Origin of the sequence: Nocardiopsis alba DSM 43377 (assembly GCF_000341225.1) — a bacterium.
Classification (GTDB): Bacteria; Actinomycetota; Actinomycetes; order Streptosporangiales; family Streptosporangiaceae; genus Nocardiopsis; species Nocardiopsis alba.
Map to the genome: position 1 here is coordinate 114,345 of NZ_ANAC01000022.1, position 43,265 is coordinate 157,609.

A 43,265-nucleotide genomic window follows, 5' to 3' on the forward strand; every position below is an offset into this window, starting at 1 on the left:
ATGGCCCGCCATCGCTCTTCGGGGTAGCGGCCGATCGCGCTCTCGGCCGCCAACAGTGCGTTCCAGGCGCGATCGGGGCCGCGCAGATCAGGGCCGGAACCACCCGGCAGGCGTAGACCGATACCGGTCAGGGCCGCCGATGTGGAGGGAACCGGGGTCCTCAACGGGCCACCCCTCGCCACAACGCCACTCGGCCCACGATGTCGATCTCCACATCGTCGAACCGCTCGCGCAGGGCGGCGCGCAGGTCGTCCAGGGAGTCGCCCCGGTTGTCGAAGACACCGCGGTCGTTGAGCAGCTTGAGACCGGCGCGGCTGAGCGCGGTCTGGCGCACCCCGTGGCTCAGGACGGTGGCGCCGGCGAACGTGCCCCCGGGCCGCAGAACGCCCGCGATGTGGTCGAACACCGACGACTTGGCCTTCAGGTCGCTCCCCCGCACGCAGTGCAGGACCATGGACAGCACCACGACGTCGACGCTGTTCTCCTCCATGGGGAACGGCTTGGTCGCGTCATTGTGGTGAAGGGTGGGGGCGTAGCGGGCCAGACGCGCGCCGGCCACCTTCAGCATGTCGGGGTTGGTGTCCATCAGGTGCAGGTCGAGCTTGTCGCGGTCGACCCGGTGCAGGTGCCCGCCGTCGGCGGGACCGATCTCCAGCACGGTGTCGCCCTCGTGGACGACCTCCCGGTGCAGGTCCAGGACATAGCGGTAGTTGCAGCCCCACAGGTAGGGGTAGGTGCCGTGCACCACCAGGGCCTGGTAGCCGCGGTCGACCAGGGTCGGGTTCCACCAGGCGGACGCGGTGGGGGTAGAGGCCACAGAGGGGGACATGGGGATCTCCAATGACTGGATAGGGGATGAAAGGGGTGGGGAAGGGATCGGGTGGGTTCGAAGGGTTCAGGAGACGGGGAGCGCCTGAGGCAGGACCGAGGCCAGGTAGGCGCGGGCCTGTTCGGGGTCCATCAACCACTCGGCGTAGGAGCGCGGGTCGGCCAGACCCTCGATGATCCGGTCGGCGACCGGCTGGTGGAAGGTGGCGGCGCCGAACACCTCGCCCACGTGGGCGGGCGCGTCGGGCTCCCACATTCCGTCCAACATCTCCGACAGCCCCGAGGCCGCCGCTCCCATACCGGTGTGCGCGCCGTCCTGCCCCGACCAGAAGCCGTCGAAGGTCTCCTGCATCCACTCCGGGGTGAACCCCTGGTCTCCGTGGCCGAGGATGCGCTTGTAGTAGTGCTGGGCGCTGTGCACCGACAGGTTCGACTCCTGAGCGGCCATGGGGTCGGTGGTCACCACCATGTCGCCCAGACCGAGGACGTGCCCGCCGGAGGGGAGCTGGGCGATGGCCCGTCGCGCGTGCGGGCTGATCCGATGCGTGCTGGTGCTGCGCTCGCCGATCAGCTGGGCGTGCACGATGCGCTCGTACATGTCGGGGAAGTAACGGCCGACGATCTCCTTGGCCCGACGCAGCTGCTCGTCGGGGCCGGGGCGGTCCGGCCATGAGTCCATCGGGCCGCCGGGGTTGGAGACCAGCTGGAGGATGTGGCACTCGCCCTGGGTGGTCAGCACCGGAGCGAGGATCCCGCGCACCTCGCGGGCCGACCCGACCAGGGCCAGGTCGCCACCGGACGAGGCGTACGGTCCGGGCGGCACGTCGTCGATGAGGACCTGGGCCACCGTCCGCTCCTTGGCGCGGGCGATGTCGGAGTTGTGGTCGAACAACTGCCCCAGTTCGCCGCCGCCGACGGCGACCACGATCAGGTGGAACATACGGGTGAAGTAGTCCAGGTCGGTCACGGTCACCCCGTGGATCACGACCTTGCCGCCGCGGTCCTCGAAGGACTCCAGCCAGTCGGCCATCTTGATCCGGTGGTCCACCGACACACCGGGGGCGGCGAACCGGCCGCGCACGGCGGCGGGGTCCCCCTGCGGCGGGTGCAGGAGCAGGTCCACGCCGGTGATGTGCGGGGCCATGCCCTCCCACATCGTCAGGTCCAGGACCCGTTCCCGCGCGACCGCCTCTCCCAGGGTGAACTGGAACAGGGGCAGGGGACCGGTACGGATCTCCCCCGACGCGGGCGAGTTGATGACGGTGACGTCATAACCGGCCCTCAGCAGCTGGTGGGCCAATATCAGCCCCGAGCTGCTGGCTCCGACGATCAGGATCTTCTTCATGAGGGCTTCTCCAGGGTGATACGCGGCAACCGGGTCAGAGTCGTGTGCGCGGCCGGGCGGGAACGGGTGTCCGCGAAGTGGATCTCGTCCACGTGCGAAGTTCGACCGATCCGGCCCGGGCGGGGCCGCGTCCGTTCGGGACGGGGGGTGTGCGCCACCCCGACCGCGGCCCGGTTCCGTTCTCGACCGGGACCAGAGCGTGGTCGACGGCCCGTGAGGCCGGGTGGCGCGGCAGCCCGCGCCGGAGCGGCGGACCTCCATGAGGGAAAGGAGTTGCGCATGTGACTACTGTGCCCTGAAATCACCTATAACACCTATTGGGTTGCCGGGATCTCTCCGAAGAGTGATAAAGAGGACACCTCCCGCGTGAGGCGTCGATAGCGCAATGTGAGTTTCTTCTGGAGAAATGCCTGCTTAGACAGGTCGAAGGTTTTCGGACCTCACCTAATGCTCTTTATGAACCCAGAGGCATGGACCGAAAAGCCCTGGTGGTGGCGCACCCGAGAGGTTCGAGTCGTCCACGGAGGCGACCCGCGGGCCCTTCGGTATCTCCAGAACGTGGCCGCCCGCCCAATCCGGAGTGAACGCGACCTCAAGAACCCCGGGACGCCGAAAACACCTGCTCCGACGTCCGACTACTTCATAAACGAGGATCGCGGAACGCCCCTATCCCCGTCCGCCGGCGAAACGGAGGAATCGGGGAGGTCCCATGGCGGAATCATCGGAGGACGTTCCTCGTCACGGCCCACTTCGCCTTTCACGACCTCCGGTCGAACGGGGGCCGACCACCTCGGTGGCGGTCCGGGAGACACGACATGGCTCCCCCGCCACTCCACGACACGAGCCCCGGGCCCACACCCCGGGTGGGGCGGGCCCGGGGCTCGCGTCGGTCGGGCTTCGCGGTCTACTCGTCGCCCGTGGAGGCCACGCCGATCGGGCAGCTCGCGCCGGTCCCGCCGATACCGCAGTAGCCGTTGGGGTTCTTGGCCTCGGACAGGTACTGCTGGTGGTAGTCCTCGGCGAAGTAGAAGTCCCGGAGCGGCGCGATCTCCGTGGTGATCTCCCCGTAGCCGGAACGCGTCAACACCGGCTGGAAGGCGTCGCGGGTGGCCTCGGCGGTCTCCCGCTGGGCCTCGGAGTGGTAGTAGATCGCGGACCGGTACTGGCTGCCCACATCGTTGCCCTGCCGCATGCCCTGCGTCGGGTCGTGCCCCTCCCAGAAGATCTTGAGGATCTCCGCGTAGGAGATGAGCTCAGGGTCGAAGACCACGCGCACGACCTCGGCGTGCCCGGTCAGTCCCGAACACACCTCTTCGTAGGTGGGGTTGGGCGTGAACCCGCCGGCGTAGCCCACGGCGGTGGTGATGACGCCCTTCTCGGCCCCCAGCCGCCAGAACACGCGCTCGGCTCCCCAGAAACAGCCCATGCCCAGATCCGCGATCTCGGACCCGTCCGGGTAGGGCGGGGTCAGGGCGGTGCCCAACACGGTGTGACCGAAGGGAGGCTCGATCGGGGTCTCCCGCCCCGGCAGGGCGCGGGCGGGGTCGACCATGGTCGTCTTTCTACCGAACATGTCTCCAGGCTATCCGCCTCGTCCAGGGGTTCCCAGAGCCGTGCGCGCCCCTGTGGACGATCCACCCGAAGTCCATCGCATACGCACGATAAAAACAGCGACAGATGCGGGGATTCGTCCTACGATTGCCTTTGTGCCGGAATCCAATCGCGGCGTCGCCCTCGGGGCCGGCGCCTTCCTCCTCTGGGGCTTCGCCGCCCTCTACTGGCCCTTCCTCTCGGCCTCCGCCCCGGCCGAGATCCTCGCCCACCGCATGGTGTGGGCCCTACTCGCGATGTGCGTCTTCCTCCTCCTGGCCCGTCGGGGCTGGTCGTGGCTGCCGGCCCTGCTCAGGGATCCGCGCAAGCTGCTGTTGGTCGCCGCGGCCGCCGTCCTCATCTCGCTGAACTGGTGGGGGTTCATCTACGCGGTCTCCATCACCCAGACCCTCCAGGCCTCGTTGGCCTACTTCATCAACCCCCTGATGACCGTCGGCATGGGTGTCGTGTTCTTCTCCGAACGCCTGCGCCGCACCCAGTGGATCGCGATCACCCTGGGCCTGGCCGCCGTACTGGTGATGACGGTGGCCTACGGGTCCACCCCCTGGCTCTCCCTTCTGATGGCGAGCTCCTTCGCCTCCTACGCCGCGGTGAAGAAGTACGTGAACCTGGACGGGATGCAGAGCCTGACCGTCGAGACCCTCATCATGTTCCTGCCGGCCCTGGGCTACGTGGTGTACCTGGAGGCGACCGGGGCGGGCACCGCCTTCTCGGTCTCCCCCGCGCACACGGCCCTGTTGGTGGGCGGCGGTTTCGTGACGGCCCTGCCGTTGCTGCTGTTCGGGGTGGCCGCCCGCCGGGTGCCGTTGAGCATCATCGGCATGCTCCAGTTCATCGCCCCGACGATGATGTTCCTGATCGGTTGGCTGCTCCAAGGGGAGGAGATGCCCCTGAGCCGGTGGATCGGTTTCGGGTTCGTGTGGCTGGCGGTGTGCGTCTTCGTCTACGACCAGGTCCGCAACGCCCGTCGCCGATCGGCCGCCCGGGCATCGGTCACAGAGGTCGTCGAGGAACCTCCGGTCTCCCGACAGGGCTGAACTCGGCGTTCTCGGTTCCGGCGAACCGAAACTACCCTCAGTGACTCTGTGCTAACGTCTGGTCGTGGGCGTCGGGTTCCCTTACCCCGCCCCTCCCCGGTCGTATGTCTCGGAGGGCCTCAGTGAAGCCTCGCATCAGCCGCCCCGGCACGCTCCGTGCCGCGTCGGCCGTGTGCGCGGCCCTGCCCTCCTTCATCGGCCTTCCCCTGTTGCTCGGCGCCTTCCTCACCGTGTTGTGGCTGTCGGCGGCGCCCGCGCAGGCCGAGGCCCTGAGCGCTTCGGAGCCCCTCCAGAGTCTGGGCCAGGGCCGGACGCTCGAACGGGTCGAGGAGGTCGCCGCGCCGGTGACCGACACCCTCGGCACCGTCCACCAGCGGCTGGAAGAGGGCACCGGCGAGGCGGCGGCCACCGCCACGATCCTCCCCGAGCCCTCCGTCTCCGAGTTCCGCGGCGAGGTACGCGGGGTCTTCACCGAGGTCGACCGCGTCCGTGAGGAGGCGACCGAACTCGGTCCGCTCCCCATGCCGTCCGTCCGCGAGACGACCACCGCGAGCCCCGACACGGTCGAGGCCCCGAAGGACGAGGCCGCCGACGAGGAGGGCCCTCGCCCCTCCCGAGAGATCCAGGAGACCGAGGCCCCTCTCGACTCCGTGCCGCCCACGGAGCGGATCACGTCCGCACCGGTCTCCGGCGGAGCGAACGAGGCCCCGGGCGAGAACGCCACCGTCGACGACGACACCGACGTCGAGCCGGTCGCCGAGCCGCACCGTGCCCAGGGCACCACCGGTTCCCCGGCACCCTCCACCGGAGGTCCCGCCCCGGCCGCCGCCGTCGCCGGCTACCTGGCCTCCGCCACCCTGCCCGGCCCGGACTCCACCGCCGTGCTCATCGGGTCCCGCGCGCCGCACGCCGGCCCGACCGACCCGGCCGACGACCCCACGGTCTCGCCCGACTAGCGAACGGACCGAGCGCGCCTTCACGCGCGCCCCGGACCCGTTCCCAGCACGTCCTTCTTCTTCCTGGGAGCTGACCTGAGTCCCGTGCCGTCGTTCACGTGATTCACGTCAGCCGGTGGTCCACCCGGCTCCGCAAGGCCGCCGTCCCCACGACGGCGCGGCCGTCCCGTCAACACATGGCTTCACGAGGGAAGGAACCCCATGACCAAGACCCGACGCCTCTCCGCCCGAACCATCCTCCTCGCCGCCGGAGCGGCCGGGTTCGTGGCCCTCGGTTCCGGTGTCGCCGGAGCCGAGGGGCTCCAGGCGCCGCTGAACGACGTGGTCTCCCCGCTCGCCGAGCAGGCGCTCGTCAAGGGCGTCGCGCCGACCGTGAACAAGATCGCCCCCGAGGGCGTCACCCCCATCGCCGGGGCCACCTTGGAGGAGCTCCAGGCCAGCGCCAACGACCCCGGCCGCGGCGCCCCCGACCTGGGCGCCGCCCTGCCGGACTCCCCTTTGGCGAACACGCTCTCCGAGACCCGTAGCGCCACCGGCATGGACGGGAACCCGCACGACACCATCGGTCACACGGCGGGGGCGGCCCTGGAGTCCACCGCGCAGGACGCGGGCGCGTCCCTGGAGTCCACCGCCAAGGGCGCCGGAGACCGGTTCGAGCAGTCCGCGAACGAGGTGCTGCCGCACACGGTGGTGGCCGTGGCCGAGCTGCGCGACGAGGTGCTCACCCTGCCCGAGGCGGGCGACCTCCGGCTCCCCTCGACCGACTCCGCCCGACTGCCCGAGCTGTCCGAGGCCCCCTCGCTCACCGAGGTGACCGACCTGGGCTCGGTGACCGATCTGACCGGCGGCAACAGCCTGGAGCTTCCGGTGGAGGGCTCCACCGAGCGGATGAGCCACACGGAGGGCTCGATCCCGACCGCGCCCAACGTGTGGGACCTGGCCGCCGGCTTCGGTGTGGAGACGCCCAAGCGGATCCAGGACGTCGTGGAGTCCACCGAGTTGACTCAGGACAACTACGTCAGCCTCGGCGAGGAGGAGGTCCTGGGCATGGTGGGCAACCGCGCCTGGGACGACGCCCCGGCCGTCGTGCCCCAGAGCTCTCCCGAGGCCCCGGCCCTGACCGACCTGACCGGCGCGGTGGTCGACGGGGTCTCCTCGAACGGCCTCTCCGACTCGGTGAGCCTCAACGGGCCCCTGGCCGACAACGAGCTGCCCCAGGTCGCCGAGGGCGTGGACACCACCACCGTCGAGGACCTGGTCGCCGGACTGAGCCGCGGCACCGACCTGCTCAACGACATCGACACCAGCGACCTGGTGTCGATCGAGGGCGGCACCGTCGAGCCCGAGACCCCCGAGGGCATGACCCAGCACCCCACCTTCATGGACCTGCCCGGTTCCGAGGCCCTCCCCGTGATCAGCTAGCCCACATACGCCTCATCGACGGCGCCGTCCCCTTCGGGGCGGCGCCGTCCCTCGTCCTCGGAGGGGATCACGCACCGGCCCCGGCGGGGAGATGCTCGTCCAAGGGGAGGTTGTAGGCCTTCCTCTGCTCCACCGACGGCCTCATCCTCTGTCCCAGCCGGGAGGCCCCGTCCAGGAGCCAGGACCGTACGTACGTTCCGATCGCCCCGGAACTCGGGACGAAGATCTCGCCGTTCGCTTGGGACGTGAGGATGTTGGCGTCGACCAGACCGCGCATCGCCCGTTCATAGGCGGGAAAGGCGACCCGGTGGTCGCCGCGTGCCTTGGCGAGCTCTCCGCCGAGGACGCACGCGCCCGTGAGGGCGAGGGAGCCTCCCTGAGTGGTCATCGGTTCGAGCGCGTGGCCCGCGTCCCCCAGGAGGACCGTTCGGCCCAGGCTCCAGGAGTCCATGCGGACCTGCGCCGAGGGGGTCGTGTACGTCGTGCGGGCGTGCTCCATGGCCTCCAGCAGACGCCTCGTCTCCTCGCCGTCCCTCTCGAAACGTTTCCGGAGCAGTGCCCGGTGGCCCTCCACGTCGGTCAGGGGTTCGGGGTCGCGGGTGAGGAGGAAGCACTCCAGCAGCTCGGTGCCGGGGGTGGGCTGGAGGAGTGTCCCGCGTCGGGCTCGTGCCCGTCCGATCATGTGGCGTACGGGTCCCAGGTGATTCTCGATGTCGAAGAGGGCGATATTGGTGCCCTTGTAGTGGAGGAAGCGCTCTTCGGGGCCGAAGACCAGGGAACGCACGCCGGAGTGGACTCCGTCGGCTCCGACGACGAGGTCGAAGTCGCGTGAGGGCCGGTTCTCGAAATCGACGAGGATGCCTTCCTCCGTCTCCCGGAGCCCGGTGACCGTGTCGTCGAACAGGTACTCCACGTCGTCTCGCACGTGCCGGTACAGGAGTTCGGCCAGGTCTCCGCGTCGGATCATCAGCCCTGTCTCGTCGGAGAGCCGCGGAGCCCCGTTGGGCATCACCAGCCGGCGCCCTCCGTAGTCGAGGTGGATCTCGTCGGGTGTGGGGCCGCCCGCCCTCCTGGCCTCGTCGAGGACGCCGATCCGTCTCAGGGCGTCGATCCCGACCCCGTCGATCTGGATACCGTGCCCTCCGGCGCGAACCTCCGGAGCACGCTCCACGATGGTGGGTCGGAAGCCGTACGCGCGCAGCAGGTGCGCGAGCGCCGGGCCGGCGATCCCTCCCCCCGATATCAGGACACGCGGTCCGGACATATCGACCTCCCGAGAAACGAACGACGCTTTTTTCATATTGTACGTACGTTCGAATCACCGACGGCGAGGCCATCACGGCGAGAGACACCGCGTTCCGGTCAGGAGCAGTCCTCGTAGACCGTGGAGAAGATGCCGTCCGCGAGGTCGTAACAGACCCCGACCGGCGAGTGGCCCCGAACGTCCTCCTCATGGTCGGGGGAGGTCAGGACGAGGAGCCCTCGCTCCGGCGCCCCCTCGAAGACGAGACGTCCCCGCTCCCCGAAGGCGCCCTCCTCCGACGCGGGCACGACCTCCCCCTCCGGAGAGACCACCGTGAACCACGCGCCGTCGATGACCGGACCGTTCCCTCGGGCGGCCGCGAACGTCATGGCGACCCCCTCGTCCCGGGCCTCCATCCCCTCGACGGTCATGGACGAGCTCGCGGGCCCCGGGTCCAGGACGAACCTGCCGTGGGGACCGCGGTCCACGTCCTCGTCCCACCCCCGGGTCCCCAGGTCGACGATGGCCGCGGCCTCCACCACGTATCCGATGTTGGACCCCCGATCCCGCGCCGCCTCGGCGAACGGATCCGTGGTCGTCCCCCCGACCTCGGAGGTCCCCTCGGTGAGGGCCTCCGGTTCCGTCTCGGCCCCGGTGTCCACCCACGGCCGGGCCGCCACGAGCCCCGCGGTCGCCGCCAACACCACCGCCATCGCCCCCGCCGCGACGATCGGTCCGCGCCGCCACCGTCGGGGCCTCGGGCGCGCGGCGAGCCACCTTCGCGCCGCCGGATCGTGCTCCAGCAGTCGTTCCAACAGCCACGCCGCGTCCGGGCGCCGGTCGACCTCCTTGACGAGCGCCGCCTCGACCAACGGACGCAGGGGCTCGGGGACACCGTCCAGATCGGGCTCGGCGCCCAGGACCCGGGCGGTCACGACCTGAGGGGCACCTCGCCCGAAGGGCGGCCGTCCCGTCGTCGCGTACGCCACGAGGGCGCCCCAGGCGAACACGTCGGCAGCCGGTGTGGAGAGGCCGTGGACATGGCGTTCCGGGGCGATCCATCCGGAGGAGCCCACCACCCCTCCGGTCCTGGTCAGCGCGGTCCCGTCGAGGGCCCGGGCGATCCCGAAGTCCACCACTCGGGGCCCGTCGGGCCCCAGGAGCACGTTCCCCGGTTTCAGGTCGCGGTGCATCACCCCTTGGGCGTGCAGGTCCCGCAGCGCCGCCAGGACCCCGGTGGCCAGAACGGCCGCCCTCCCACCGGTCAGCGGCCCCGAGCCGATGATCCGGTCGAGGGACGCGCCCCGCACCAGCTCCGTGGCCAGCCACGGGACCGGCGCCTCGGTGTCGGCGCCGACGAAACGCGGTACGTGCGCGCTGCGCACCCGGCGGACCAGGTGGACCTCCTGGCGGAAGCGCTCACGGAACTCCCTCGATCCGGCGAACTCGGCGTGCACGGTCTTGACCGCGACGTCGCGACCGCCGCTCCGGGCCCGGTACACCGTGCCCATTCCACCGGAGCCCAACCGTTCCAGCACCCGGTAGGGGCCCACCCTCGTCGGCCCGCTCATCCGGTGAACCAGGCGGGGTCGCAGTCTCCGGCCTGGTGGAGCGGGCTGATCGTCTCCCCTTCGGGGGCGTCGGACGCCAGGCACTTCTCGGCGGCGATACCCACGACCTCCTGCCGCGTACTGTCCGCGAAGTAGGACTCCACCCCGTTCAGGTACTCCCCCGGGATCCCGATGTTGAGCGCGCTCCGATCGGGGAGCCCCTCGAAGGTCACCTCGAACTCGTCCCTGGTGTGGTCGGGACTCAACACGAGCAGGACCCCGTCCTCCTCGGGTGTGAACACCTGGATCTCATCCGTGTCCATGTCCCCGCCGAGGAAGCCGGGCGGGAGGACGTCGGCCCTGACGTCCCGGCTGTGCAGGACCATGTCGCCCGCGTCGCCTCCGTAGACGCCCTCGCCCCGCACCACGACGTCGTTCCCCTCGCGGCGGGCGCTCAGCGTGATGGCCCCGATGATCTCGCCCTCTTCGGTGATGGCCGTTCCGGGCGGGCCGGGCTCCATCCTGTAGAGCCGGACCGTGTCGGCCACCGTGGCGGAGAGGCCCACCACACCGGTGAGCTCCTCGTAGGAGCCCGACAGCACGTTGATGCCACTGTGGTCCGGTACCTCGGCGGGATCCTCGGCCTCGGCGACCGGGTCCTCCGCTCCCCCGACGTCCGGGTTCGATCTGCTTCCGGCCCACCACGCCCCACCGGCCACCAGGCCCAGGGCCGTCACGGCGGCGACGGCGACGAGGAACCCCCGCCCCCTCTTCCGGGGCGTCGGGCTCCGGCGGATCGGCCCTTCGCCCCAGACGGACAGGTCGGGACGTGGCCCGGCCTTCCAGGAGGCGTCGAGCAGCACTTGTGTGTTCCGGACCGTCGGATCCGCGCCCACCAGTTCGGCCATCGCCCGGTCGGCGGTGGGGCGCGAGGCCGGGTCCTTGGCCAGGGCCGCCGTGACCACGGGGAGCACTTCGGCGGGGACACCGGTGGTGTCGGGCTCCTCGTGGGCCACCCGGTAGGCGAGGGTGTCGGCCTCCCCCTGGCCGAAGGGGTCGCGTCCGGTCGCGGCGAAGACGACCATCGCCCCCCAGGCGAAGAGGTCGGCGGCGGGGGTGGGGTCGGCCCCCGCGTACAGTTCGGGCGCGACCCATCCGGGGGTGCCGAACAGGCCACCGGTGCGGGTCACCACGGTCTCGCCCAGGGCCCGGGCGATCCCGAAGTCCAGCACCCTGGGCCCGTCGGGGGCCAGGATCACGTTGGCCGGTTTGAGGTCGCGGTGGACGATCCCCTGGGCGTGGACGGCCCGCAGCGCCTCGGCGGTCCCCACCGCGAAGGCCCTGAGGACCTCGCCGGTCAGCGGACCTCGAGCCTGGACCCGCTGTCTCAGGGTGGGGCCCGGCACGTACTCGGTGGCCATCCAGGGGATCTCGCCGGCCACGTCGGCGCCGAGGAAGCGCGGGGTACAGAGTCCGTCGACCCGGGAGACGAGGTCGACCTCTCGGGCGAAGCGGGCCCGGAAGCCCCGGTCGGCGGCCAGTCGGGCGTGCACGGTCTTGACCGCGACGGGGACGCCGTTCGGGTCCAGGGCCCCGTACACCACTCCCATGCCACCGGCGCCGAGCCGTCCGATCAGTCGGTGGGGGCCGACGTGTTCGGGGTCGTCGGGACGTAGGGGGGACAGGCCGGGAATCCGTCGGCTCTGCTGAGTGGGTGCGCTCACGGAAGGACTCTCGGTAGACGGTCGGGCTCCGTGCGGTGGGATGCGGTCCTCACTCGATCGGTTCCCCGGGAACCGTTGCCGTTTTGAGCCCATAAGTCGTGTTCATCCTCTTCGGCCGGCACAAGAATCGGTACATGGTTCTCGACAAGCTCCTCGCCCTCGGGGAAGAACGCCTCGCACGGAAGTACGGCGTCACCTGGGGCTCCACCTGGCACGACCCCGACCTCGTCGCGGCCCTCCCCCTCCTTCGCGCCGGTGACATCGCCACCGGCCTGTCCCTCCTCGACACCCCCGATCCCCAACTGCGCTCCCTGCGTCTGGACGTGCTCTCGAAAGAGGCCGTCCCGTTCCCGGCCGCGTTGGAGGCCGGGATGGACCACCCCGACCCCGAACCCGACCTGCTCCTGTGGGCGGGCACCGACGTGCCGCCGCCGTGCTCTCCCTGGCCGAAACCGTCGTGCCCGACGCCGGCGAAGAGCTCTGGAGCCACCTCGCGGTCCACGGTCCGTCCTACTACGCCGAGACGCGCTTCGAACTGCGGATCCCCCTGCCCAAGGTCTGAACACACGCGAAGGGCCCCACCCGCTCGGGTGGGGCCCTTCGAAGCACGGTGCGGTTAGGCTCAGCCGGAGCGTTCCACCACGTAGTCGCACAGGGCCAGGAAGGCGTCCCTCGCCGGGATGTCGGGGAGGGTGCGCAGCTCGGCCCTGGCCTTGTCGGCCCATCCCTGAAGGGTCTCGTCGGCCTCGGTCATGGCCGGGTGCGGACGCAGCAGCGTCAGCGCCTCCTCGGCCTCGGCGTCGTCCAGCGGACGGCCCAGCAGCGACCTCAGACGCTCGTCGGCCGGGTCCTGGGAGCGCAGAGCGTAGAACATCGGCAGAGTGAGAACACCCTCGCGCAGGTCCGTACCGGGCGTCTTGCCCGACTCGGCGCTCTCGCTGGCCACGTCCAGGATGTCGTCGGCGAGCTGGAAGGCCATGCCCAGCGCGTCGCAGGCGCGGGTCAGGGTGCTCACCGTCTCGGGGTCGACCTTGCCGAACATGCCGCCGAACTCCGCGGAGGAGGCGATCAGCGAGGCCGTCTTGTCGTCGATGACGTCGAGGTAGTGGTCGAGCGGGTCGACGCCCTCTCGGGGCCCGGAAGTCTCCAGGATCTGGCCCTGGACCAGGCGGGCGAAGGTCTCGGCCTGGAGCCGGACCGCCTCGGTGCCCAGGTCGGCCAACATCATGGAGGCCTTGGCGAACACGTAGTCACCGGTGAGGATGGCGACGCTGTTGCCCCAGCGCTGGTTGGCGCTGGGCTTGCCCCGGCGCAGCTCGGCCTCGTCCATGACGTCGTCGTGGTAGAGCGTGGCCACGTGGGTCAGTTCGACCACGGCCGCCGCCGGGATGAGGTCGGGCACCTTGGGGTCGCCGAAGCGGGCGGCGAGCAGGACCAGCATGGCGCGGAAGCGCTTGCCTCCGGCCTCCAGCAGGTGGGAGGCGGCCTCGGTCAGCAACGGATCGCTCGACCGCACCGACTCCCGCAGGAGCTCCTCGACCTTCTCCAGGTCGTCCTGGATCTCCCGGGCGAGGGTCGGGTCGACTCTCGGGAGAGCGAGAAACCCGCTCGGGACAGCACCGCTCACCGTAAAGCTCCACCTGTTGAACGGGCGCGCGGACGCCTCTCCGGAGGAGGGGACCGCACGCTCAGCACATGAACATGATCCGACTTGCCACGGTATCCGACCCGGAATGAAGGTCCAAAGCCACACCCGGGTCGGAGACCGTGGAAAAGTCAGTCGGTCGTCCCCCCGTCGGTGACCTGGTAGATCATCACCGCGGCGGGCTCTCCGCCGGTCTCCGAGGACGGCAGGAGGTTGTCCAGGACCGGCCCCGGGAAGATTCCGAGGGCCAGTGTGGCGGCGACACCCACGGTGATCACACCGCCGGTGAGAACGCCCGCGCGAGCCACCGTGGGCCCCTCACCCTCCGAATCCCGGAAGAACATCACAACGATGATCCGGACGTAGAAGAAGGCGGTGACCGCGCTGCTGAGCACACCGACGACCACCAGCGGGGTGGCCCCGGCGGCGACCGCGGCCTCGAACACCGCGAACTTGCCGATGAAGCCGCTGGTGAGCGGGATACCGGCGAAGGCCAGCAGGAACAGCGACAGGGCCAGGGCCAGACCGGGCGAACGGCGGCCCAGGCCGGCCCAGCCGTCCAGGTCGCCGAGCTCCTGTCCGCCGTCCCTGGTGCGCACCAGGGTGACGATGGCGAACGCGCCCAGCGTGGTGAACCCGTAGGCGGCCAGGTAGAACATGGCGCCGGCGAGGCCCTCGGTGCTGGAGGCGATCACGGCGGTGAGGATGAAACCGGCGTGCACCACCGAGGAGTAGGCCAGCAGTCGCTTGACGTCGCGTTGGGTGACCGCGATGAAGGCGGCGACCACCATCGTGAGGATGGCGACCGTCCACAGCATCGGCTCCCAGATCTCGACGGAGCCGCCGAAGGGCACGAAGAACACCCGCAGCAGCGCGCCGAAGGCGGCCACCAGGGTGCAGGAGGCCATCAGCGCGGTGATCGGGGTGGGGGCGCCCTGGTAGACGTCCGGCTTCCAGTTGTGGAAGGGCACGGCGCCGACCTTGAACAGCAGACCGATCGCGACCAGACCGATGCCCATGATGAGCAGCGGCTCGCCGTCGCCCTGGGCGAAGATCTCGGCCCCGCCCGACTCCACGGCGGCGCGGATGGCGGCGAAGTTCACCGAGCCCGCGTAGCCGTAGACCATGGCGATCCCGAACAGGAAGAACGCCGAGGAGAACGCGCCCAGCAGGAAGTACTTGACCGCGGCCTCCTGCGAGAACAGGCGGCGGCGTCGGGCCAGGGCGCACAGCAGGTACAGCGGCAGGCTCATCACCTCGAGGGCGATGAACATGGTGAGGAAGTCGTTGGCGGCCGGGAACATCAGCATGCCCAGGACCGCGAACAGCACCAGCGGGTAGACCTCGGTGTGCTGGGAGCCGGCGAGGATGTGCCTGCGCTCCTCCTCGCTGCCGGGAACCGTGGCGGCCTGCGCGGAGAACGCGTCGCGACCGTCACGGCGCTCGGCGATGAGCATCAGGGACACCAGGGCCAGGACGGCGATGGTGCCCTGGAGGAAGAGCACCGTGCCGTCCACGGCGAGCACGCCGCCCGCGATCATCGCTCCGCCGGCGCCGACCGTCTCCACCTGGAGGACGATCAGCGCGAACGCGGCGATCAGGGCCGCGGCGGCGACGGTGATCTGGACCGGCCGCAGGGACCTCTTGGGCACGAAGGCCTCGAACAGCACCGCCAGCACACCGGCGCCGAACACCACGAGGTAGGGGGCCAGCAGCCACCAGTCCAGGGTCGGTGCCGCCTCGGTGATGCCGGGGAGCGACGGGGGCGCCCCGTCGGCGACGTAGAGCGCGTTCACTCCTCGTCTCCTTCCTCGGTGTCGCCCTCGGCGTTCGCGGTGGTCGAGGCGGTGTCCGCCCCGATCTCCACGGTGCGTTCGACGGCGGGGTTGATGACGTTGAGCAGGGGCTGCGGGTAGACGCCGAACGCGATGATGAGCGCGATCAGCGGGGCCACGGCCCAGGTCTCACGAGCGGACAGGTCCGTCGTGCCGGAGAGGCTCTCCTTGGTGGGGCCGGTCATGGTGCGCTGGTACATCCACAGGATGTAGAGGGCCGCCAGGACCACGCCGACCACGGAGATGACGGCCGGGATCGGGTTGAAGGCGTACACGCCGACGAACACGAGGAACTCGCTGACGAACGGGGCCAGCCCCGGGAGCGCCAGTCCGGCCAGACCGGTGATCAGGAAGACCCCGGCCAGCTTGGGCGCGACCTTCTGGACGCCGCCGAAGTCCTCGATCCGGGAGCTGCCCCGGCGGGCGATGAGGAAGCCCACGATGAGGAAGAGCGCGCCGGTGGCGAAGCCGTGGTTGACCATGTACAGGGCCGCGCCGGCCTGGGCCTGGGGCGTCAGGGCGAAGATGCCCAGGGTGATGAACCCGAAGTGGGACACCGAGGTGTAGGCGACCAGCCGCATCATGTCGCTCTGGCCGATCGCGAGGATCGCGCCGTAGATGATGCTCACCAGACTCAGTGCCACCACCGGCCACACGAACCAGGACACGGCGGCCGGGAACAGCTCCAGGCAGAACCGGAGCATCCCGTAGGTGCCGACCTTGTCCAGGACGCCGACCAGCAGGACCGCCGTGCCGGGGCTGGAGGACCCGGCGGCGCCGGGCAGCCAGGTGTGCACCGGCCACATCGGGGCCTTGATCGCGAAGGCGATGAAGAACCCGAGGAAGAGCCAGCGGGCGGTGGCCGGGTCGACGGCGGCGAGCGGGCTGCCCGGCGCGGTCAGTTCGCTCCACAGGAAGGTGCCGCCGATGACGTACACGCCGATCACCGCGACCAGCATGATGAGGCCGCCGGCGAGGCTGTACAGCAGGAACTTCATCGCGGCCTTGGCGCGGTCGGCGCCGCGCCCGTAGCGCCCGATCATGAAGTAGACCGGGATCAGCATGGCCTCGAAGAACACGTAGAACAGGAAGACGTCGGTGGCGGCGAAGACACCGATCATCATCGCTTCGAGGGCGAGGATGAGGGCGAAGTAGCCGCGGCCGCCGTCCTCACGGTCGGAGTGCTCGTTCCAGGCGGCCAGGACCACCAGCGGGACCAGGATCACCGACATGAGGATCAGCACCAGGGCGATGCCGTCCACACCCAGCGCGAAGTGGACCCCGAAGTAGGGGATCCACGGGTAGACCTCCTCGAACTGGAGGCCCCCCGCTCCGGCGGTGTCGAAGTTCCACGCCATGGCCGCGACCAGGGCGAGGGTGGCCACCGAGAAGAACAGGGCGATGCGCTTGGCGGTCTCTGCCGAGGCGGCGCCCGCCGTCCCCGTGCCGGTGGCCGGTCGGGTCTTGACGGCGGTGCCCCCGGAACCGGCGGCGCCGGAGGCCGAGGCCTCGGCGCGCGCCGCGGTGGTCGCCGTCTCGGACGTCTTGACGCGTGGCAGCGCCCAGATGACGATCGCGCCGATCGCGGGGAGCGCGATCGCGAGAGTGAGCCAGGGGATCATGTCAGAACCTCACAGCCAGCGTCGCGGCGACGATCACGGCGCCGATGAGCATGGTGAGCGCGTAGGTGCGGGCGAACCCGGTCTGTGTCCGGCCGAGCCCCTGGGAGGAGTCGCGGACGCCGGTGCCGATCCCGTTGACCGCGCCGTCGATGACCTTGTCCTCGACGACGAGCAGGACCTTGGTGAGCACCTGCCCGGGACGCATGAACAGGCCTTCGTTGATCTCGTTGCCGTACAGCTCGTTGGAGGCGGCGACGGTGACGAGGTTGCCCTTGGGCGCGGTGCTCGGTACGGGCTTGCGCAGGTACATCGCCCAGGCGAGCGCCACTCCGAGGACCAGCACGACCAGCGCCGCGATCCCGTAGGGCGAGGTGAAGGCGTGCCCGACCGTGAAGTGCGGGAGTTCGGCGCCGGTGACCGGCTGGAGGAAGGCGGCGAAGCGGTCGCCCGCCACCAGGAACCCGCCGAGCGCGATCGAACCGATGGACAGCGCCACCATGGGCGCGGTCATGCTCACCGGGGACTCGTGGGGGTGTACGCCCTCGTCCCAGCGCTTCTTTCCGAGGAAGGTCATGAAGACCATCCGCGACATGTAGAAGGCGGTGAGCGCGGCGCCCAGCACGACCAGGGAGCCGAACACCAGGCCGACGGTGCCGCCGTACCCGAAGGTGGCGGAGATGATGCTCTCCTTGGTCCACCAGCCGGACAGCAGCGGGACGCCGATGATGGCCAGATAGCCGAGACCGAAGGTGGCGAAGGTGATCGGCATCTTCGATGCCAGACCGCCGTACCTGCGCATGTCCACGCCGTCGTTCATGCCGTGCATGACCGATCCGGCCCCGAGGAACAGCCCGGCCTTGAAGAAGCCGTGGGTGACCAGGTGGGCGATGGCGGCGGCGTAGCCGATCGGGCCGAGCCCGGCGGCCATCACCATCATGCCGATCTGGCTCATCGTGGAGCCGGCCAGTGACTTCTTGATGTCGTCCTTGGCCGAGGCGATGATCCCGCCGGCCAGCATCGTGGCGGCGCCGACGGTCATGACCACGAGCTGCGCGACGGGGGCGCCCTCGAAGATCGGGCCGGCGCGCACGATGAGGTACACACCGGCGGTGACCATGGTGGCGGCGTGGATGAGCGCCGACACCGGGGTCGGGCCCTCCATGGCGTCCAGGAGCCAGGCCTGGAGCGGGAGCTGGGCGGACTTACCGCAGGCGCCGAGCAGGAGCAGCAGCCCGATGGCCAGCAGGACGCCGTCGCTCGCGCCCGGAACGGCCGCGAAGACGTCGCTGAAGCTCACCGCGCCGAGCACGGTGAACATGATCATGATCGCGATGAGCAGGCCGATGTCGCCGACCCGGTTGATCAGGAACGCCTTCTTGGCGGCGGTGGCCGCGGAGGGCTTGTACTGCCAGAAGCCGATCAGCAGGTAGGACGCGAGCCCCACCGCCTCCCAGCCGAGGAACAGCAGGACGAAGTTGTCCGCGAGCACCAGCACCAGCATGGCGGCCACGAAGAGGTTGAGGTACGCGAAGAAGCGCCGCTTCTCCGGGTCCTCGGCCATGTAGCCGAGCGAGTACACGTGGATCAGCGAACCCACGAAGGTGATCAGCAGGACGAAGGTGATCGAGAGCGGGTCGATCAGGAGGTCGATCCGCGCGGAGAAGCTCTCGACCGCGAACCACTCGTAGACGGGAACGGAGACGGAACGCTCGGCGCCGGAGCGGCCGAGCAGGTCGAACAGGACCAGGACGGCCCAGACGAAGGAGGCCACCGGGAGGGCGGTGGCCAGCAGCGGCCCCCAACCGTTGGTACGCCGCCCGCCCAGGAGCAGGATCGCCGCGCCCACCAGAGGCAGGGCGATCAGCAGCCAGGCGTTCGACAGCACCGCGCTGTCGGCCGCGGTCGCCACCACGGGTTCGGCGGCGAGGTACGCGTGATGTTGTGTCACAGCCACGTCGCCTTCTAGTGCTTGAGCAGGTTGGCGTCATCCAGCGACGCCGACCTGCGGGTTCGGAAGATCTGCATGATGATCGCGAGGCCTACGACCACCTCGGCGGCGGCCACGACCATCACGAAGAAGGCGACGACCTGCCCTTCGATGTCCCCGTGCATCCGGGCGAACGCGACGAACGCCAGGTTGCAGGCGTTGAGCATGAGCTCCACGCACATGAAGACGATGATCGCGTTGCGTCGAATGAGGACGCCGACCGCGCCGATGGTGAACAGAAGCGCCGCGAGGACGATGTAGTTCATCGGGTCCACGTGGACTCGACCTCCTGCCCGTTGCCGTTGTTGCCGTCCGTGTCGGTGTCGGATCCGTTCTCACCGGAGGGGGCGGGGTCGGACGTGTCCCCGGTGTTCTCCTCGGCCTCCTTGGAGCGGGCCGAGTCCGACGCCGCGCCGGGCAGGGCCTCTCGTCCCGCCTGAACGTCCATCGGCACACCCGACCGGTGTTCGGGGTCGCGGGCGGCCAGGACCGGGTTGAGCGAGAGCTGCGAGATCGAGCCGTCGGGCAGCAGCGCGGGCATGTCGATCGCGTTGTGCCGCGCGTAGGTACCGGGGCCCGGCAGCGGGGTGGGGTGGTCGCCGCGGATGCGGTCCTCGGAGATCTCACGCTGGGTGCGGCGCTTACCCGTACGGGCGGTGTGCGCGAGCACCATGGCGCCGAGCACCGAGGTGATGAGCAGCGCCGCCGTGGCCTCGAAGGCCACCACGTAGCGCAGGATCAGCTCTCCGGCCAGCCACGGGATGGTCCCGCCGACGGGGGCCGCGCCGGCGATGCCCGCCGGGTCGCCCACGACGATCCGGGTGATCCCGGTGGCGAGGGCGCCGATGAAGCAGATCGCGACGAGGGCCGCCATGATCCGCTGTCCGCGCAAGGTCTCCACCAGGGAGTCCGAGGAACTGACGCCGACGAGCATCAGCACGAACAGGAACAGCATCAGGACGGCGCCGGTGTAGACCACGATCTGGACGACCATGAGGAACGGGGCCTCGTTGACGCCGTAGAAGATCGCCAGGCCGACCATGGTCAGCGCCATCGACATGGCCGAGTGGACGGCCTTGCGGGAGAAGACCACGCCCAGGGCGCCGAGCACCACGATGGTGCCCAGGACCCAGAACAGGCCGGCCTCGCCCGAGCCGATCGGCGCCGCGGCCAGGTGTGTCGTGGAGGTGGTGTCGAACGGGGTCACCGTGCCGCCTCCGCGTTCTCCGGCCGATCCTGCGTGCCGTGCTGTCCGCGTCCGGTGGCGTAGTAGTCCTGCTCGTCATCGCCGAGCCGCATCGGGTGCGGGGGCTGCTCCATGCCCTCGGTGAGGGGGGCCAGGAGCTGCTCCTTGGTCCAGATGAGGCTCTGCCGGCTGTCATCGGCGAGCTCGTACTCGTTGGTCATCGTGAGGGCCCGCGTCGGGCAGGCCTCCACACACAGACCGCACAGGATGCACCGCAGGTAGTTGATCTGGTAGACGCGCCCGTAGCGTTCGCCGGGCGAGTACCGGTCGTCCTCGGTGTTGTCGCCCGCCTCCACGTAGATGGCGTCGGCAGGACAGGCCCAGGCGCACAGTTCGCACCCGATGCACTTCTCCAGGCCGTCGGCCCACCGGTTCAACTGGTGCCGTCCGTGGAAGCGCGGCGCCGTGGGGCGCTTGACCTCCGGGTACTCGACGGTGGGCACCTTCTTGAACATCGTGTGGAAGGTGACACCGAAACCCTTGACGGGGTTGAGCCACTCAAGCACCGGTAACCTCCCCCTTCTTGTCGTTGCGTTCGGCGGTGCCGGCCGCGGCCGTCCGGGACGGTTCGGCGAGCACGCTGCTGCCGTAGTGGGCGGCGGTGCGCGGGGGCACCGGGAACCCGCCGAAGGAGGGTTCCTTGTGGGCGCGGCGCGCGTTCTCGGCGCGCTGTCGGGCCTCCTCGGCGCGCTCGCGCCGCACGAAGCGGAGCCAGGCGGCGAAGGCGGCGATGGTGGCCACGGTGAAGGCGGCGACGACCGCGCCGATGATGATCGGGGAGGCGCCGTCGAGGATGAGCATGCGCACGACGGCCACACCGGTGATCCACACGAGCTGGATCGGGATGAGGACCTTCCAGCCGAGCTTCATCAGCTGGTCGTAGCGCACACGCGGCAGGCTGCCCCGGGCCCAGATGAACAGGAACATCACGGCGACGAACTTGATCAGCCACCACAGGGCCGGCCACCAGCCCTCGTTGGCGCCGGGCAGGATCGCGGTGACGCCGGGCGGGGCGTGCCAACCACCGAGGAAGAGCGTCACGGACACCGCGGCGACGGTGCACATGTTGACGTACTCGGCGAGGAAGAACATCGTGAACTTCATGGACCCGTACTCGGTCATGAAGCCGCCGACGATCTCGCCCTCGCCCTCGGCGAGGTCGAACGGGAGCCGGTTGGTCTCACCGATCATCGTGACGATGTAGATGAGGAACGACGGCAGCAGCAGCACCGCGAACCACAGCTTCTCCTGGGCCGCGACGATGCCGGAGGTGCTGAGCGTTCCGGCCATGATGAAGACCGCGACGAAGGACAGACCCATCGCGATCTCGTAGCTGATCACCTGGGCGGAGGCGCGCAGGCCGCCGAGCAGGGCGTAGGGCGACTGGGAGGCCCAGCCGCCGAGCACGAACCCGTAGACGCCCAGCGCGGCGGTGGCCAGCACCAGCAGCGCGGCGATCGGCAGGTCGGTGAGCTGCAACGGGGTGATGACCCCGAACATGTTCACCTCGGGACCGATCGGGATGACCGAGAAGGCGAGGAACGCCGGGATCGCGGCGATCATCGGCGCCGCGATGTAGACGAACCGGTCCACCCCGCGCGGGATCAGGTCCTCCTTGAGGGAGAGCTTGATGCCGTCGAACAGGGATTGGAGCAGGCCGAAGGGGCCCATCCGGTTGGGTCCGTGGCGCTGCTGCATCCGACCCATGACCTTGCGGTCGGCCATGATCATCATCAGCACGCAGATCATCAGGAAGACGAAGATCGCCAGCGCCTTGATGGTGATGATCCACCAGGGGTCGTTCCCGAAGACGCTCAGGCTGCTCTCCGCGGCCAGGTCCGCCGTGAGCGGATCGAAAGCGGCGGGGGTCACTGCTGCCTCCCGGCGTTGGTGGTGGGCGAGGTCAGCTCGACCGTCTGCCCGGCGCCGGCGCCCAGGTCACGACGGATGTCGCACCCGTGGGCGTTGGCCGGAAGCCAGACGACGCGGTCGGCGATGTCGGTGACGATCACGGGGACGGTCACCGAGCCGCGGGGGCCGGTGACACGCAGCGAACCGCCGTCGGGGACCCCGACCTCCTCGGCCGTGGTCTTGGACAGGTAGGCGCGCGGTCGGCGGGCGGTGCCGGCCAGGTAGGGCTCGCCGTCCTCCATCCGACCGGTGCCGAGCAGTTGCTTCCAGGTGGACAGCAGGGCACGGCCGGCGGTGGGTTCGGGCAGGGCCACCGGTCGGGCCGAGGGCGCGGCGGGGCGTCCGCCCAGCCATACGCCCAGCTCCAGCAGTTCTCCGTAGGCCCCGGCGGAGTCGGGAAGACCGAGGTGAACGTCCATCTCGTCGGCGATCGCCGCGAGGACCCGCAGGTCGGAGAGGGCGCCGGGCACCTTGAGCGCGTCGCCGAAGGGACGGTGGCGCCCCTCCCAGTCGACGAAGGTGCCGGATTTCTCGGCGACGGCCGCGACCGGGAACACCACGTCGGCGCGGTCGGTGACGTCGCTCGCCCGGATCTCCAGGCTGACGATGAACGGCACCTTGGACAGGGCGGCGCGGGCCGCCTCCGGGTCGGGCAGGTCGTCGAGTTCGACACCGGCGATGACCAGGGCGTCCAGTTCGCCCGCGGCGGCGGCCGCGAGGATCTGGTCGGTGTCGCGTCCGGGCAGGTCGGGCAGGGAGCCCACGTTCCAGGCGCGGGCGACCTCGGCGCGGGCCGAGGCGTCGGCGACCGGACGTCCGCCGGGCAGCAGGTTCGGCAGCGCTCCGGCGTCGATGGCCCCGCGTTCTCCGGCTCGACGCGGGATCCAGGCCAGGCGGGCTCCGGTGCGTTCGGCCAGGGAGACGGCGGCGCTCAGGGCTCCGGGGCTCGCGGCGAGCCGCTCGCCCACCAGGATGACCGCGCCCTCCTGCCCGATGGCCTCGACGACCTCGGGGTGTTCCACGTCCAGGGCGTTGAGGACACGGCCCTCGTCGCCCGGGGCGGTCGGGACCAGCGTCCCCTTGACCTTGGTCAGCCCGAGGGTGACGTGGGAGGCCAGGGAGTAGGCCTTCAGCCCCCGCTTGCGCATGCCCTTGCGCAGACGCAGGAACACCAGCGGAGACTCGTCCTCCGGGTCGAAGCCGGCCATCAGGACCGCCGGCGCCTTCTCCAGGGCCGTGTAGTCCACGTCCACCGGGGTTCCGGCGACACGGGCGGCCAGGAAGGCGGCCTCCTCCTCGGAGTGCTCGCGGGCGCGGGCGTCCACGTCGTTGGTGTTCAGGGCGACACGGGCGAACTTGGCGTAGGCGTAGGCGTCCTCGTAGGTGAGGCGGCCCCCCACCAGCACACCGACGTTGCCGCGCGCGGCGGCCAGCCCCTGCGCGGCCATGCCGATCGCCTCGGGCCAGGAGGCGAACTCCAGGGCCCGGGAGTCCTCGTCACGGACCAGCGGCCGGGTGAGCCGGTCGGCCTGCGTGGCGTAGGTGAACGCCCAGCGGCCCTTGTCGCAGTTCCACTCCTCGTTCACCTGCGGGTCGTCGCCGGCGAGCCGGCGGGTGACCTTGCCACGGCGGTGGTCGGTGCGCTGGGCGCAGCCGCCCGCGCAGTGTTCGCAGACGCTCGGCGTGGAGACCAGGTCGAAGGGGCGCGACCGGAACCTGTAGGCGGAACCGGTGAGCGCGCCGACCGGGCAGATCTGGACGGTGTTGCCGGAGAAGTAGGAGTCGAACGCCTCCCCCTCGGCGATACCGACCTGCTCCTGAGCGCCGCGCTCCATCAGTTCGATGAGCGGGTCGCCCGCGATCTGCGCGGCGAAGCGGGTGCAGCGGGCGCACTGGATGCAGCGTTCGCGGTCCAGCAGCACCTGGCTGGAGAGCGCGATGGGCTTGGGGAAGGTGCGCTTGACGTCGATGAACCGGCTCTCGCCCTGTCCGGTGGACATGGCCTGGTTCTGGAGGGGGCACTCGCCGCCCTTGTCGCAGACCGGGCAGTCCAGCGGGTGGTTGATGAGCAGGAACTCCATGATCCCGCGCTGGGCCTTCTCCGCCACCTCGGAGGTCAGGTGGGTGTTGACCACCATGCCCTCCATGACGGTGATCGTGCAGGAGGCCTGGGGCTTGGGCATGCCGCGCCCGTTACCCATGTCGGGGATCTCGACCAGGCACTGACGGCAGGCGCCGACCGGGTCGAGCAGCGGGTGGTCGCAGAACCGGGGGATCTGGATACCGAGCAGTTCGGCGGCGCGGATCAGCAGGGTGCCCTTGGGCACCTGGATCTGGAAGCCGTCGATGGTGACGGTGATCAGGTCCTCCGGAGGCGGGGCGGGCGAGGACCCGCCGGAGGTGTTGGAGGTGACGGTCACCGGTTCCCTCCCTCTTCTTCCGTGATGGTCGGCCGGTCCGCCCAGACGGTGGACCTGGAGTGGTCGAAGGGGCAGCCGCCCTTCTCGTAGTGGTCGACGTACTCCTGGCGGAAGTACTTGATCGACGACATGACGGGGCTGGTGGCACCGTCGCCCAGAGCGCAGAACGAGCGGCCGAGCAGGTTGTCGCAGATGTCCAGGAGCTTGTCGATGTCGGCCTCGGTGCCCTCGCCCCGCTCCAGACGGTCCAGGACCTGGACCATCCAGAAGTTGCCCTCGCGGCAGGGGGTGCACTTGCCGCAGGACTCGTGGGCGTAGAAGGCGATCCACCGACCGACGGCGCGCACCACGCAGGTGGTCTCGTCGAAGATCTGGAGGGCGCGGGTGCCGAGCATCGAACCGGCGGCGCCCACCGACTCGAAGTCGAGCGGGGTGTCCAGGTGCTCCTCGGTGAAGATCGGCGTCGACGAGCCGCCCGGGGTCCAGAACTTGAGCCGGTGCCCGGAGCGGATGCCGCCCGCCATGTCCAGGAGCTCGCGCAACGTGATGCCGAGCGGCGCCTCGTACTGGCCGGGGTTCGTGACGTGCCCGGACAGGGAGAAGAAGCCGAACCCGGCGGACTTCTCGGTGCCCATGGAGGTGAACCACTCGGCCCCGTTGGCGACGATGCCCGGGACGCTGGCGATGGACTCGACGTTGTTCACCACGGTGGGCGAGGCGTAGAGTCCGGCCACGGCGGGGAACGGCGGCTTGAGGCGGGGCTGGCCCCGGTAGCCCTCCAGGGAGTCCAGGAGGGCGGTCTCCTCACCGCAGATGTAGGCGCCGGCGCCGGCGTGCACGACCACGTCGAGGTCGAAGCCGGTGCCCAGGATGTTCTTGCCGAGCAGCCCGGCCTCATAGGCCTCGGCCACCGCCTTGCGCAGACGGCGGATGACGTGGACGACCTCGCCCCGCACATAGATGAAGGCCTGCTGCGACTTGATCGCGTAGGAGGCGATCGCGACGCCCTCCACCAACACGTGCGGGTTGGCGAGCATGAGCGGGATGTCCTTGCAGGTACCCGGCTCGGACTCGTCGGCGTTGACCACGAGGTAGCGCGGGTTGGGGTTGTCCTTGGGCAGGAACCCCCACTTCATCCCGGTCGGGAAGCCCGCGCCGCCGCGGCCGCGAAGGCCGGACGCCTTGACCAGATCGACGATGGAGTCGGGCTCCATGGTCAGGGCCTTGCGCAGCGCCTCGTAGCCGCCGGTGGCCCGGTAGCCGTCGTAGGTGAAGGAGTCGGGACGATCCCAGTTCTCGGACAGGATCGGGGTCAGGGTGGTCACTTCGCGCCCTCCTCACCCTGGCTCGGGGAAGGGAGGTCGTTCGGGTCCGGCGCCGTCCAACCGTTGCGCCGGGCCAGTTCGAGACCGGCCAGCGACGGGGCCGCCGCCTGGACGCCCTCGCCGGCGCGTCCGTCGTCGAACCCGGCGAGCACGCGCGAGGCCTGCTTCCAGGTGCACAGGCTCGCGGGGCCGCGGGTGGGCGCGACGTCCGCGCCCAGACGCAGGTCGTCGACCAGACGCTTGGCGGTGGCGGGGGTCTGGTTGTCGAAGAACTCCCAGTTGACCATCACCACGGGGGCGAAGTCGCAGGCCGCGTTGCACTCCACGTGCTCCAGCGTGACCTTGCCGTCCTCGGTGGTCTCGCCGTTGGCCAGGTCCAGGTGCTCCTTGAGGGCGGAGAAGATCTCGTCTCCGCCCATCACCGCGCACAGGGTGTTGGTGCACACGCCCACCTGGTAGTCGCCGCCCGGACGGCGGCGGTACATGGTGTAGAAGGTCGCGACCGCGTTGACCTCGGCCTGCGTGATGCCCAACTGGTCGGCGCAGAATCGCATCCCGGCCTTGCTGACGTGCCCCTCCTCGGCCTGCACCAGGTGCAGGAGCGGGAGCAGCGCCGAGCGCGGCTTCGGGTAGCGGCTGATGATCTCCTTGGCGTCCTGTTCCAGTCTGGCCACCACCTCGTCGGTGAAGACCTCGACCGTCTCGTCCGGTCCGCCGTCGAGACCCCTGTTCTCGGGTCCGTTGTGCTCGCTCACCGGTCCACGCCTCCCATCACCGGGTCGATACTGGCCACGGCCGCAATGACGTCGGCCACCGTCCCGCCCTCGCACATGGCGGCGACGGCCTGGAGGTGGGTGAACGACGGGTCGCGGAAGTGGACGCGGTAGGGACGGGTGCCCCCGTCGCTGACGGCGTAGCAGCCGAGCTCGCCCTTGGCGCTCTCCACGGCCGCGTACGCCTGGCCGGCCGGGACCCGGAAGCCCTCGGTGACCAACTTGAAGTGGTGGATGAGCGCCTCCATCGAGCCGCTCATGATGTGCGCGATGTGGTCGGGCGAGTTGCCCAGACCGTCCGGGCCCAGCGCCAACTTGGCCGGCCAGCCGATCTTGGCGTCCTCGATCATCACCGGTCCGGGTTCGAGCCGGTCCAGGCACTGCTCGATGATCTTGAGGCTCTCCTCCATCTCGGCGATGCGCACCCGGTAACGCGCGTACACGTCGCCGCCGTCGGAGACCGGCACGTCGAACTCGTAGTTCTCGTAGCCGCAGTAGGGCTTGGCCTTGCGCAGGTCCCAGGCCAGACCGGAGGCGCGCACCAGGGGCCCGGTGATCCCGAGCGCCATGCAACCGGGCAGGTTGAGGTAGGCGACGTCCTTGGTACGGGCCAGGTAGAGCGGGTTCTCGTCCAGGAGCTTGCGCATGATCTTGATGCGCTCGGGCATCTCCTTCAGCAGCTCCCGGACCTTGCCGACCGCGCCGGGCGGCAGGTCCTGGGCCACGCCGCCGGGGCGCACGTAGGCGTGGTTCATCCTCAGGCCCGTGACGAGCTCGAAGATGTCCAGGATCATCTCGCGCTCACGGAAGCCGTTGGTCATCACCGTGGTGGCGCCCAGCTCCATGCCGAAGGTCGCCATGGCCACGAAGTGCGAGGCCATCCGGTTCAGCTCCATGAGCATGACGCGGATGACGCTGGCGCGTTCGGGGATCCGGTCGGTGATCCCGAGCAGCTTCTCGACCGCCAGGCAGTACGCCGTCTCGTTGAAGAGCGGCGTCAGGTAGTCCATGCGAGTGACGAACGTGGTGCCCTGCGTCCACGTCCGGTACTCCATGTTCTTCTCGATACCGGTGTGCAGGTAACCGATGCCGACACGGGCCTCGGTGCAGGTCTCGCCGTCCAGGGTGAGGATCAGCCGGAGCACCCCGTGCGTGGACGGGTGCTGCGGACCCATGTTGACGACGAGACGTTCGGCGCTGCTGCCCTGGGCCTTCTCGACGACGTCGTCCCAGTCCCCACCGGAGGCGTCGATGTAGTCCTCGGTGACGGTCATGCCGTGCCTCCCTTCTGGATGGCCCTTCGAATGGCTGGTGCGGTGTCCGTGCGGGTCACTTGTAGGACCGCCGCTCGTCCGGCGGGGGCACGGTGGCGCCCCGGTACTCGACGGGGATGCCGCCCAGCGGGTAGTCCTTGCGCTGCGGGTGGCCGTGCCAGTCGTCGGGCATCTGGATACGGGTCAGCGCGGGGTGGCCGTCGAAGACCATCCCGAAGAAGTCCCAGGCCTCGCGCTCGTGCCAGTCGTTGGTCGGGTAGACCGAGACGATCGACGGCAGGTGCGGGTCGGCGTCGGGACAGGTCGTCTCGACCCGGATCTCGCTGTTGTGGGTGATCGACCGGAAGTGATAGACCGCGTGCAGTTCGCGCCCGGTCTGCTCGGGGAAGTGCACGCCGACGACGCCGGTGCACAGTTCGTAGCGCAGGGCGGGGTCGTCGCGCAGGACGCGGGCCAACTCCAGGAGCCCCTCGCGGCGCACGTGGAAGGTGATCTCCCCCCGGTCCACCTCGACACGTTCGACGTCGTCCGCCCGCTCCAGGGCGTTCAGCGCCGCCTCCAGGTCGTCCGCGACCCGGTCGAAGTCGGCCGTACGGGGGTCGTCGGGGTCGGTGAAGGGGCGCTGGCTCCGGACGGGAGCGCTCCCCCTGACCTGGAGACCGCCGAAGCCGGAGGTGTCGCCCGTGGTCCCGGCGCCGAACATGCCGGTACGCCTGATCGGCGCGGCCAGGCGTTCACGTCCGCGCTGGTCCGGCAGGTTCGCCGCCGCCTCGTCGCGCTCGCGCTCGTTCTCGTTGCTCATGTCAGTCCTTGGTCACCAGGGGCAGGGAACGGCGGAGCATACGCTCCTCGGTCTCGGTGATCTCCTGCTCACGGTGGGCACCGAGCTTGGTGTTCTGCACCTTGTCGTGGAGCTTGAGCACGGCGTCCAGGAACATCTCCGGCCTGGGCGGACAGCCCGGCAGGTAGATGTCGACAGGGACGATGTGGTCCACGCCCTGGACGATCGCGTAGTTGTTGAACATGCCGCCGCTGGAGGCGCAGACGCCCATCGCGATGACCCACTTGGGTTCGGGCATCTGGTCGTAGATCTGGCGCAGGACGGGGGCCATCTTCTGGCTCACGCGTCCGGCGACGACCATCAGGTCGGCCTGTCGCGGGGTGGCCCCGAACTTCTCCATGCCGAACCGGGCGAGGTCGTAGTGGGGGCCGCCGACCGCCATCATCTCGATGGCGCAGCAGGCCAGACCGAACGTGGCGGGCCACATGGAGGTCTTGCGCGCCAGGCCGACGACCTGTTCGACCGTGGTGAGCGCGACCCCTGCGGGTAGTTTCTCTTCGAGTCCCATCAGCTTCGGACCTCCTCCGGGCCGGACTGCCGTGTCTGTGTTGCCTGGGGGCGGGGCGTGCGGGTCAGTCCCATTCGAGGCCTCCTCGGCGCCATTCGTAGGCGTAGGCGATGGAGACGTTCACCAGGAAGAGGATGATCGCGATCAGGCCGAACCATCCGAGGGCGTCGAAGTGGATCGCCCACGGGATGAGGAAGATGATCTCGATGTCGAAGACGATGAACATCATGGCCGTCATGTAGTACTTGACGGTGAAACGCCCGCCGCCCGCGGGCTGCGGTGTGGGCTCGATACCGCACTCGTAGGCCTGCATCTTGGCGCGGTTGTAGCGCTTGGGCCCGACCACGGCGCCGACGACCATCGACACGACGACGAAGGCGGCGCCGATTCCGCCGAGCACGAGTATCGGTGTGTACAACTCCACGGCTCACCCTCCTCCGCTGAACGACCCGTCGGGCTGCGCGACCGACAGTCTTGTGAACGGTTTCACGTGCTTGTCCCGAATTCCTTGTGGTTGCGGCGAAGACCCTTTCGGGACGCCGAAGGGATCTCCACCGCACGGTATTTTCGACTCGCCGTTCCGTTTGCCCGATTCGTCGCTTTTCAGCGCCGACAGCGAACACTTCGGCTCATGGCGGTTTCTTCTTCTTTTCGGGCGTCGATCAGGCCGCGGGCGCCATACGGCTCAACCCGTTGATGACCCGGTCCATGGCGTCGCCCTTGCTCGGTTCGGTGAGATTGGCGAGCATCTTCAGCACGAACTTCATGAGGGTGCGCCGGCGGAGCCCGTACTTGGTCGCGTACTTCATGAACTCGGGCTGGCCGATGACCTTCACGAAGTAGCGACCCAGGGTGTAGTAGCCGCCGTAGGTGTCGGCGAGGACGTCCGGGTAGCGCAGCAGCGCGCGCTCCCTGGTCTGCTGGGTGGTCCGGCCGTGCGCCTGCACGATCACGTCGGCCGCGATCTGACCGGCCTCCATCGCGTAGGCGATGCCCTCCCCGTTGAAGGGGTTGACCATGCCGCCCGCGTCGCCGACCAGCATCAGTCCGCGCGAGTAGTGCGGAACCCGGTTGAAGCCCATCGGGAGCGCCGCGCCGCGGATGCCGCCCTTCTGGTTCTCCTCGGTGAAGCCCCACTCCTCCGGCATCGAGTCGGTCCACCTGCGCAGAAGCTTGCGGTAGTCCACGTCCTGGAAGGAGGAGGTGGAGTTGAGGATGCCCAGGCCGACGTTGCTGGTGCCGTCGCCGACACCGAAGACCCAGCCGTAGCCGGGCAGGAGGACGTCCTTGTCACCGCTGCGATCCCACAGCTCCAGCCAGGACTCCAGGTAGTCGTCGTCGTGCCGGGGACTCTCGAAGTAGGTGCGCACGGCCACGCCCAAGGGGCGGTCGTCGCGCTTGCGGATCCCCATGGCGACGGACAGGCGGGAGGAGTTGCCGTCGGCCGCCACGACCAGCGGCGCCCGGAAGGTCACGGGTTCGCGGTCGGCGTTCTTGGCCTGGACCCCGACGATGCGGTTGCTGCGCTCGTCCATGAGGGGTCCGGTGACGTTGGTGCGCTCCAGGAGCTTGGCCCCGGCGCCCTTGGCCCGCTCGACCAGGATCTGGTCGAAGTCGTACCGGGTGCGCACGAGGCCGTAACCCGGGTAGGCGGCCAGTTCGGGCCAGGGGAGTTCGAGGCGGACCCCGGCTCCGACGATGCGCAGGCCGTGGTTCTTGATCCAGCCCTCGTCCTCGAAGGTGACGCCCATCGCGGTGAGCTGCTTCACCGCCCGAGGGGTCAATCCGTCTCCACAGACCTTCTCCCGAGGGAAGGAGGTCTTCTCCAGCAGGAGAACGTCCAGGCCCGCCTGGGCCAGGTAGTAGGCGGTGGTGGAACCGGAGGGTCCGGCGCCGACGACGATGACGTCGGCGTCGTACTCGACCCTCTCTCGGCCTCTGGGAGAGGAGGTGGCTGTCTCGCTCACGGGTGGGTCCTCGACTACTCGCGCGGTCCTACCGTGGCGGGCCAGTGCGGGGTCGACCCGCTCACGGGGGGTGTTGTGGGTCGGTTTGGGACTTCCGACATATCCGACATGGGCCTTGTGTCATGCGACTCGTGTGCTTGTGAAGCACTTCACAAACCACTTTCCCGAAGTCTAGACCCTTGGACGCGAAGAGGCGACCCCCGGGGGGCATTCTTCGGTAAATCGGATATAGCGCCCATAACCTCCGAAGCCACACCCGAAGTCACCATGAGTCACCGAAAGCGCAGCTCACGACAACAGCAACCCCGAGAACAACACAAGAAGCCCCAAGGAACAAGGGTTCCTTGGGGCTCCGAGAACTTTAAGACTTTACGAGAAGAATTAAACCGACTGCGTACTATTGCGCACTATGTCGGATTTTACTTCTCTCGGAAGCCACGGTGGAGAGCCACCGTGCCGAGCGTCAGGTTCCGCCACGCGACCCGCGACCAGCCCGCGCCCTGGAGGTGGGTCGACAGCTCGGCCTGGTTCGGCCAGGCCATGATCGACTCCGACAGGTAGTCGTAGGCCTCGCTCCGACCGGAGAAGGCGCCCGCGATCCTCGGCAGGGCCGCCATCAGGTACGTCGAGTAGAGCCTGTCGACGAACTCCACCGGGATGTGGCTGAACTCGCAGATCACCAGACGGCCGCCGACCTTGGTCACCCGGAACAGTTCCCGCAGCGCCTGGTCCACGTCGGCGACGTTGCGCAGGCCGAAGGAGATCGTCACCGCGTCGAAGGTCTCGTCCGCGAAGGGCAGGGAGAGGGCGTCCCCGGCCACGAAGGTCACCCCGCCGCGCGAGGCGCCGCCCCGACGGTGGGCGCCCTTGCCGAGCATGCCGAGCGAGAAGTCGCAGGCGATGACGCGGGCGCCCTTCTTGATGAAGGACTCCGAGGAGGTGCCGGTCCCCGCGGCCAGGTCCAGGACCAGCTCACCGCTGTGGGCGTCGACCGCGTCGACCACGGCGCGCCGCCAGACGCGGTCCTGGCCGAGCGAGATGACGTCGTTGACGAGGTCGTAGTTCTCTGCGATGCCATCGAACATCGCGGCGACGTCCTGAGGCTTCTTATCGAGCTTCGCGCGGGTCATGGCACCAGCCTAAGGGGGCCGGACCGGCACCCCGTCCCGCCCTCACCTCAGACCGGGAACTCACCGAACCAGAAGCCCTCCAGCAGAACCCGGGGCAGATGGTCCGAGCGCACGTCCATCCGATAGTCCGGCTCGTGCCGCGCGCGGTCGAGGGCCAGGGACGCCAGAGCGAGCAGCCCGAGCGGGAACGTTCCGGGCCCGGCGCCCTCCCCCGCCCGTGCGTGGAAGTCGTCGAACGCCTCCAGTCCGCGAACCAGGGTCCTCTCGAAGTCGTCCGGATCTCCTCCCAGGAACGCCCGGAACAGATCCAGCTCCGGAAAGGCCAGAAGGTCCAACTCGCGCGCGATCTCGGGCGAGGCGACCCGGCGGGAGTCCGACAGTTCCATGGCCTTGCGCAGGCACGGGACCATCCGGTCGTCCTCCTCGATGAGCGCCCGCAGAGCGTCGATCCAGGGAAGGAGGTAACCGGGATAGCGGGCCTCACCCGACAGTGGCATCCTCCCCACATCGATACCCGCCAGATGACGGACCCTCTTCTCGTCCCGGCAGACCAGCGCCATGAGGAAGGTCCTCAGCCAGACGTGTCGATCCGCGACGACCAGGGGGCCGGGAGAGACCAGGACACGCTCCTCGTGCTCCACGGTCCACCGGACCTCGGAACCTCGGGGCACCGTGACCGCGGCGATGACGGCGTGATGGTACTGCGCGGCGAACGTCCAGGTCTCCCAGGTCTCCACCAACGTGCACTCGGGATCGGCCGCCAACGCCTTCCGCGCCAGGTCGTACACGTCGGTGAGCCATCGGGCGGCCTCGGCCGGCGCCTCTTCGAGGAGCCGGGCGTAGCGGATCCTCACCTCCTCCAACGCCCTCACCTTCTCCTCGTCGACCACGACCGGGACCGACGATGTCCGAGGGACGAAGACCATGACCTCACTCCTTGCTTCGATCGTGGGTGTTCGGAACCCGGGTCAGACGGGGAAGGCGTCGAGCCATCGCCCATCGAGGATGCCCTCGGGAAAGTAGTCGCTCTCGACCTCCAAGGAGACACCCTCGACCCGACCGTCCCGGACCAGACAGGCCATCCCCAACAACCCCACCGGCACGATCCCCCGCAACTGCCCCTTGGCCAGATCCGCAGCGGTGTACTCCCGATACGACTCCACCGCCCGCACCAACGCCTCGTTGAAACCATCCCCGTCTCAGGCGATCAGCCGACCCAACACCTCCATCTGCGGCACCGCCATCAACCCCGCGTAACCCGCCGCGAAAGAGGCCCGACCCGGATCCGCCAACTCACGAGCCTCTTCCAACAAAGCGCCCGCCCGCGGATCACCCTTCACAAAAGCCTGCAACACCTCCACCCACGCATACGCGTCCCGCATGAAACGCGTCCCCTGACTCTCCCCCGCACTCCGCAACACCTCCACCGGAACATCCGCCAAGAACCGCGCATAATCGAAATCACGACACGTCCACGCCCTGAACAACGCCCCCGCCCAAGAAGAAGCATTGAAGACAGAAATCAAAGGACGACTCGAAAGATTCCACACCCGATGATCGACCATACAATCCACACGGGACCCCGACTCCGCCATCGACACACGGAAGAACGCACGCTGATACTGCATCGCCAGAACCCACGCCTCCCACGTCCGCCGCTCAACAACCCCCGGATCCACCACCAAAAACTCCGAGGCCTTGTCGAAAAACCCATCTATGAGCCAGTGCATCCCCCCGACACCATCATCAAGCTCGGAGACACTTTCCTTCAACCAATCTTCATTGTATTGAATCTTCGACTCGGACACTCGACGAACAATCTCAGGCCTCTCAACACGCATACCTATTCTCCAATTCAATGCAATGAAGCCATGCAAGTATCAAACCGAAATCAAAAACACAAGATCAAACGGGGAAGGCGTCGAGCCATCGCCCATCGAGGATGCCCTCGGGAAAGTAGTCGCTCTCGACCTCCAAGGAGACACCCTCGACCCAACCGTCCCGGACCAGACAGGCCATCCCCAACAACTCCAACGGCACGATCCCCCGCAACTGCCCCTTGGCCAGATCCGCAGCGGTGTACTCCCGATACGACTCCAACGCCCGCACCAACGCCTCGTTGAAACCATCCCCGTCTCTGGCGATCAGCCGACCCAACACCTCCATCTGCGGCACCGCCATCAACCCCGCGTAACCCGCCGCGAAAGAAGCCCGACCCGGATCCGCCAACTCACGAGCCTCCTCCAACAACACCCCTGCCCGCGGATCGCCCTTCACGAAGGCCTGCAAAACCTCCACCCACACGTACGCGTCCCGCATGAAACGCGTCCCCTGACTCTCCCCCGCACTCCGCAACACCTCCACCGGAACATCCGCCAAGAACCGCGCATAATCGAAATCACGACACGTCCACGCCCTGAACAACGCCCCCGGCCAGTCACCGGCATTGAAAGCGGAGATCAAAGGACGACTCGAAAGATTCCACACCCGATGACCGACCAGACAATCCACACGGGACCCCGACTCCGCCATCGACACACGGAAGAACGCACGCTGATACTGCATCGCCAGAACCCACGCCTCCCACGTCCGCCGCTCAACAACCCCCGGATCCACCACCAGAAAATCCAAGGCCTTAAGCTGAATGCTACTGACGAAATGAAACATCCCCCCAGCGCCATCATCAAGTCTAGAAGCCTTTAACTTCATGTAATTCTCATTATAAGAAAGCTTGGACACAGAAGTCCTGCGAATAATCTCAGGCCTCTCAACACGCACTGAACTAGCCCTTTAGATCAAAAATCTGATAGTCGTAACCATCTGCAACATCTCCACCGGAACCCCACCCAGAAGGGTTCCCCTTAAAAACAGCATAAGAAACCTTTCCCTGATTCAATTTCATTGAAATATATCGAGCCAGAGCAGACTCGGACACGAAGTCACCAACCCCACCTTCTCCCTTTCTAACACCTGGAATCTGCGAACCATCTCCCACTTCAACTGATGAATTACTACGACCTCTCATGGCATCGAGGATCGAGCGAACATAGTCAGCCGTCCCCTGATAGGTATCCCTGGGGCGCCCCTCCTCTGGGGAGTACACCCTCGTTCCGAGCTTCGTGTTCGTACTGGCCTTCGCCTCGATGATGACGATCTCGCCATCCTTGGTCTCGTAGATCAGGTCGAATTGACCGTTACCGTTACCCGGGGCCCCCGAAGCCTGGCCGAGCAACGTCGCACCGTCGAGATTCGGCTTCCGCACCTCTTCCCTGCGGATGTTCCCATGCTCATCACGGACAGGGTTTCCTTCAGCGTCCCGAACCTCCCGCATGACGACCTCGCCGTTCTTGTCCCGCAAGGGTTCCCCATCGAACTCGTAACGAGCTCCGATGTCCGCGGATTTTTCTCCCAACAGCTCCGCAGCATCCGTCGCATCGCGCTGCGCATCGGCCTTTTCCCGGTAGGCCCTCTCCACATCGGGGTGGTTGTTGCCGTTCTCCACGTACTTTCCGTGCTTCTTCGCCTCCTGCTCGTAGATCTTTTCCAGTCTTCTCGCCTCGTCGAGCTTTTCCCTCCGGTCCTGGGCGAAGTGATCGATACCGGCGAAGTCGTCCTTGAGCTTCTGCCGCCTGGCGAGCTCGTCACCGGTCAGCGGCTTTCCATCCGGCCCCTTGAAGAAGTCGGAGGAACCGATTCTGACCCTGGTCTTGTCCCCGAAGTAGTCAGGAGCGTCCGGCTGCCGCAGCGGTATGTTTCTTCCATTCGAATCGATATGCACCTTGGGGAGCTGCCAACCCTCCATACCGATCTTCGTGTCCTTGCTGATCCGGTGAAGGTTTTCTTTGTAGTACTCCTTTCTGAAGGCCTCGTCATTGTTGAGCAGGTATTCGATGTCCCGGAAGAAGGCCTCCTCGGCCTTGGGGTCGTTCTTGTCGCCCCAGCGGTGCCTCTCGAACTCCTCCAGGTTCTTCGGCCCGGGTCCTCCGGGACCGTCGTCCCCACCACTCGGCGAGGGGCCGTCGGGACGATCGCCGCCCCCTCCACCGCCTCCACCGAGGTACGGCCCCGCCTCTGTACCGCCGTGGCCGAGGGTCCCCGTACCTTCGGAGCGCGCATCCTCGCGGTCCAGGACGGTCGTGACGCCCCCACTCCGTCCCTCTTGGGACTGGGCAGGGATTCGGGTCTCACCCCTCTCGGTATCGGAGAAGGCTCGAGGACCGAAGTCATGTCCCCCTCCTCGACGGCCGAGCCCGTCCGGGCCGGGGATCTCCATGCCCCCGCCGCCGGAGAGGACCAACGCCCTTTCACGTTCGAGCAGGCGAGCACGTTCGTCGGCGTTCATCGCGCTGTACCGGTCGATCTCCTCGGAGAGCTCCCGGACCGACCTCTCCTCGAAGTCGTCATCGGCTCTCCGTGTCGGGGTGTTCCGATCCGGAGCGCGGTCGTCACGGAGGTCTCCGCCCGTCCCGGATCCGGTCGATCCCCCATTGACGCTCGCCGTCCCGGTTCCGTCCGCCGACGGTGATACGGGCCCGTGCGGGCTCCCCGACGTGGGGGCGGACCACCTGGAGGTGAGCTCACCGAGACGCCCGGTGAGTTCGTTCAAGCGTCTCCCGACGCGATCGACGGTTCCATCGACGTCGGTTCGAAGAGCGTCGAAGGTGTCCGCCAGGTTGAATCCCGGGCGCGCGGCCGCACCGGGAGAACCGTGCCCGACCGGGCTCGACCCGTTCGCTCCGTTCGACCCCGCGTCGACGTCGGGCAGGTGGGACCCCGTACTGAGCTTCGCCCCCAGCATCCCGGCCCGGGCCGGTAGCCCCACGACCGCGAGAGCCAGGTTCCCGCCCGCGGTGGTGACCGTGTACGCGGGCCGATCGTCCCACTCCCGCCACGGCACCAGGTCGTGGGCGACCTCCTTCCAGGATTCACCCATGTTGCTCTTCCAGGTGTCCATGGTGAAGTCGCCTTCACCGATGAGACTTCCGGAGGAGCCGTAGAGGCCGGCGAGGGCCGCGTAACCCTTGATGGTGTCCTTGAGGTGTGCCCCGGCGTTGTCCCTGACCTCGCTCGCGCTGCCGGCCCAGCCGCTGCCCTCCCGCCACAGGCCGGTGGAGGCGACCGCGTTGACCCCGAGGCCCCACACCATCCCACCGCCGAAGTTGTCCCAGGTCGCCATGTAGGAGTCGGCGGCCCAGGCCACCTCGACGGGCTTGTTCCCGTCCCTCAGGTAGTTCCAGCCGAACTCGTGTATCCGCTTCCAGTCACCGAGGCTGGTCATGTCGAAGTTCGGATCGGGAACGTCCGCGGCGTCGATGCCGTAGACGATCTCGTTCTCGCCCGGAGGGTCCTCACCCGCCGCCACGTAGACGCTGTTCCCACCGTTGATCGACGAGAGGGAGCTCGCGCACTCGCGTTCGGCGTCCTGGTACTCGCCCCAGGCCTTGTTGGCCCGGAGCTTGATGATGTGGTTGCGCAGTGTGTTCGCCGGGTTCTCGTTCCAGGCCTCCTCGGCCTGCATCTCCTCCCGGAACTCCCAGGCCTCGTCCCGAATCGCGCCCAGTTCCTCCTTGGCGCTCTGCGCCGCTTCGGCGAAGGTCTCCAAGGCGGTGACGGCCGCGGAGACGTCGCTCTCGATGTCGTCTCCGCACTCGGCGACCCGGTCCATCGCGGAGAAGAGGGTCTCGCTCTCGGGTGCCGTGTAGTGGGCCTGGAGGCCGCCCCAGGTGCTCTTGATGCCCTGGCCGCCCTCGGAGACCGAGCCGGCCGAGGACCTCATCAGATCGATGGCCGCCTGGAGGTTCTCCACCAGGGTGGTCGGACGGGGGATCGCGGGTGGATAGACGAGGAGATCCGGGTCGGGGTCCACGCCGAACTGAGACTGACCGGCGGTCTCGTTGTGCGATGGCCTGATGGTGTCGATGGGGGGCATACGACTTTCCGTCTCGTGGGTGACTCTGGTGTCAGAGGTCCGGGTCCTCGAACGTCCCGGCGTTGCTCTGGGCCTCCGCGGCCATCTCCGCGTCCCCGATGAGATAGGCGTCTACGGCGTTCGCGCACCCTCCGACGGCGGAACCGGCCCGTTCGACCATCTCCTCGGACAGGCCGCCGATGTGTTCGAGGAGTCCGTAGAGTTCGGCGCCGACGGGACCGCTCATGGACGCCATGGCCGCGTTGGCGATCTCTTCGGTGAGGTTGGTGAGATGGCCGTCGAGGGCGCTGCCCCCGCCATCGCCCATCTGATCCATCACGCTGTGGAGGATGGTGCCCACACCGGAGGGGTCGATGCTCCAGCCACCGCTCATCGGCCGCCTCCACCGGAGAAGAGGTGGGCCCGGAAGTTATCGGGTGGGGGAGCCTGCTCCACGTCACCGTTCTCGGTCCGCTCTCTCTCGTGACGAGCGATCTTCTCGTCCAGGCGCCCGAGAACGGCGCTCAGAGAGCCGGAGAGAGAGGTGATCCTGTCTCCCAAGGAGCCGATCCGTTCGGCCATCAGCGCCTCCCTGGTCTCGTCTCCGGCGACGAGGGAGCGGCCGTGCGCAGTCTCTTGAGAAGGGGGCTTCTCTGTCTCTTCCTGCCGGTCGGGGGATGAAACCAGCTCGAACCTCACGGTTCTCCTATCTGCTTTCCATGCTCATCGGGCCTCGCCCGCGCTTCTCATTACTTATACCGACGCTCGGTGACAGAGAGGATCCGAGAATTCCCTGTCCGGTTCGCATGCTTGTCTTGAGGAATCCGAGGAAGCGACCAAAGTGAAGGGCGAAGAATGAGCTATGACGTGGTGGCGTTGCACGCGGACAACCCCGACCTGCGAACTCTCACACGTGCGCTGGAGGACGCCGGACGGGATCTACGCGTGCGCGCGTTGGCCGGGGGTCATCTCCTCCGGCTCCGCGATGCCTCCGGGACCCTGCTCACCCTGGAGCCGGCCCAACTGATCGAGGCCCCGGGCGAGGTGGAGCGGCTCCTGGATCCGGACCTCGCCGCGGGGCTCCCCGAACGGTGTTGGTGGACCGAAATCCGAGCACGTCCGGACGAGGCCGGACGGGAGGCCGCCCACCGGGTCGCCGATCGTCTGGCGCTGAGTTCCGGGGGCGCGGTGTGGACCTCGGGGCCGGCCGACTTCGGCGTGTGGGAGGAGACGGAGCATCCCGCCGTGGAGTACACGGCCGGGAAGGCCGTCGTGGTGGCCCAGGATCGGCCGGTCGTTCCGTTCTCCTCCTGGATCTCCGACGTCCTCGCCGACCCCGCCGTTCAAGAGCACGGTTTCCAGTTGCTGACCCCGGCGCGTTCCCGGCTCACCTACGCTCTGCGCACCCTGATGGCTCTTCCTCTGGCCCGATGGGTGGTGCGGACCGAGGAGGGCGATCACTTCGACGGCCTCACCGGCCTGCCCCTGCGTCCGCATCCCGAGCATGGTCATGTTCCGGCGCGTGCCGAGGGCCCGGTATCTCCCGCCGAAGGCTTTCTGGACGAGTCGCCCCTGGGCCGTCAACTCGTGGTGGACTTCACCACGCGGGCGCCGAAGGACGCGTTCGATCCGGGGCTGTCGGTCGAACGGGTGACGGAACGACTGGCCGGTTCCGCGCCCGTGGCGTGGGGCCCGTACGAGCCGGCCCTGGCCCCGTGGAACCGGGAGCGGATGGCACGGCTCGCACGACACCGGGCACCACGTCCTTCCCTGTTCCGCTTCCGCGGCACGGGCCCGGGGGGCTCTCGTTTCTCCGGTGATCTGAGATTGACCTGGGAGGAGGGGATCGTGCGCGAGCAGGTCTCCTTGGTCCTGGGCCACCCGGACGCGGAGTCGGTGCCTCACCACGCCCTGCCCGCGGCCGTGGCCGCCGTGGCGGAGGGGTTGGAGATGATGCACGTACGTCTGACCCGAGGCCGTGAGGACGCCACCTACGCGCCGCGCTGGCATGGGCTGGCCGAGCCTTTGGGCTTCGCCGTGGGGAGGGAGAGGGCCGAAGGGTCGCACGGGCGTGGAGGCCCGCTGGAGGGCACACGGCTGAGCGAGGGTTCCGGCGCCGTGTGGTATCCGGTCCCCCGCGACGTACCGCGCGAGCGGGCGACGAGTCTGGTGGCCTCCCAGATCGAGTACCTCACCGCGGGAAGAGGGCGTTCCGGAGGCGAAAGGCCTGGTCACCTCACGTAATCGGACAACTACTTCGTGCAATAATGAGCCGGCCTCATACCCTTCCCCGCACGCACGAGGAGAGTCCCTTGAAACCGGCCCGATCGTTCGTCGCCCTCACCATGAGCTCACTGCTCGCGCTGCCCCTCGCGATGGCCACCGCCGCCCCGGCGACCGCCGCACCCCACGTGGGCGTGGTCGACGAGCGGCCCGTCCAGTGGACCCCTCACGTGTTGGACGGCACCATCAAGGACATCCTGAGGATCGGTGACACCGTCGTGGTGGCCGGCACGTTCACCCGGGTCGCCGAGTCCGACGAGAGTCGCACCCACGATCGGACCCACCTGTTCGCCTTCCGTCATGGGAGTGGAGAGGTGCTCGCCGGCTTCAGGCCCTCCGTGGACGGGACGGTCACCTCGTTGGCCGAGGGCCCCGACGGCTCCGTGATCGTCGGCGGCGACTTCGAGCGGGTGAACGGGGAGACACGTCGAGGGGTGGCGCGGATCGACCTGGCCACCGGACGGACCGTCCGCGGGTTCGACGCCACGCTGGACGACGGGAACCTGTACCGGCTGGCCTCCGATGGCTCCGACCTCTACCTCGGCGGGAACTTCACCGCCGTGAGCGGGGAATCGCGCGCGGGGCTGGCCCGTGTCGACACCGCCACCGGGAGGGTCGACCCGGACTTCACACCGACCATCTCCGACCAGCGGCGGGGCGGCCTGCGCGTCCAAGAGCTGGCCCTGAGTCCGGACGGTCGACGGCTGGTCATCAACGGCACCTTCACCAAGGTGGACGGCGAGGACCGCTACCAGATCGCCATGATCGACACCGAGGCCGGAAGGGTCTCCCCCTGGTCGACCTCGGCGTACGAGGAGCCCTGCGACTACCCGACCATGTACACCTATCTGCGCCAGATGGACTTCTCGCCCGACGGCTCCTACTTCGGCGTGGTGACGGTCGGAGGGCCCGAGATCAAGCCGGGGCTGTGCAAGTCCGCGGCCAGGTTCGAGAACGACGACGCTCCGGGCTCGGAGCCCACGTGGGTCAACAAGACCGGCGGCGACTCGCTGTACTCGATCGAGATCACCTCGGACGCCGTCTATATCGGCGGGCACCAGCGCTGGATGGACAACGAGAAGGGCGCCTCCAACCCGGGTCCGGGCTCGGTGGAGCGCGAGGGGATCGGCGCGGTGAATCCGACGACCGGACGGGCCCTGGACTGGAACCCGGGCCGTTCCCGAGGCCACGGGGTCGAAGCCCTGCACGCGACCTCGGACGGACTGTACGTGGGCAGCGACACCGATCGGCTGGCCGGCGAGTACCACGCGCGGCTGGGAATGTTCCCCCTCCCCTGAACGAGGGGGAGGAACGTGACGGGGTGGGTCCGCGGGGCGGGCACCACCCCGTTCGTCACTTCTTGGTGCCCTCGGCGGGCTCGCTCTTCTCGACGGCGTCGTCGCCCTGCTCCTGGGAGCGCAGGATCTCGTCCTGGACCTCGTCCTCGCGGGCGGCGCCGTCGACCAGACGGTTGCCCACGGCCTTGTCCTGTCGCTTGTTCGACCAGTCGACCACGGAGGCCGACATCTGGTCGCGCCACTTGGAGAGCAGCACGTAGGAGGCGAAGCCGCTGAGCACCCACGCCAGGATGAGGGCGATCCAGGACCTCGCGCCGAACAGGTAGACGACCCCGAAGGCGGCGGCGAAGAGCGCCAGACGGGCGGCGGTATAGGTCAGCCAGCTACGCATCAAAAAGCCTCACAACAGACGATTACCTGGACTACATTGGTCGACACGCCCGTCCACGCGCGTACTTCCACGTGGACGTCGGTTCGGGCGACCCCGTACGTGGAGGCGGCGCCTCACATCAGGCAGCTCTCGACCTCCAGGTTAAGGGCGGTCGTCGGGCACCCGACACCAGGGAGGGGTGTGTCCCCTCTCAGCGGGGCCGGGGCGTGAGGCACATCGGATTCGGATATTCATGGGATGTTTCCAATCCCGACAAGAGAACCCGAACATCACGTTCCGATCACATATCACTCCCTCATCCCCCGATCCTCGCTATTTCTCCGAAAACTAGGGAGGAAACGGACCAACTCGTGCACACTAGGGGATCAAACGCCCGCCGCCCCCACACTCAAGGCGGGCACGATTGGGGGAATGTGAAGGTGGAACGAGCAAGCGAACGCCTGTTGACCCCCGGGGAAGTGGCCTCACTCTTCCGGGTTGATCCCAAGACCGTCACCCGCTGGGCCGCCTCCGGACGGATCAGCAGCATTCGTACTCCCGGTGGGCACCGCCGCTTCCGGGAATCCGAGGTGCGCGCCCTTCTCCTCGGCGAGCCCAGCGAAAGCACTCCCTGAAGAACCGACCGAACGTCGGAGACCCTCGGCCCGATATCGCGCGTGGTCTTCCCGCGACCCCCGAGACGACACCCCGGCTGTGAGAAGTCGACAGCCAGAGTAGGCTGGAAGCATGGTGTGGCTCGGTGGCCTGATCACGCTCGTATCGATCGTTCTGTGGGTTTACGCGTTCTTCGACGCGTTGACCACCCCTGCCCAGGAGGCCAGGAATCTTCCCAAGGTCCTGTGGCTGGTCGTCATCGCGTTGTTCATGCCCGTCGGATCGATCCTCTGGCTCTTCCTGGGACGGCCGCGTCGGCCCGCCGCCGTCCAGAGCGACACGCCCTCCCCGGCACAGGCCGTGTCAGTGGACGATCTCGATCCGTCGGACTTCGCCAAGCCTTCGGACAGCCCGCATCCGCTCGGCCCCGACGACGACCCCGAGTTCCTCCGACGACTCGGACGCAGGATCGACCCGGACGAGTAGGCGTCTCGACCGATTCGACGCACGATGACACACGATGGGGCCGCTCCCGAACGGGGGCGGCCCCATCGACGTCTCCACGGTGACATGGGGAGGGGGCGGGGGCGG

The 43,265-nt window shown here is 68.5% G+C and carries 38 protein-coding genes and 1 pseudogene (1 of these 39 only partly in view); 8 read left to right on the forward strand and 31 right to left on the reverse strand.

All coding sequences use genetic code 11. From position 1 onward, the window contains the following. From D451_RS26780 to msrA, 4 genes are all read right to left on the reverse strand, one after another. On the reverse strand, positions 1-164 hold the 5' portion of the coding sequence (locus D451_RS26780) for a type I polyketide synthase (protein ID WP_036568491.1). Its footprint begins 2,734 nt before the window's first position; only the first 164 of its 2,898 coding nucleotides appear in the window; it begins with the start codon at positions 162-164; the stop codon falls past the left edge of the window. After that, on the reverse strand, positions 161-829 hold the full coding sequence (locus D451_RS0121520) for a class I SAM-dependent methyltransferase (protein ID WP_020379971.1): 669 nt from the start codon (positions 827-829) through the stop codon (positions 161-163). The genes D451_RS26780 and D451_RS0121520 overlap by 4 nt, the downstream gene beginning before the upstream one ends. Before the next feature lie 66 nt (positions 830-895). Continuing rightward, positions 896-2,173: a styrene monooxygenase/indole monooxygenase family protein gene (locus tag D451_RS0121525; RefSeq protein ID WP_017535925.1), complete on the reverse strand. Its 1,278-nt coding sequence runs from the start codon at positions 2,171-2,173 to the stop codon at positions 896-898. A gap of 904 nt (positions 2,174-3,077) precedes the next feature. After that, positions 3,078-3,746 carry a peptide-methionine (S)-S-oxide reductase MsrA gene (gene msrA, locus D451_RS0121535; protein WP_152472959.1) on the reverse strand — a complete coding sequence of 223 codons (669 nt, stop codon included), beginning with the start codon at positions 3,744-3,746 and terminating at the stop codon, positions 3,078-3,080. Positions 3,747-3,879: 133 nt separating this feature from the next. On the opposite strand from msrA, the gene rarD reads away from it, so the two are divergent. The 3 genes from rarD (at position 3,880) to D451_RS0121550 (ending at position 7,199) form a co-directional block, all read left to right on the forward strand. Then, positions 3,880-4,821 carry an EamA family transporter RarD gene (gene rarD, locus D451_RS0121540; protein WP_017535928.1) on the forward strand — a complete coding sequence of 314 codons (942 nt, stop codon included), beginning with the start codon at positions 3,880-3,882 and terminating at the stop codon, positions 4,819-4,821. 122 nt (positions 4,822-4,943) lie between these two features. Beyond that, complete coding sequence (locus D451_RS0121545) at positions 4,944-5,777, forward strand: hypothetical protein (protein WP_017535929.1); 834 nt, start codon at positions 4,944-4,946, stop codon at positions 5,775-5,777. A gap of 201 nt (positions 5,778-5,978) precedes the next feature. Then, positions 5,979-7,199 carry a hypothetical protein gene (locus tag D451_RS0121550; protein WP_017535930.1) on the forward strand — a complete coding sequence of 407 codons (1,221 nt, stop codon included), beginning with the start codon at positions 5,979-5,981 and terminating at the stop codon, positions 7,197-7,199. A gap of 67 nt (positions 7,200-7,266) precedes the next feature. Here D451_RS0121550 and D451_RS0121555 read toward each other — a convergent pair whose 3' ends face one another. The 3 genes from D451_RS0121555 to D451_RS27080 form a co-directional block, all read right to left on the reverse strand. Continuing rightward, positions 7,267-8,463 carry an FAD-dependent monooxygenase gene (locus D451_RS0121555; protein WP_017535931.1) on the reverse strand — a complete coding sequence of 399 codons (1,197 nt, stop codon included), beginning with the start codon at positions 8,461-8,463 and terminating at the stop codon, positions 7,267-7,269. Positions 8,464-8,561: 98 nt separating this feature from the next. Beyond that, entirely contained in the window at positions 8,562-10,013 is a 1,452-nt protein-coding gene (locus D451_RS28700; protein ID WP_241463362.1) for a serine/threonine-protein kinase, read from the reverse strand. Further along, entirely contained in the window at positions 10,010-11,716 is a 1,707-nt protein-coding gene (locus D451_RS27080) for a serine/threonine-protein kinase (RefSeq protein ID WP_051067483.1), read from the reverse strand. Before D451_RS27080 ends, D451_RS28700 begins: the two co-directional genes overlap by 4 nt. A 406-nt stretch (positions 11,717-12,122) precedes the next feature. On the opposite strand from D451_RS27080, the gene D451_RS28110 reads away from it, so the two are divergent. Continuing rightward, positions 12,123-12,278 (forward strand): hypothetical protein, encoded by a 156-nt coding sequence (locus D451_RS28110; RefSeq protein ID WP_017535932.1) that lies wholly within the window; start codon positions 12,123-12,125, stop codon positions 12,276-12,278. A gap of 60 nt (positions 12,279-12,338) precedes the next feature. Here the strand turns inward: D451_RS28110 and D451_RS0121575 are convergent, their stop codons facing one another. The 23 genes and pseudogenes from D451_RS0121575 to D451_RS27960 form a co-directional block, all read right to left on the reverse strand. Continuing rightward, positions 12,339-13,343 carry a polyprenyl synthetase family protein gene (locus D451_RS0121575; protein WP_014908875.1) on the reverse strand — a complete coding sequence of 335 codons (1,005 nt, stop codon included), beginning with the start codon at positions 13,341-13,343 and terminating at the stop codon, positions 12,339-12,341. A gap of 149 nt (positions 13,344-13,492) precedes the next feature. Continuing rightward, the gene (gene nuoN, locus D451_RS0121580) at positions 13,493-15,157 is read right to left on the reverse strand and encodes an NADH-quinone oxidoreductase subunit NuoN (protein WP_014908432.1); all 1,665 of its coding nucleotides are present in this window, start codon (positions 15,155-15,157) and stop codon (positions 13,493-13,495) included. Then, positions 15,154-16,818 carry an NADH-quinone oxidoreductase subunit M gene (locus D451_RS0121585; protein WP_017535933.1) on the reverse strand — a complete coding sequence of 555 codons (1,665 nt, stop codon included), beginning with the start codon at positions 16,816-16,818 and terminating at the stop codon, positions 15,154-15,156. The genes nuoN and D451_RS0121585 overlap by 4 nt, the downstream gene beginning before the upstream one ends. A 1-nt stretch (position 16,819) precedes the next feature. After that, complete coding sequence (nuoL, locus tag D451_RS0121590) at positions 16,820-18,766, reverse strand: NADH-quinone oxidoreductase subunit L (RefSeq protein ID WP_014909731.1); 1,947 nt, start codon at positions 18,764-18,766, stop codon at positions 16,820-16,822. Positions 18,767-18,780: 14 nt separating this feature from the next. Then, positions 18,781-19,080 carry an NADH-quinone oxidoreductase subunit NuoK gene (gene nuoK, locus D451_RS0121595; protein WP_014912309.1) on the reverse strand — a complete coding sequence of 100 codons (300 nt, stop codon included), beginning with the start codon at positions 19,078-19,080 and terminating at the stop codon, positions 18,781-18,783. After that, a complete protein-coding gene (locus D451_RS0121600; RefSeq protein WP_014912944.1) occupies positions 19,068-20,012 on the reverse strand; it encodes an NADH-quinone oxidoreductase subunit J in 945 nt (314 codons plus the stop codon). Before D451_RS0121600 ends, nuoK begins: the two co-directional genes overlap by 13 nt. After that, positions 20,009-20,557, reverse strand: a complete 549-nt coding sequence (nuoI, locus tag D451_RS0121605) for an NADH-quinone oxidoreductase subunit NuoI (protein WP_014910317.1) — start codon at positions 20,555-20,557, stop codon at positions 20,009-20,011. The genes D451_RS0121600 and nuoI overlap by 4 nt, the downstream gene beginning before the upstream one ends. Beyond that, on the reverse strand, positions 20,550-21,923 hold the full coding sequence (gene nuoH, locus D451_RS0121610; RefSeq protein WP_017535934.1) for an NADH-quinone oxidoreductase subunit NuoH: 1,374 nt from the start codon (positions 21,921-21,923) through the stop codon (positions 20,550-20,552). Before nuoH ends, nuoI begins: the two co-directional genes overlap by 8 nt. Beyond that, positions 21,920-24,382 (reverse strand): NADH-quinone oxidoreductase subunit G, encoded by a 2,463-nt coding sequence (locus D451_RS0121615; RefSeq protein ID WP_017535935.1) that lies wholly within the window; start codon positions 24,380-24,382, stop codon positions 21,920-21,922. The genes nuoH and D451_RS0121615 overlap by 4 nt, the downstream gene beginning before the upstream one ends. Next, entirely contained in the window at positions 24,379-25,707 is a 1,329-nt protein-coding gene (gene nuoF / locus D451_RS0121620; protein ID WP_017535936.1) for an NADH-quinone oxidoreductase subunit NuoF, read from the reverse strand. Before nuoF ends, D451_RS0121615 begins: the two co-directional genes overlap by 4 nt. Next, positions 25,704-26,462, reverse strand: coding sequence for an NADH-quinone oxidoreductase subunit NuoE (gene nuoE / locus D451_RS0121625; RefSeq protein ID WP_014913307.1), 759 nt, complete (start codon positions 26,460-26,462; stop codon positions 25,704-25,706). The genes nuoF and nuoE overlap by 4 nt, the downstream gene beginning before the upstream one ends. Further along, positions 26,459-27,754: an NADH-quinone oxidoreductase subunit D gene (locus D451_RS0121630; RefSeq protein ID WP_014911069.1), complete on the reverse strand. Its 1,296-nt coding sequence runs from the start codon at positions 27,752-27,754 to the stop codon at positions 26,459-26,461. Before D451_RS0121630 ends, nuoE begins: the two co-directional genes overlap by 4 nt. A gap of 55 nt (positions 27,755-27,809) precedes the next feature. Beyond that, positions 27,810-28,556 carry an NADH-quinone oxidoreductase subunit C gene (locus tag D451_RS0121635; protein WP_017535937.1) on the reverse strand — a complete coding sequence of 249 codons (747 nt, stop codon included), beginning with the start codon at positions 28,554-28,556 and terminating at the stop codon, positions 27,810-27,812. 1 nt (position 28,557) lies between these two features. Next, complete coding sequence (locus D451_RS0121640; protein WP_014912745.1) at positions 28,558-29,103, reverse strand: NuoB/complex I 20 kDa subunit family protein; 546 nt, start codon at positions 29,101-29,103, stop codon at positions 28,558-28,560. A 64-nt stretch (positions 29,104-29,167) separates the two neighbouring features. Continuing rightward, positions 29,168-29,527, reverse strand: coding sequence for an NADH-quinone oxidoreductase subunit A (locus D451_RS0121645; RefSeq protein WP_014912518.1), 360 nt, complete (start codon positions 29,525-29,527; stop codon positions 29,168-29,170). Between the two features lie 238 nt (positions 29,528-29,765). Beyond that, positions 29,766-31,070 carry a geranylgeranyl reductase family protein gene (locus tag D451_RS0121650; RefSeq protein WP_017535938.1) on the reverse strand — a complete coding sequence of 435 codons (1,305 nt, stop codon included), beginning with the start codon at positions 31,068-31,070 and terminating at the stop codon, positions 29,766-29,768. A gap of 419 nt (positions 31,071-31,489) precedes the next feature. Continuing rightward, positions 31,490-32,200 (reverse strand): demethylmenaquinone methyltransferase, encoded by a 711-nt coding sequence (locus tag D451_RS0121655; protein ID WP_017535939.1) that lies wholly within the window; start codon positions 32,198-32,200, stop codon positions 31,490-31,492. Positions 32,201-32,247: 47 nt separating this feature from the next. Next, positions 32,248-33,126, reverse strand: coding sequence for an immunity 49 family protein (locus D451_RS0121660; RefSeq protein ID WP_017535940.1), 879 nt, complete (start codon positions 33,124-33,126; stop codon positions 32,248-32,250). Between the two features lie 42 nt (positions 33,127-33,168). Further along, positions 33,169-34,041 (reverse strand): annotated as a pseudogene (locus D451_RS28705) (immunity 49 family protein). A gap of 64 nt (positions 34,042-34,105) precedes the next feature. Beyond that, the gene (locus D451_RS26795) at positions 34,106-34,909 is read right to left on the reverse strand and encodes an Imm49 family immunity protein (RefSeq protein WP_081616113.1); all 804 of its coding nucleotides are present in this window, start codon (positions 34,907-34,909) and stop codon (positions 34,106-34,108) included. Positions 34,910-34,982: 73 nt separating this feature from the next. Further along, a complete protein-coding gene (locus D451_RS0121680) occupies positions 34,983-38,129 on the reverse strand; it encodes a hypothetical protein (protein WP_017535944.1) in 3,147 nt (1,048 codons plus the stop codon). 31 nt (positions 38,130-38,160) lie between these two features. Continuing rightward, positions 38,161-38,502: a DUF6507 family protein gene (locus tag D451_RS0121685; RefSeq protein WP_017535945.1), complete on the reverse strand. Its 342-nt coding sequence runs from the start codon at positions 38,500-38,502 to the stop codon at positions 38,161-38,163. Continuing rightward, the gene (locus D451_RS27960) at positions 38,499-38,807 is read right to left on the reverse strand and encodes a hypothetical protein (protein WP_152472963.1); all 309 of its coding nucleotides are present in this window, start codon (positions 38,805-38,807) and stop codon (positions 38,499-38,501) included. The genes D451_RS0121685 and D451_RS27960 overlap by 4 nt, the downstream gene beginning before the upstream one ends. Before the next feature lie 156 nt (positions 38,808-38,963). Here D451_RS27960 and D451_RS0121695 point away from each other — a divergent pair, with 156 nt between their 5' ends. Together D451_RS0121695 and D451_RS0121700 are read left to right on the forward strand one after the other, a co-directional pair. Then, complete coding sequence (locus D451_RS0121695; RefSeq protein ID WP_017535947.1) at positions 38,964-40,352, forward strand: DUF6177 family protein; 1,389 nt, start codon at positions 38,964-38,966, stop codon at positions 40,350-40,352. A gap of 68 nt (positions 40,353-40,420) precedes the next feature. Then, positions 40,421-41,689, forward strand: coding sequence for a delta-60 repeat domain-containing protein (locus D451_RS0121700; protein WP_017535948.1), 1,269 nt, complete (start codon positions 40,421-40,423; stop codon positions 41,687-41,689). Between the two features lie 55 nt (positions 41,690-41,744). Here the strand turns inward: D451_RS0121700 and D451_RS0121705 are convergent, their stop codons facing one another. Beyond that, on the reverse strand, positions 41,745-42,080 hold the full coding sequence (locus D451_RS0121705; RefSeq protein ID WP_017535949.1) for a DUF4229 domain-containing protein: 336 nt from the start codon (positions 42,078-42,080) through the stop codon (positions 41,745-41,747). 413 nt (positions 42,081-42,493) lie between these two features. On the opposite strand from D451_RS0121705, the gene D451_RS27480 reads away from it, so the two are divergent. Both D451_RS27480 and D451_RS0121715 read left to right on the forward strand, forming a co-directional pair. Then, entirely contained in the window at positions 42,494-42,694 is a 201-nt protein-coding gene (locus tag D451_RS27480) for a BldC family transcriptional regulator (protein ID WP_017535950.1), read from the forward strand. A 112-nt stretch (positions 42,695-42,806) separates the two neighbouring features. After that, on the forward strand, positions 42,807-43,160 hold the full coding sequence (locus tag D451_RS0121715) for a PLD nuclease N-terminal domain-containing protein (protein ID WP_017535951.1): 354 nt from the start codon (positions 42,807-42,809) through the stop codon (positions 43,158-43,160). The last annotated feature ends 105 nt before the right edge of the window (positions 43,161-43,265 follow it).

Bases quoted from the DNA above. Each gene is read 5' to 3' on its own strand.
- D451_RS0121520 (WP_020379971.1), bottom strand. From the start codon at position 829: ATGTCCCCCTCTGTGGCCTCTACCCCCACCGCGTCCGCCTGGTGGAAC.
- D451_RS0121525 (WP_017535925.1), bottom strand. From the start codon at position 2,173: ATGAAGAAGATCCTGATCGTCGGAGCCAGCAGCTCGGGGCTGATATTG.
- msrA (WP_152472959.1), bottom strand. From the start codon at position 3,746: ATGTTCGGTAGAAAGACGACCATGGTCGACCCCGCCCGCGCCCTGCCG.
- D451_RS0121550 (WP_017535930.1), top strand. From the start codon at position 5,979: ATGACCAAGACCCGACGCCTCTCCGCCCGAACCATCCTCCTCGCCGCC.
- D451_RS0121555 (WP_017535931.1), bottom strand. From the start codon at position 8,463: ATGTCCGGACCGCGTGTCCTGATATCGGGGGGAGGGATCGCCGGCCCG.
- D451_RS28700 (WP_241463362.1), bottom strand. From the start codon at position 10,013: ATGAGCGGGCCGACGAGGGTGGGCCCCTACCGGGTGCTGGAACGGTTG.
- D451_RS0121585 (WP_017535933.1), bottom strand. From the start codon at position 16,818: ATGATCCCCTGGCTCACTCTCGCGATCGCGCTCCCCGCGATCGGCGCG.
- D451_RS0121630 (WP_014911069.1), bottom strand. From the start codon at position 27,754: ATGACCGTCACCGAGGACTACATCGACGCCTCCGGTGGGGACTGGGAC.
- D451_RS0121635 (WP_017535937.1), bottom strand. From the start codon at position 28,556: ATGAGCAACGAGAACGAGCGCGAGCGCGACGAGGCGGCGGCGAACCTG.
- D451_RS0121640 (WP_014912745.1), bottom strand. From the start codon at position 29,103: ATGGGACTCGAAGAGAAACTACCCGCAGGGGTCGCGCTCACCACGGTC.
- D451_RS0121655 (WP_017535939.1), bottom strand. From the start codon at position 32,200: ATGACCCGCGCGAAGCTCGATAAGAAGCCTCAGGACGTCGCCGCGATG.
- D451_RS0121660 (WP_017535940.1), bottom strand. From the start codon at position 33,126: ATGGTCTTCGTCCCTCGGACATCGTCGGTCCCGGTCGTGGTCGACGAG.
- D451_RS26795 (WP_081616113.1), bottom strand. From the start codon at position 34,909: ATGAAGTTAAAGGCTTCTAGACTTGATGATGGCGCTGGGGGGATGTTT.
- D451_RS0121680 (WP_017535944.1), bottom strand. From the start codon at position 38,129: ATGCCCCCCATCGACACCATCAGGCCATCGCACAACGAGACCGCCGGT.
- D451_RS0121685 (WP_017535945.1), bottom strand. From the start codon at position 38,502: ATGAGCGGTGGCTGGAGCATCGACCCCTCCGGTGTGGGCACCATCCTC.
- D451_RS0121695 (WP_017535947.1), top strand. From the start codon at position 38,964: ATGAGCTATGACGTGGTGGCGTTGCACGCGGACAACCCCGACCTGCGA.
- D451_RS0121705 (WP_017535949.1), bottom strand. From the start codon at position 42,080: ATGCGTAGCTGGCTGACCTATACCGCCGCCCGTCTGGCGCTCTTCGCC.
- D451_RS0121715 (WP_017535951.1), top strand. From the start codon at position 42,807: ATGGTGTGGCTCGGTGGCCTGATCACGCTCGTATCGATCGTTCTGTGG.